This window comes from Allobosea sp. (assembly GCF_017308015.1).
Lineage (GTDB): Bacteria > Pseudomonadota > Alphaproteobacteria > Rhizobiales > Beijerinckiaceae > Allobosea.
Map to the genome: position 1 here is coordinate 1 of NZ_JAFKFW010000034.1, position 44,193 is coordinate 44,193.

At 66.3% G+C, this 44,193-nt stretch carries 41 protein-coding genes; 25 read left to right on the forward strand and 16 right to left on the reverse strand.

Annotation, left to right across the window (positions count from 1 at the left end; genetic code table 11):
• The 3 genes from J0I42_RS21765 to J0I42_RS21775 form a co-directional block, all read right to left on the reverse strand.
• A partial coding sequence (locus J0I42_RS21765) for a carbohydrate ABC transporter permease (RefSeq protein WP_465247712.1) occupies positions 1 to 755 on the reverse strand: 755 nt, incomplete at its 3' end.
• Entirely contained in the window at positions 752 to 1,681 is a 930-nt protein-coding gene (locus tag J0I42_RS21770) for a carbohydrate ABC transporter permease (protein ID WP_465247711.1), read from the reverse strand. The genes J0I42_RS21765 and J0I42_RS21770, both read right to left, overlap by 4 nt.
• A gap of 104 nt (positions 1,682 to 1,785) precedes the next feature.
• A complete protein-coding gene (locus J0I42_RS21775; protein ID WP_291657986.1) occupies positions 1,786 to 3,123 on the reverse strand; it encodes an ABC transporter substrate-binding protein in 1,338 nt (445 codons plus the stop codon).
• A 202-nt stretch (positions 3,124 to 3,325) separates the two neighbouring features.
• Here J0I42_RS21775 and J0I42_RS21780 point away from each other — a divergent pair, with 202 nt between their 5' ends.
• Together J0I42_RS21780 and J0I42_RS21785 are read left to right on the forward strand one after the other, a co-directional pair.
• Positions 3,326 to 4,186 (forward strand): amidohydrolase family protein, encoded by an 861-nt coding sequence (locus J0I42_RS21780; protein ID WP_366509862.1) that lies wholly within the window; start codon positions 3,326 to 3,328, stop codon positions 4,184 to 4,186.
• Positions 4,180 to 4,635 carry an RbsD/FucU family protein gene (locus J0I42_RS21785; RefSeq protein WP_291657988.1) on the forward strand — a complete coding sequence of 152 codons (456 nt, stop codon included), beginning with the start codon at positions 4,180 to 4,182 and terminating at the stop codon, positions 4,633 to 4,635. The genes J0I42_RS21780 and J0I42_RS21785 overlap by 7 nt, the downstream gene beginning before the upstream one ends.
• A 9-nt stretch (positions 4,636 to 4,644) precedes the next feature.
• Here J0I42_RS21785 and J0I42_RS21790 read toward each other — a convergent pair whose 3' ends face one another.
• Entirely contained in the window at positions 4,645 to 4,905 is a 261-nt protein-coding gene (locus J0I42_RS21790) for a hypothetical protein (protein WP_291657991.1), read from the reverse strand.
• Positions 4,906 to 5,176: 271 nt separating this feature from the next.
• On the opposite strand from J0I42_RS21790, the gene J0I42_RS21795 reads away from it, so the two are divergent.
• Complete coding sequence (locus tag J0I42_RS21795; RefSeq protein ID WP_291657993.1) at positions 5,177 to 5,401, forward strand: hypothetical protein; 225 nt, start codon at positions 5,177 to 5,179, stop codon at positions 5,399 to 5,401.
• Positions 5,402 to 6,327: 926 nt separating this feature from the next.
• Here J0I42_RS21795 and J0I42_RS21800 read toward each other — a convergent pair.
• Positions 6,328 to 8,196: an ATP-binding protein gene (locus J0I42_RS21800; protein ID WP_291657995.1), complete on the reverse strand. Its 1,869-nt coding sequence runs from the start codon at positions 8,194 to 8,196 to the stop codon at positions 6,328 to 6,330.
• Positions 8,197 to 8,340: 144 nt separating this feature from the next.
• On the opposite strand from J0I42_RS21800, the gene J0I42_RS21805 reads away from it, so the two are divergent.
• From J0I42_RS21805 to bla, 3 genes are all read left to right on the forward strand, one after another.
• Positions 8,341 to 9,519, forward strand: coding sequence for a phosphoserine transaminase (locus tag J0I42_RS21805; RefSeq protein WP_291657998.1), 1,179 nt, complete (start codon positions 8,341 to 8,343; stop codon positions 9,517 to 9,519).
• A gap of 195 nt (positions 9,520 to 9,714) precedes the next feature.
• Complete coding sequence (gene serA, locus J0I42_RS21810; RefSeq protein WP_291658000.1) at positions 9,715 to 11,304, forward strand: phosphoglycerate dehydrogenase; 1,590 nt, start codon at positions 9,715 to 9,717, stop codon at positions 11,302 to 11,304.
• A gap of 69 nt (positions 11,305 to 11,373) precedes the next feature.
• Entirely contained in the window at positions 11,374 to 12,375 is a 1,002-nt protein-coding gene (gene bla, locus J0I42_RS21815; protein ID WP_291658002.1) for a class A beta-lactamase, read from the forward strand.
• A 4-nt stretch (positions 12,376 to 12,379) separates the two neighbouring features.
• On the opposite strand, the gene J0I42_RS21820 is transcribed toward bla, so the two are convergent.
• A complete protein-coding gene (locus J0I42_RS21820) occupies positions 12,380 to 13,288 on the reverse strand; it encodes a DMT family transporter (protein ID WP_291658003.1) in 909 nt (302 codons plus the stop codon).
• Between the two features lie 114 nt (positions 13,289 to 13,402).
• Between J0I42_RS21820 and J0I42_RS21825 the strand changes: the two genes are divergently transcribed.
• The 4 genes from J0I42_RS21825 (at position 13,403) to J0I42_RS21840 (ending at position 17,640) form a co-directional block, all read left to right on the forward strand.
• A complete protein-coding gene (locus J0I42_RS21825) occupies positions 13,403 to 14,284 on the forward strand; it encodes a type 1 glutamine amidotransferase (RefSeq protein WP_291658005.1) in 882 nt (293 codons plus the stop codon).
• A gap of 292 nt (positions 14,285 to 14,576) precedes the next feature.
• Positions 14,577 to 14,894, forward strand: coding sequence for a DMT family transporter (locus J0I42_RS21830; protein ID WP_291658007.1), 318 nt, complete (start codon positions 14,577 to 14,579; stop codon positions 14,892 to 14,894).
• Positions 14,895 to 15,039: 145 nt separating this feature from the next.
• Complete coding sequence (locus tag J0I42_RS21835) at positions 15,040 to 15,786, forward strand: F0F1 ATP synthase subunit A (protein ID WP_291658009.1); 747 nt, start codon at positions 15,040 to 15,042, stop codon at positions 15,784 to 15,786.
• 162 nt (positions 15,787 to 15,948) lie between these two features.
• On the forward strand, positions 15,949 to 17,640 hold the full coding sequence (locus tag J0I42_RS21840) for a mucoidy inhibitor MuiA family protein (protein ID WP_291658011.1): 1,692 nt from the start codon (positions 15,949 to 15,951) through the stop codon (positions 17,638 to 17,640).
• 49 nt (positions 17,641 to 17,689) lie between these two features.
• Here J0I42_RS21840 and J0I42_RS21845 read toward each other — a convergent pair whose 3' ends face one another.
• Together J0I42_RS21845 and J0I42_RS21850 are read right to left on the reverse strand one after the other, a co-directional pair.
• On the reverse strand, positions 17,690 to 18,274 hold the full coding sequence (locus J0I42_RS21845; RefSeq protein ID WP_291658013.1) for a tyrosine phosphatase family protein: 585 nt from the start codon (positions 18,272 to 18,274) through the stop codon (positions 17,690 to 17,692).
• A 120-nt stretch (positions 18,275 to 18,394) separates the two neighbouring features.
• A complete protein-coding gene (locus tag J0I42_RS21850; RefSeq protein WP_291658015.1) occupies positions 18,395 to 19,591 on the reverse strand; it encodes a M20 aminoacylase family protein in 1,197 nt (398 codons plus the stop codon).
• 303 nt (positions 19,592 to 19,894) lie between these two features.
• Between J0I42_RS21850 and J0I42_RS21855 the strand changes: the two genes are divergently transcribed.
• The 3 genes from J0I42_RS21855 to catB all read left to right on the forward strand — a co-directional run bounded on the left by J0I42_RS21855 (position 19,895) and on the right by catB (position 23,254).
• Positions 19,895 to 21,187, forward strand: a complete 1,293-nt coding sequence (locus tag J0I42_RS21855) for an adenylosuccinate synthase (RefSeq protein WP_291658017.1) — start codon at positions 19,895 to 19,897, stop codon at positions 21,185 to 21,187.
• A gap of 31 nt (positions 21,188 to 21,218) precedes the next feature.
• Positions 21,219 to 22,460, forward strand: coding sequence for a histidine kinase (locus J0I42_RS21860; protein WP_291658019.1), 1,242 nt, complete (start codon positions 21,219 to 21,221; stop codon positions 22,458 to 22,460).
• Positions 22,461 to 22,600: 140 nt separating this feature from the next.
• Entirely contained in the window at positions 22,601 to 23,254 is a 654-nt protein-coding gene (gene catB, locus J0I42_RS21865) for a type B chloramphenicol O-acetyltransferase (protein WP_291658020.1), read from the forward strand.
• Here catB and J0I42_RS21870 read toward each other — a convergent pair.
• The gene (locus J0I42_RS21870) at positions 23,251 to 24,198 is read right to left on the reverse strand and encodes a polyprenyl synthetase family protein (protein ID WP_291658022.1); all 948 of its coding nucleotides are present in this window, start codon (positions 24,196 to 24,198) and stop codon (positions 23,251 to 23,253) included. The two genes, catB and J0I42_RS21870, sit on opposite strands and share 4 nt — an antisense overlap.
• Before the next feature lie 126 nt (positions 24,199 to 24,324).
• Here J0I42_RS21870 and mtgA point away from each other — a divergent pair, with 126 nt between their 5' ends.
• A complete protein-coding gene (gene mtgA / locus J0I42_RS21875) occupies positions 24,325 to 24,993 on the forward strand; it encodes a monofunctional biosynthetic peptidoglycan transglycosylase (protein WP_291658024.1) in 669 nt (222 codons plus the stop codon).
• A 151-nt stretch (positions 24,994 to 25,144) separates the two neighbouring features.
• Complete coding sequence (gene rpmF / locus J0I42_RS21880) at positions 25,145 to 25,330, forward strand: 50S ribosomal protein L32 (protein ID WP_047582212.1); 186 nt, start codon at positions 25,145 to 25,147, stop codon at positions 25,328 to 25,330.
• Positions 25,331 to 25,407: 77 nt separating this feature from the next.
• Here rpmF and J0I42_RS21885 read toward each other — a convergent pair whose 3' ends face one another.
• Positions 25,408 to 25,620 carry a hypothetical protein gene (locus J0I42_RS21885; protein WP_291658028.1) on the reverse strand — a complete coding sequence of 71 codons (213 nt, stop codon included), beginning with the start codon at positions 25,618 to 25,620 and terminating at the stop codon, positions 25,408 to 25,410.
• Between the two features lie 172 nt (positions 25,621 to 25,792).
• Between J0I42_RS21885 and J0I42_RS21890 the strand changes: the two genes are divergently transcribed.
• Both J0I42_RS21890 and J0I42_RS21895 read left to right on the forward strand, forming a co-directional pair.
• The gene (locus J0I42_RS21890) at positions 25,793 to 27,484 is read left to right on the forward strand and encodes an EAL domain-containing protein (protein WP_291658030.1); all 1,692 of its coding nucleotides are present in this window, start codon (positions 25,793 to 25,795) and stop codon (positions 27,482 to 27,484) included.
• Between the two features lie 134 nt (positions 27,485 to 27,618).
• On the forward strand, positions 27,619 to 28,431 hold the full coding sequence (locus J0I42_RS21895; protein WP_291658032.1) for an inositol monophosphatase family protein: 813 nt from the start codon (positions 27,619 to 27,621) through the stop codon (positions 28,429 to 28,431).
• Between the two features lie 107 nt (positions 28,432 to 28,538).
• Here the strand turns inward: J0I42_RS21895 and phaR are convergent, their stop codons facing one another.
• Positions 28,539 to 29,141, reverse strand: a complete 603-nt coding sequence (gene phaR, locus J0I42_RS21900; protein ID WP_291658034.1) for a polyhydroxyalkanoate synthesis repressor PhaR — start codon at positions 29,139 to 29,141, stop codon at positions 28,539 to 28,541.
• A gap of 306 nt (positions 29,142 to 29,447) precedes the next feature.
• Between phaR and J0I42_RS21905 the strand changes: the two genes are divergently transcribed.
• Genes J0I42_RS21905 through phbB form a run of 3 tightly spaced genes read left to right on the forward strand, consistent with a single transcriptional unit; the run spans position 29,448 to position 31,631 of the window.
• Positions 29,448 to 30,626: an acetyl-CoA C-acetyltransferase gene (locus J0I42_RS21905; RefSeq protein WP_291658036.1), complete on the forward strand. Its 1,179-nt coding sequence runs from the start codon at positions 29,448 to 29,450 to the stop codon at positions 30,624 to 30,626.
• A 19-nt stretch (positions 30,627 to 30,645) separates the two neighbouring features.
• On the forward strand, positions 30,646 to 30,861 hold the full coding sequence (locus J0I42_RS21910; protein ID WP_291658038.1) for a DUF1737 domain-containing protein: 216 nt from the start codon (positions 30,646 to 30,648) through the stop codon (positions 30,859 to 30,861).
• 44 nt (positions 30,862 to 30,905) lie between these two features.
• Positions 30,906 to 31,631 carry an acetoacetyl-CoA reductase gene (gene phbB / locus J0I42_RS21915; RefSeq protein WP_291658040.1) on the forward strand — a complete coding sequence of 242 codons (726 nt, stop codon included), beginning with the start codon at positions 30,906 to 30,908 and terminating at the stop codon, positions 31,629 to 31,631.
• 108 nt (positions 31,632 to 31,739) lie between these two features.
• On the opposite strand, the gene J0I42_RS21920 is transcribed toward phbB, so the two are convergent.
• Positions 31,740 to 32,942 carry an MFS transporter gene (locus J0I42_RS21920; RefSeq protein WP_291658042.1) on the reverse strand — a complete coding sequence of 401 codons (1,203 nt, stop codon included), beginning with the start codon at positions 32,940 to 32,942 and terminating at the stop codon, positions 31,740 to 31,742.
• A gap of 201 nt (positions 32,943 to 33,143) precedes the next feature.
• On the opposite strand from J0I42_RS21920, the gene yddG reads away from it, so the two are divergent.
• The gene (gene yddG / locus J0I42_RS21925; RefSeq protein WP_291658044.1) at positions 33,144 to 33,998 is read left to right on the forward strand and encodes an aromatic amino acid exporter YddG; all 855 of its coding nucleotides are present in this window, start codon (positions 33,144 to 33,146) and stop codon (positions 33,996 to 33,998) included.
• A gap of 193 nt (positions 33,999 to 34,191) precedes the next feature.
• Here the strand turns inward: yddG and J0I42_RS21930 are convergent, their stop codons facing one another.
• The 4 genes from J0I42_RS21930 to argH form a co-directional block, all read right to left on the reverse strand.
• The gene (locus J0I42_RS21930; protein WP_291658046.1) at positions 34,192 to 36,930 is read right to left on the reverse strand and encodes a TIGR02302 family protein; all 2,739 of its coding nucleotides are present in this window, start codon (positions 36,928 to 36,930) and stop codon (positions 34,192 to 34,194) included.
• Between the two features lie 182 nt (positions 36,931 to 37,112).
• Entirely contained in the window at positions 37,113 to 38,402 is a 1,290-nt protein-coding gene (gene lysA / locus J0I42_RS21935; RefSeq protein ID WP_291658048.1) for a diaminopimelate decarboxylase, read from the reverse strand.
• A 150-nt stretch (positions 38,403 to 38,552) separates the two neighbouring features.
• Complete coding sequence (lptM, locus tag J0I42_RS21940; RefSeq protein WP_291658051.1) at positions 38,553 to 38,816, reverse strand: LPS translocon maturation chaperone LptM; 264 nt, start codon at positions 38,814 to 38,816, stop codon at positions 38,553 to 38,555.
• 150 nt (positions 38,817 to 38,966) lie between these two features.
• Positions 38,967 to 40,349 (reverse strand): argininosuccinate lyase, encoded by a 1,383-nt coding sequence (gene argH / locus J0I42_RS21945; protein ID WP_291658053.1) that lies wholly within the window; start codon positions 40,347 to 40,349, stop codon positions 38,967 to 38,969.
• A gap of 30 nt (positions 40,350 to 40,379) precedes the next feature.
• Between argH and tlpA the strand changes: the two genes are divergently transcribed.
• The 4 genes from tlpA to J0I42_RS21965 all read left to right on the forward strand — a co-directional run.
• A complete protein-coding gene (gene tlpA / locus J0I42_RS21950) occupies positions 40,380 to 41,006 on the forward strand; it encodes a thiol:disulfide interchange protein TlpA (protein ID WP_291658055.1) in 627 nt (208 codons plus the stop codon).
• A gap of 75 nt (positions 41,007 to 41,081) precedes the next feature.
• Positions 41,082 to 42,056, forward strand: coding sequence for a hypothetical protein (locus J0I42_RS21955; RefSeq protein ID WP_291658057.1), 975 nt, complete (start codon positions 41,082 to 41,084; stop codon positions 42,054 to 42,056).
• 67 nt (positions 42,057 to 42,123) lie between these two features.
• On the forward strand, positions 42,124 to 43,854 hold the full coding sequence (locus tag J0I42_RS21960; RefSeq protein WP_291658059.1) for a carbamoyltransferase family protein: 1,731 nt from the start codon (positions 42,124 to 42,126) through the stop codon (positions 43,852 to 43,854).
• A 106-nt stretch (positions 43,855 to 43,960) separates the two neighbouring features.
• Positions 43,961 to 44,193, forward strand: a 233-nt coding sequence (locus J0I42_RS21965) for a DUF1272 domain-containing protein (protein ID WP_291658061.1), incomplete at its 3' end; no start/stop codon positions are given.

Sequence of the window (44,193 nt, forward strand, 5' to 3'; positions counted from 1 at the left end):
AGAAGCACGGGCAGCGTCACCAGGAGCGCAGCCGCAGCGAGCGGCCCCCAGGAGATCTGCTCGAAGGTCAGCGAGTTGTAGACGGCCGAGGGCAGCGTCCGGCTCGCCTTGCCGCCGAGCACCACCGAGAAGATGAAGTTGTTCCACGAGAAGATGAAGGCGAGAATGCCGCCGACGACGATGCCGGGCTTCGCCAGCGGCAGCGCGACATGACGGAAAGCCTGCCAGGTCGTGGCGCCGTCGATGCGCGAGGCATCCTCCAGCTCCATCGGCACATTCTCGAAATACCCGATCATGATCCAGACGATGATCGGGATGGTGATGACGAGATGGGTGATGACCAGCGCCGTAATGGAGCCGACCAATCCTGTGATCTGGAACAGCAGGAACAGCGGGATCAGGTAGGACAGGGCCGGCGTCATCCGCGCGACCAGGATCAGCACCGCGAACTTATGCGCCTTGCCGCGCGCGATGCCGTAGCCAGCGGGCACGCCGACCAGCAGGCCGAGCAGCACCGCCCCGCCCGTGACCAGGATCGAGTTCCAGAGATAGAGCCCGAAATTATTCTGCGCGAAGACGTCGGCATAGTTCTTCAGCGTCGGCGGGTTCGGGATGAAGACCGGCGGGAAGGCGGTGTTGTCGAGCTCGTTCTTGAGCGACAGCGAGATCATCCAGAGGAAGACCAGCACCGCCGGCGAGACCAGCACGAAGACCGAGGCCCAGAAGCCGATTTTCTTGAGCGTGCGGTTCATCACGCGTTCCACTTCGACTTCTGCCGCGCATAGAGCAGAAGCAGCGAGAGCATGATGATGATGACGAAGAAGATCACCACGACGGCGGAAGCGTAGCCGATCTTGTAGAACTGGAAGGCCTGCAGATAGAGGAAGATGTTCAGCGTCTCCGACGCGGTACCCGGTCCGCCCTGCGTGATCACGAAGATCGTGTCGAAGGCCTTCAGCGCATCGATGGTGCGGATCACGATCGCGACCATGATGAAGGGCCAGACCAGCGGCAGCGTGATGTGGCGGAACATGTGCCAGTCGTTGGCGCCGTCGATCAGCGCGGACTCGTAAGGCTCTCGCGGCAGCCCGGCCAAGCCGCCGAGCACGATCAGCATGACCAGCGGCGTCCAGTGCCAAACCTCGACCATGACCAGTGTCGGGATCACCGTCGAGGGCTCGTAGACCCAGCCGGACGGCCCGATGCCGACGAGCGAGAGCAGATAATTGAGCACGCCGAGCTGCGGATGGAACATCATCGTCCAGACCAGCGCGACCGCGACCGGCGTCGCCATCATCGGCATGACGAAGATCGTCCGCAGCACCCCCCGCATCGGAAACTCGCGATGGAAGACCAGCGCCGCCGCCGTGCCGAACACGATCGGCAGTACCACCGCAAGCACGGTGAAATAAAGCGTATGCCCCATCGACTCGATGAAGCGCTGATCCTTCATCAGCTCGGCGAAATTGCCGAGGCCGACGAACTCCACCCCGCCGCCGATCTTCCAGTCCTGCCCGGACATGTAGAGAGTGAACAGCCAGGGGAACACGATCACCGCTGCGATCACCAGCACCGCCGGCAGCGAGAACAGCCAGTAGCGCGGCGTGAAATCCGCCGAGGCCACGGCCGCGCTCGCTCGTGTCGTACTCGGCATGCTGGCTGGCAGGGACGTGCTGGTCATGCGTCTGGAACCGTCATGCTCGGGCTTGCCCCGAGCATCTCTTGAAAGAGAGCCTACTGGTCACGAGATGGCCGGGTCAGGCCCGGCCATGACGCTTGTTGCCTTCAGCCCTGCTCGCTCTTGGCGAGCACCGGCGCGAAGGTCTCGGTCGCCTTCTTCAACTCGGCCGCGACATCCGCGCCGCCGATCGCATTGGTCAGCGCCACGCCGAACACGTCGCGGAACTCGGTCACCGGCACGATCTGCGGCAGGCCGGCGCGAGCGATCTTGGCCGAGGCCAGCAGGCAGTCGAAATACTGCTTGCCGAACTTCGACTGCGCGATCGTCTCGGTGTCGAGATAGGCCGAGGAGCGGCCGGGCGCGCCGGCGCCGGCCTTGAGCATGGCGATCTGGTTCTTCTTGTTGGTCATGAACTGGAGATAGAGCCAGGCCGCCTCCTTCTTGGAGGAGCCGCGCGAGATGCCCATGCCGTCGGCGAACATGCCGGCATGGTGCGCCTTCGGCCCCGGCGGCGTCACGCCATAGCCGACCTTGCCGACGATGCGCGACTTGGTCGGGTCCTCCAGCGGCGTGGCGAAGCCGATGCCGTCGAGCCACATCGCGGCCCGCCCCTGCATGAACGTCGTCTGGCACTCGTTCCAGTTGAAGCCGACCTGCCCCACCGGGCCGGTCTCCTTGTTGAGCTTCCTGTAGAGCTCACCCGCCCAGACGGCTTCCGGCGTATCGGTCAGCAGCTTGCCCTCGGGCGAGACCGTCTCCATGCCCTGGCCGAGCATCAGCGAGGTCCAGACCGGAATGTTCGCGTTCTTCAGCCCGCGCGAGACGAAGCCGGCGACGCCCTTCGCGGGATCATGCAGCTTCTGCGCGACGGTGAAGATCTCCTCCATCGTCTTCGGATAGGCCACGCCCTTCGCGTCGAAGAGTTCCTTGTTGTAGTAGATCATCCAGTAGTCGACGAAGAACGGGATCGTGTCGAGCGATCCGTCGGCCTGTCGCGCATAGGCGACCGGGCCGGCGCCGAAATCGGCGAAATCGAAATCGGGCGCGGTCAGCGACGGGTTCTTGATGAAGGGCTCGAGGTTTTCGAACCACTTGCCCTTGGCCGCCATGCGCTTCTGCACATGCAGGGAGATGCCGCTGACGTCGAAGCTCGGCTTGCCCGAGGCGAACTCGATCACCGCCTTCTGGCGCTGCTGCTGCTCCGGCACCTGCTCGGCCGAGACCTTGATACCGGTGAGCTCGGTGAACTCCTTCTCAGCCGCCTGCATCAGGTCGGAGCGCGGGTTCTTCACCAGCAGCACGTCGATCGTCTGGCCGGAGAATTTCTTCCAGTCGAACGCCCCTTGCGCCTGCGCCTTGCGCAGCACGAAGGGCGAGGCGATCGCGGCGGCGCCGCCCGCCAACAGGACACGGCGGGTCGGCTTGAGAATGCTATCGGTCATCGGCGTCCTCCCCAGGACTTGAACACGGCCCGTTTCGGGCCTTTGATGGCGCGCGGAACATGAGGCAACCATCACCTCCCGCATCCGTGATCGGGCTGGACGCTAATCTCCTTTCGGGCCGGTTGCAAGCTAACATGTTGGCGTGCACATAGTGTCGCCGCACCAGCCTACCCCGCCGCCGGATCCTCTGCGAGAGCCGCCCGTGACGAGCCTGCCCCGCATCGATTCCCACCAGCATTTCTGGCGGCTCTCCCGCGGCGACTATGGCTGGCTGAAGCCGGGACTGAAGCCGATTTACCGCGATTTCGAGCCGGCCGATCTCGCGCCCCTGCTCGCCCAGCACGACATCGCCTCGACCATCCTCGTCCAGGCCGCCCCGACCGAAGCCGAGACGCATCACCTGCTCGCGCTCGCCGCCGCCACGCCCTTCATCGCCGGTGTCGTCGGCTGGACCGATTTCGAGGCACCCGACGCCCCCGCCCGCATCGCCGCGCTCGCCGCCGACCCGCTGCTCGTCGGCTTGCGCCCCATGGCGCAGGACATCCCCGGTCCCGGCTGGCTCGCAAAGCCCGCGCTTGCCCCCGCCTTCGCGGCACTTAAACAGCACGGCCTCGTCTTCGACGCGCTGGTGAAGCCGCCGCAGATCCCCGCCCTCCTCACCCTGCTGGAGCGCGAGACCGAGCTGCCCGTCGTCATCGACCACGGCGCCAAGCCGGACCTGACCGGCACCGACCTCTCCGCCTGGCGCGGCGGCATCGCGGCGCTGGCCGCGCGGCCGAACACCACCTGCAAACTCTCCGGCCTCGTCACCGAAGCCGGCCCCGGCTGGCGCGAGGCGACGCTGGCACCGGCCGTCGCCCAGCTTATCGCCTGCTTCGGGCCGGAGCGCCTGCTCTGGGGCAGCGACTGGCCCGTCGCGACGCTCGCCGCTACCTACGACCAGTGGATCGCTGCCGCCGAGCGCCTGACCGCGACGCTCACACGCGCCGAGCGCGCCGCGATCTTCGGCGGCAACGCCGCCCGCATCTACCTGACGAAGAGGGGCCGCCGCCCGTCATGCTGAAAAACCTCGACCCCGTCCTCTCCGCCGACCTGCTCTGGGTGCTCGCCGCGATGGGCCATGGCGACGACCTCGCGCTGGTCGATGCCAACCACCCCGCCGAAACCATCGCCAGCGCCACCACCAGCGGCCGCCTGATCCGCCTGCCGGGTCTGACGATGCAGCGCGCCGCGCGCGCCATCCTCTCGGTGCTGCCGATCGACGATTTCGAGCCCGAGCCTGTCAGGCGCATGGAAGTGGTCGGCGATGCCGCCGCGATCCCCGAGGTGCAGCGCGCGGTCCAGGCCGAGATCGACACCGCGCTCGGCCGCGCCACGCCGCTCGCGGGCATCGAGCGCTTCGCCTTCTACGATCAGGCGCGGCGGGCCTTCGCGGTGGTGCAGGTCGGCGATCCCCGCCCCTATGGCTGCTTCCTGCTGCGCAAGGGCGTCATCGCCGGCGAGCCGGGCTGAAGCGCGCCTTCACGAACCCTTGGCGACGGCCTGTTTCAGGCGCGCGACAGCCTCAGCCGCGCCGGACCGGACCGTGATCTCCAGCGTCGGCGCTTCGCGCTCGATCATCTCGATCAGCGACTCGGGCGTGATCTCGGCCCGCTGCTGGGTGAGCTTCAGCACGGAATTGGCGATGATGTTCGGCCAGTACGCCGCCCCGCCCTTGGCCAGCCCCTTGGCCTTGCGGCCCTCGAATTCCTGGGCGAGCTGTTCGGGCGTCTTCTTGGCCATGGTCTCTTCACCTCAAAGCAATTCCAGCAAAAATGCGAAGCGGTTTTGCGTCCGGAATTGCGTAAAACAAAAGACTGGAGCTTTGGAGGCGAACCATGTTCGCCGGAAAGGCTCCAGCGGATCGAGCCGCTGCCTATCACGAAATGCCGATCCCTGCCTGCCCCATCGGATTCTCCCGAAAAAGCGGATTCCCCTTTCCGGTCCGATGCCTTAGCAGGAGCGGCGCCCGAGGCTTAAGCCCGTAATACGGCCGCCCGTTCAGGACCAGACCATGCCCCGCCTCGCCTTGCTCGCCGCTGTCGCCGGCCTCCTCATTGCCGCCCCGGCCACCGCCCAGATCACCGACCGGGAGCAGAGCTGCGCCGACTGGCTGAAATCCGGCGCCCACCGCAAGAGCGAATATTCTGCCCGCGTCGCGGAGAGGATCAGGGCCTTCTGCGCCGCCAATCCGAAGATGAAGGCGATCGACGCCGAAATGAACATGACGGGGGATTGAAGGGCGCGGCCTCTTTCCTTCTCCCGGATGGGAGAAGGTGGCGCGGAGCGCCGGATGAGGGTGTGCCCTTGCCGCAGAAGGCTCAGCGGCACACGCTTCACTCAGGCGATCAGCGGCGGTCCCTCACCCCTGCCCCTCTCACTGATCTCGGGCCTGCCCGAGATCAGCACTCAAAGTGTCGAAGTCGGCAACAGCCGACTTCGATGCGGGAGAGGGGTTCCCCGCGGTTCCAGCGCACGCCAAAATCCCGCCCGCGCGGATCGCGCCGCGGTTTCGAAATGAGGGGCAGCGGAGCGCCGCGAGGCGCGGGGTTATCCAAGCCGCTTCCATTGAGCCAGGATGCGGCGCGGATGGATTGAGCCACCATCCGCACGCCCCGTGGCGCTCCGCTTGCCGGCGTTCTTAAGTCTCCGGGCCGCGCTTATCGGGCCTGGGGCTATCCTTTGCCGCGAACCCTTTCAACGCCAGTTCGGCTCATCGCCTTGTCGCGTCTCGTCGGGCATGGGACGAAGGCGTGATGCCACCGACCGTTCCAGCGAAGCTCCTCGCGCAGGGGCCGTAGTACCCCCAGGGCGGTGCCCCGAAGCCTCCCGGGAGTGGGTCGTAACCCCACCCGCAGGCGCCGCCCCCGCCCCGCCAACGGCATACCTCCGGATGGCTGCCCCTCGGGGACGAGGTGGGGTGAGGATAGAGGCGGCACGGGAGGGCGGGGATAAAATTTCGCAGTCGCCAAGATCGAGCGGGGAGAACCTTTCTCCCGTATGGGAGAAGGGTATGTATTGGGGGCAGCCTTCTCAAAGTACGTCGGCGGCGGCAGTGACACTTATATCTTCAACAATCATCGCCACCGCTGCCTTTCATCCGGAAGAAGGCGTCATGCGGCAATCGTCGCCGAAAACTCGCCTTCGCGTGAAGCAGCTCTCGGCTTATTCAACTGCCTTTTGTTTCGGCATCTGGACCTTCCGCCATCGGACGCTTAACCGCCGGCCGCCCAAAGTGATAACCTCACCCAGTGCCTTTTCAGCTAAGCGCCTATCTTCATATTCAACAAATGCAAAACCTTTTGTAACGGAACCATTTAGAGGGATTTTTACCGCATCAGGCTGGCCGATATCTCTAAAAGCAAATATTATGTCCCTATCGGTCGTATTTAAAGGTATGTTTGCAACATACAGCTCGCCACTTTGTGGCAACAAATCCGACAATGCAATTTTATCCTGCGTCTTCCTCGGATTTCTTTTTGTTTCAATTTCGGAAACTGGCTTAACTCGGAAACGTTTTACGTCCCTAACACCAACTTTTGATTTTGACGCAATTTTTTGAGCTTTATGTTTTGTAATGGCGGATTCCAAAATCCCCTTCTGCTGAAGAGAATGGATGATTTGACGATAATTCTCGATGTCTACTATACCAAGATGGCTAATAATACCATTTGGAGATATCAAATCGCCAGATCGCCCCATAAGAATAAGAGCCTTCTCCTTCAAAGAAAGATTCAATGAGGAATATTGATCAATCCAAAGTATTTCATCCCTATTATACATAGTCCGATGATGAAGGGCCAATACAAATGAATTTCTATCGCTAATTATCTCGGGAGGAGAAAGCTCATTACTTTTCATTATCTCGAATATGCGCATCATGCCTTCGCCAAGCTCGCGCATGAAACCAATTTCGCGCAAGCAACGAGCAACATAGGAATTCCTTGATTGATGTACGCCCCGAAGTTCCTCGAGGTCCTTAACCGAGATTGAGGATAATAATCCACCCGGATTCTTTGTCTCTATCCGGTCATTATATATGTATATCTCAATTCCTCGACCTTCGTCTGAATAATCCCTATGAGCTATTGCATTAACAAGCGACTCACGACACGCAATCTCGGGATACATATAGGTAGTTTTAAATTTTGCTTCTTCATTAAATCTCGTTTCGACCAAGTGAGGCCTAATACGATCCCACGCTTCGTCAAGAAGTTTTATAAGATTGTTATTGATCGTCTCGTCAGCGGTAACATTATAACTTGATCCAGCACCGATGCTAATACCATTTACCTTTAGAATTCGTACTTGCGACCTGGGGTGCCAGCGATCTGGATTACGTGCGAACAAAAGAAGGGCAGCGCGACGCAATCGCAGCCCAGTACCAGCGTCATACTCGGCCAAACCAAGATACTGTAAACAGCGGTCGATGCTAATTCCCTTAGAAACCTGATCGGCAACAAGCCTCAGGAGGTCGCTGTCCAAATCAGCAACAGAAGCACCATCAATAAACTCCCGATCATACTCGCGCGAAAAGACCTCTTGACGATCAAACTGCAATCTCTCTGCTGAGACGGGTATAGTTTCGAGGTCGTTCCTTCGTAAACACCTACCGTCTGATGTCAAATGAACATATTTTGTACTTTTTGATATACGAAAATAGATAACCTTCAAGCCGTCAATAATTATATCGCGCGCCAAAACAGACTGCAGTGGCGTGTCAGGATGAACATGACTTACCGGAGATTTTTTTAGCCTCGATATCTCCTCTTCTGAAAAATCATTCACGCCAGTGATGGAGCCATCATCTTCAACTCCAATAATTATTTCACCGCCATCAGCGTTTGCGAAGCCAACAAGAGCCTCAGAGATATCGACACAGATGTCTCTAACCTTGCGCTTAATCTTACTTTGGGGAGGCCCCTCCAAGGCGCTCTTGAATTCCCGAAATTGGCCCTCGGCGAGCGAGACTGCGATTCGAACTTGTTCAACGAGATTAAGTGGTTCTGACATGGTCCCCTCGGCCAGCGTCACTCGAATCGCTCCCTAGATCACAACCTTTAGTAAACATGTGTTTCCACGTATACACCTTGACTCCCCCCGCCCTCCCATCCTACCCCCATCGACGGGACACGCCCCCCCAACGGGGCGCGCCCATCTGTAAGGATGGAGACATCGATGGCGAATACCGTACCGACCACGCGTCCGCGCGTGCCTAATTTCTCGTCCGGCCCCTGCGCCAAGCGCCCCGGCTGGGCCCTCAAGAACCTCTCCGACGCCCCGCTCGGCCGCTCGCACCGCGCCAAGATCGGCAAGGACAAGCTCAAGCGCGCGATCGACCTGACGCGCGAGGTGCTTGCCGTTCCCGCCGATTACCGCATCGGCATCGTGCCGGCCTCCGATACCGGCGCCGTCGAGATGGCGCTCTGGTCCTTGTTGGGCGCCCGCGGCGTCGACATGGTCAGCTGGGAGAGCTTCGGCGCCGGTTGGGTCACCGATGTCGTCAAGCAGCTCAAGCTCGCCGATGTCCGCACCTTCGACGCCCCCTATGGCGAGTTGCCGAACCTCAGGAAGGTCGACACCAGGAACCGCGACGTCGTCTTCACCTGGAACGGCACCACCTCGGGCGTGCGCGTCGTCGACGCGAGCTGGATCGCTGACGATCGCGAAGGGCTGACCATCTGCGACGCCACCTCCGCCGCCTTCGCCCAGCGCCTCGACTGGCCAAAGCTCGATGTCGTCACCTTCTCCTGGCAGAAGGTGCTCGGCGGCGAGGCCGCGCATGGCATGATCGTGCTCTCGCCCCGCGCCGTCGCCCGGCTCGAAAGCTACAAGCCGGCCTGGCCGCTGCCGAAGATCTTCCGCATGACCTCGGGCGGCAAGCTGATCGAGGGCATCTTCACCGGCGAGACCATCAACACCCCCTCCATGCTCGCGGTCGAGGACTATATCGACGCACTGGAATGGGCCCAAAAGGTCGGCGGGCTCGACGGCCTGGTGAAGCGCGCCGACGGCAATGCCCGCGTCATCGCCAAGTTCGTGCGCGAGAACGACTGGATCGACTTCCTGGCCGTGAAGCCGAAGACGCGCTCCAACACGAGCGTGTGCCTGAAGTTCACCGACCCGGCCGTGACGGCACTGGCGCCGGACGCGCAGGCGGCCTTCGCCAAGCAGGTCGTTTCGATCATCGAGAAGGCCGGCGCCGGCTACGACCTCGGCCATTACCGCGACGCCCCTCCCGGCCTGCGCATCTGGTGCGGCGCGACCGTCCAGTCGCGCGACCTCAAGGCGCTGATGCCGTGGATCGCCTATGCCTTCGCCGAGGCGAAGGCCGGGCTCGGCAAGAAGGCGGCGTAAGGCGCTTTCCACCAACGCGCCGTCATCCCGGACAAGCCGCGTGAGCGGCGCCGATCCGGGATCCAAGCCTGAACCGTTCCGGCATGGATCCCGGGTCTCCCTTCGGTCGCCCGGGATGACCAGCGCATTTTCCTGTTCATCGAGTTCATGCGCCAGACCGCTCCCTGTGCAGCGCGGCGCCAGCCGGAGCCTCCCATGCCCGCACCAAAGGTCCTGATTTCCGACGCCCTCTCCCCCGCCGCCGTCCAGATCTTCAGGGATCGCGGCATCGACGTGACCTTCGATCCGAACCTCGGCAAGGACAAGGACAAGCTGGCCAGCATCATCGGCGAGTATGACGGCCTCGCCATCCGCTCGGCCACCAAGGCGACCGCCAAGCTGCTGGAGCAGGCGACGAACCTCAAGGTCATCGGCCGCGCCGGCATCGGCGTCGACAATGTCGAGATCCCCGCGGCGACCGCGCGCGGCGTGATCGTGATGAACACGCCCTTCGGCAACTCGATCACCACCGCCGAGCACGCCATCGCCATGATGTTCGCTCTCGCCCGCCAGATCCCCTCGGCCGATATCTCGACCCAGGCCGGCAAGTGGGAGAAGAACCGCTTCATGGGCGTCGAGATCACGGCCAAGACGCTGGGTCTCATCGGCGCCGGCAATATCGGCTCGATCGTCGCCGAGCGCGCCATCGGCCTGAAGATGCGCGTCATCGCCTATGATCCCTATCTCTCGCCGGAGCGCGCGGTCGCGCTCGGCGTCGAGAAGGTCGAGCTGGACGACCTGCTGAAGCGCTCGGACTTCATCACGCTGCACGTGCCGATGACCGAGAAGACGAAGAACATCCTCTCGGCCGAGAACCTCGCCAAGACCAAGAAGGGCGTGCGCATCATCAACTGCGCCCGCGGCGGCCTCGTCGACGAGCAGGCGCTGGCGGAGCTGATCAAGTCCGGCCATGTCGCCGGCGCCGCCTTCGACGTGTTCTCGCAGGAGCCGGCCGAGACGAACCCGCTCTTCGGGCTGGAGAACGTGGTCTGCACGCCGCATCTCGGCGCCTCCACCAACGAGGCGCAGGAGAATGTCGCCCTGCAGGTCGCCGAGCAGATGAGCGACTACCTGCTCAAGGGCGCGATCACCAACGCGGTGAACTTCCCCTCGATCACGGCGGAAGAAGCGCCGCGGGTGAAGCCCTTCGTCGATCTCGCGGAGAAGCTCGGCTCCTTCCTCGGCCAGCTCACCGAGGCGCCGGTCAAGGGCATCCGCATCGAGTACGAGGGCGCGGTCGCGAGCCTGAACCTCAAGGCGATCTCGGCTGCCGCGATCACCGGCGTGCTCAGGCCCTTCCTGCCCGAGATCAACATGGTCAACGCGGCCATGGTGGCGAAGGAGAAAGGCATCGTCGTCGAGGAATTGACCCGCGAGGTCGCCGGCAATCTCGAAAGCGTCATCCGCATCGTCGTCGAGGCCGAGGACATGCCGCGCCATGCCTCCGGCACCGTCTTCCATGACGGCAAGCCGCGCATCGTCGAGATCCGCGACATCCAGGTCGACGCCGAGTTCGCGCCGCATATGCTCTATGTCCGCAATGCCGACAAGCCGGGCTTCATCGGCCAGTTCGGCTCGCTGCTCGGCGCTGCCGGCGTCAACGTCGCGACCTTCGCGCTCGGCCGCGACAAGCCCGGCGGCGACGCGATCTGCTATGTCGCGGTCGACGAGCCGATCTCGGACGAACTGCTCGACAGGATCCACGCGATCCCGATGGTCAAGCGCGCCCGCCGCCTGAAGTTCTGAGCCGCCGGTTCGGCGCCCCAGCGCCGCCGCAATTCTCGTCCCCTGTGGTGCCTGCCACAGGGGATGTCCATGTCTGCCCGCCTTCGCCTCGCCGCCGCGGCCCTCGCCTTCCTTGCGGCAACTCCGGCCTTCGCCGACTGGGATCGCGACAAGCTCGACCGAGCAATCGAGGACATCGAACGGGCGTCCAAGGGCCGCCTCGGCGTCGCGCTCATGGACCTGCGCGACCGCAAGCTCTGGTCGCATCGCGGCGCCGAGACTTTCCCGATGCAGAGCGTCTTCAAGCTGCCGCTGGCGGTCGCGGTGCTCCAGCAGGTCGAGGCCGGGAAGTTCAGGCTCGACCAGCCGATCACGGTGACCCGCAAGGATTTCTCGCTCTTCCACAGCCCGCTCGCCAAGACCTTCAAGGGCGAGCGCAACGACTATCCGCTGCGCGAACTGATCCGGCTCGCTGCCGGCGAGAGCGACAACACCGCCGCCGACCTGCTGATGCGCGAGATCGGCGGGCCGCAGGTGGTGACCAGGATGCTGCGCGATGGCGGCATCACCGGCATGTCGATCGACCGTTACGAGCGCCAGCTCCAACCGGAAATCTACGGACTCAAGGGCTTCGGCTGGGACGAGGTCGTGGACGAGCAGGCCTTCCGCGCCGAACTCAGGGCGATGCGGCCGCGCCTGCGCATCGGCGCCCTGTCGAACGCGCTCAAGGACAGGCGCGATGCCGCGACCCCGGAAGCGAGCGCGCAGTTCCTCGAGGCCTTCGCCAAGGGCAACTGGCTGCGCGACCCCGCCCACACCGCCTTCATCGAGAAGATCGTCTCGGAATCGAAGATCGGCACCGACCGGCTCAAGGCCGGCCTGCCGGCGGGCACCCGCTTCGCCCATCGCACCGGCCTCGGCCTCACCACCGACGGCATCAACCACGCCACCAACGACATCGGCATCGCCACCCTGCCGGACGGCCGCCGTTTCGTCATCGTTACCTATCTCGCAGGCTCGCGCGCCGACGCCAGGGAGCGGGAGGCGGCGCTGGCGGATGTGGCGCGGCTCGCGGTCTCGGCACTGCGCTGAGGTCCTACCGCCCCAGCCGCTCGGCGATGAAGATGCCGCCAAGCACGAGGGCGAGCGCCAGCGCGTGATAGAGCCCGAAGGGTTCGCCGATGATCAGCACGGCCAGGATCGGCGCGAAGACCGGCACGAGATTGACGAAGACCCCGGCCCGCCCCGGCCCGATCAGTTCGATCGCCCGCATGAAGGACAATTGCGAGACGATCGACGGAAAGATCACCGTGAAGGCGAGGATCAGCCAGCCCTGCAGCGTCGGGATATAGGAGTAGCCGAGCGCGGCCTCGATCGCGAGCAGAGGCAGCGACGCGACGCAGGCGAAGCTGGCCATCGCGGTGAAGAAGACGAGGCCCGGCACCGGCGGCCGCTTGCGCACACCGACGGTGAAGCCGGCATAGAGTACGCAAGCCATGATCATCAGCAGGTCGCCCGGCACGAAGCGGAAAGCCATGAGGGTGTGGATGTCGCCCCGGCTCGCCGTGACCGCGACGCCGAGAAGGGTCACCGCGACGCCGATCCCCTGCATCAGCGTGATCCTGGTACGGAAAACCAGAAAGGCCCCCATCAGCACGAAGACCGGGATCGAGCCCTGTAGAATGCCGATATTGATCGCGCTGGTCGAATAAGCCGCGAGATACATCAGCGTGTTGAAGGTGGTGAAACCGAGCGTGCCGAGCACGGCGACGAGCCGCCAATGCGCGCACAGCACCGGCCAATGCGTGCGCAACTGGTCGCGCAGCAGCCAGGGCATGACGGCGCAGACTGCCACCCAGCGCAGCGAGGTCAGCATCATCGGCGGGATGTTGTCGACGGCGAGCCGGCTCGCCACGGCGTTGCCGCCCCACATCAGGGTGGTCAACACCATCAGCAGGTAGGCATTGCCCCAGGCGCGTTGCAGCCAGGTCTGGGTAGGGTGCACGTTTCCGCCCTGTTGCGAGAAAGGACCCTTGCAATACCCTTGCGTGTACCCGGCTCATATGAGATCGGGCGCACACCTGCCCGTCGCCCTGCGCATTCCTGCGGAACGTCCCAGATGATCGAAACCAGCGCCCGCCCGCTCCGCCTGCTCTTTGTCGACGGCAATATGCGCGACACCCGCGAGGGGCTGCGCCAGTCCTATGGCATGGCCTATGGCGAGGCCTATGCGGCCGAGATCGCGGCGATCGAGCCGGGCATCGTCTCCGATATCTGCCTGCCGGCCGACGAGGGCGCCAACCTCCCCGACGGCGAAGGGCTCGAATCCTACGACGGCATCTTCCTGACCGGCTCGGCCCTGCACATCTACGACACCGCCCCGCCGGTGACCCGTCAGATCGACCTGATGCGCGCGATCTATGCCAGCGGCACACCCTGCTTCGGTTCCTGCTGGGGCATCCAGATCGGCTCCGTCGCGGCCGGCGGCACCGTCGCCGCCAATCCCAAGGGCCGCGAGACCGGCTTCGCCCGCAAGATCACGCCGACCGAGGCCGGCCGCAGCCACGCCCTGCTCGCCAGCCGCCCGGCCGCCTTCGATGCGCCTGCGATCCATCTCGACACCATAGCCCTGCCCGCTCACGGCACGACGATCCTCGCCTCCAACGCCTACAGCCAGGTGCAGGCCGCCGAGATCAGACATAATGGCGGCACCTTCTGGGGCGTGCAGTACCATCCCGAATTCTCGCTGAAGCAGATCGTCGCGATCCTCGACCGCCGGGTGCCGCTCATGATCAAGGAAGGCTTCCGCAAGGACGAGGCTTCCGCGAAAGCCTGGCTCGACGACATGCTGACGCTCGATGCCGAGCCCGGCCGGCAGGATCTCGCCTGGGCGCATGGCCTCGACCGCGAGGTGCTCGATGCCGAGCGTCGCGTCACCGAACTGCGCAACTTCATGGAGCATCGCGTCAAGCCGCATGCCAGCGCCCGCGGACGGGCCTGAGCCTGCTCCGTCCCGCGACGTCACGAGTCGCGTCGACAAAGAAGCTTAGGATCCACGCGGGTCATCCCGGGCTTGACCCGGGATCCATTCCGGAACGCCTCCGATCAAGGTTCAGGCATGGATCCCGGATCTCCGCTTCGCTCCGTCCGGGATGACCCGCTTCCTTGAAACGCGGCAAATCCGCAGCCTTGCCATCGGGGTCTCGGGTGGCTACCTAAGCACCCGCGAGGCCACGACCTCCCCCAACCTGGGCAATGTGCCGGGACGACCCGGCGAACCATGGGGGACCGCGATGGCGTGGCTCTATCTGTTTTCCGCCGGCATTCTCGAGATCGTCTGGGCTTTCACCATGAAGCAGTCGGACGGCTTCACGCGCCCGGTGCCGACGGCGATCACCATCGTCACGATGATCGGCAGCTTCGCCCTGCTCTCGCTGGCGATGCGCTCTCTGCCGCTCGGTACGGCCTATACGATCTGGACCGGTATCGGCGCCGTCGGCGCCTTCCTCGTCGGCGTCATCGTGCTCGGCGAGGCGCTGACGCCGATGCGCATCGCAGCCGCGGCGCTGATCGTTTCCGGCCTCGTCATGATGAAGCTTTCCGCGAGCTGACGGCCGCACTTGCCAAAGCGGCTGGCGCCTTCTAGGCAGGCCGGGCCCCGGGACGACCCGCGGCCTTCGCAACCTCACAGGGGACGGCCCCACGACGCGGAATCTTCCGCGCCGTCGCGCAACCCCGTGAGCGGAGGCCTTCGCCTTGGCCAATCCCAGCGATCAGTTCATCGTCAAGACTCTCATTCCGTTCCGTGTCGGCGGGCTCGATCTCGGCTTCACCAACGCAGCCCTGATGATGAGCCTCGCCACCGCCGCGATCGCCGGCGGACTGATCCTCGCGACGCGCTCGCGCGCCATCGTTCCCGGCCGCACCCAGGCGCTTGCCGAGATGCTCTACGAATTCGTCGCGAAGACCCTGACCGATGCGACCGGCCGCGAGGGTCAGCGCTTCCTGCCTCTGATCTTCTCGCTCTTCATGTTCGTGCTGGTGCTCAACCTGTTCGGCATGGTTCCCGGCGCCTTCACCGTCACCAGCCATATCGTCGTGACCTTCGCGCTCGCCATGCTGGTGATGGCGACGGTCATCGGCTTCGGCGTGCTGCGCCACGGCTTCGGTTTCCTCAGGCTCTTCGTGCCGTCGGACGTGCCGAAATGGCTTTTACCCTTCATCACGCTGATCGAGATCGTCTCCTTCCTGTCGCGGCCGATCTCGCTGAGCCTGCGCCTCTTCGCCAACCTGCTCGGCGGCCATATCGCGCTCAAGGTCTTCGGCAGCTTCGTCGCGGCACTGCTCGCCGCCGGCGCGGGCTATTCCTTGCTCGCGCCGCTCCCGCTGCTGATGACGGTCGCACTCACCGCCTTCGAGTTCATGGTCGCGGTGCTGCAGGCCTATGTCTTCACCGTGCTCGCCTGCATCTATCTGAACGACGCCCTGCATCCCGGCCATTGAGCGTTTCGCCCGGCTTCGATCGCTGAAGCGCTCCTGCAAACGCAGGACGCTTCCGGCACCCGCCTCGGCTATCCGCATTCCGGCCCAATTCCGCCTTGGACACGCCGGATTCGGTGGTGTCTATCACGACGACGTGATTGCGATCCGGAGGGAATGATTTCGATGCGAAGCCATATTGCCGCCGCCCTGATTCTGGCACCCGGCCTCGCCAGCGCCGCCGAGACCGAATTGTCGAGCCGGATCGACCGTGTCACGGTCTTTCCGGACGGGGCCGTGGTGACGCGGCTCGGCAAGGCCGAACTGCTGCAGGGCGCCTCGCAGATCGTCCTGCGCGGCCTGCCGGCGACGATCGACCCCGCCTCGATCCGCGTCGAAGGCAAGGGTGACGGCACGTTCTCGGTCGGCGCCGTCGATGTCCGCGTCACGCCCGGCGACGCCAGGCCCGTGCTCGACACGGTGCTGGAAGAGAAGCTCAGGACCCTGCGCGACGAGAAGGAGAAGCTCTCCGGCCAGATCGGCGCGATCGAGGCGAAGCGCGCCACGATCGAACGCTTCGCGCAGGTCGGTCCCGACAAGCTCGGCCCGGATGGCAAGGCCCTGCCCGTCGCCGATTGGCCGGCGGTGTTCGAGGCGATCGGCACCGCGCTGGTCAAGGTCCAGGACGAATTGCGCGGCACCCGCAACCGCCTCTCCGATGTCGAAGCCGAGATCGCTTCGCTGGAGCGCGCCCGCCCGCAGGCCGGTCGCCCCGGCGCGCCGAAGCGCGACGTCGCCATCGCCATCGAGGCGCCGCAGCCGGTCGCGGCCGAGTTCACCGTGACCTATCGCGTCACCGGCGCGAACTGGACCCCGACCTACGAGGCTCGCCTGACCACGACCGGCGAGAAGCCGGAAATCGCCTTGACGCGCCGTGCCGAAATTCGCCAGCGCACGGGCGAGGCCTGGGACGATGTCGCGCTTTCGCTCTCGACCACGCGGTCGGCCGGCGGCACCCGCGCGCCCGAGCTCACCCCGATGCAGGTAGCCTTCTTCGAGCCGCCGGTCGTGTATGAAAGCCGCCCGCGCCTCGGTGCGGCCCCCGCTCCGATGGCGGCGGCCCGGGCGAAGGCAGAGGCCGAGGCGACGGCGGACGCCCTCGCCAAGCAGTCGCAGCGCTCGGCGGCGCCCAAGCCGGCCGAAATCCAGGTCGCGACGATCGAGGCCGGGGCCTATCAGGCGAATTTCCAGGTGCCCGGCCGCGCATCGATCCCGCAGGACGGCAGTTCGAAAACGGTGACTCTGACCCAGCGCAAGGCGGAAGCGACGTTGTCCGCCCGCACCGTGCCGGAGCTGGAGCAGAAGGCTTATCTGGAGGCCGGCTTCGTCCATGAGGAGGAAGCGCCGCTGCTCTCCGGCCGCGTCGCGCTGCATCGCGACGGCACCTATATCGGCATGGGCCAGTTCGGGCTGGTCGCACCCGGCGACAAGGTCGAGCTCGGCTTCGGCGCCGATGACCGGATCAAGGTCAGTTTCGCGCCGGTGAAGCGCCGTGAGAACGAGCCGAGCTGGCTCGGCCAGACCCGCACCGACCTGCGCGAGTTCCGCACGGTGGTGAAGAGCCTGCACGCGAAGCCGGTCAAGATCACCGTGCTGGAGCGCATCCCGTTCTCGGAGAGCAGCGGAATCACGGTCGAGACGATAGCGGCCCAGACCACGCCGCCGACCGAGAAGCAGGTCGGCGACCGGCGCGGCGTCGCCTCATGGACCTTCGATCTCGCAGGAGGCGCCGAGAAGGAGATCAAGCTCGCCTACCGCATCAAATGGCCGGGCGACCGCGAACTCTCCTACGAGGAGCAGCCGCTGCCGGGGCGGTGAGCCAGTCGCCCCTATCGCGCCCGGGTCAAGTCCGGGCGTGATGGCTGCCTCAGGGCGTGAGACCCATCTCGATCTCGCGCTTGCGGCCGAGATCGTTCATCCAGGTGCGGAACTTGGGCTGCACCTCGATCTGGTGCGCGTAGTGCCGCCGCAGCGCCTGCGTCAGCCGGCCCTTGCGCCCGAGCTGCTCGTCCGCGAAGCCGATCATCACCGAATTCGGCCAGGCCTGCGGGCGGATCTCGCGCAGGCGCGCGAACAGCGCATCCTCGTCCTCGGCCGCATCGGCCTGCGCCATCAAGGTCATCATCGCCGCCGTCGAGCGCGAGATGCCCATATGGCAATGTACCAGCAGATGGCCCTTCACGCGGCCTGCCGCGGTCCCGCGCAGGCCATCGCCGAAGCTGATGATCTCGCCGACATGTTCCGGCGTCGGCATGGTCTGGCCAGGCTGCGGGTCGATGATATCGTGGAAGCGCAATGTGACGCGCTGGTGCTCGCCATAGGTCCCGAAGGCGTCGATCTCGGCCCGATCGGGATCGAGCACGGACAGCACATGCGTCACCTCGCGGGCGCTGTTGCCGGGCAATTCATCAATGCCGCAGATCGTCAGGGTCGAGATGGACAGGGTCTTCATGGCGTGCCTCCGCTGCGGAGCCCGCCTAGCGCTGCTGCGCCGGCTATACAACTGCCGGGAATGACGGGCTGCCCTGCATGATTGCAACCGGCCCCGGAGGGCCGGCTGCGATGATCGTTCTCAGGCGGCCTTGGCCTGCCCGAGCTCCTGATCGACGACGCCGACCCAGTAGCGCACGCCGTCCGGGATGATCTCGTCGTTGAAGTCGTAGAGCGGCGTATGCAGGCCGACGAAGGAGCCGTCCGGATTGACGCCGTTGCCGATGCGCATGAAGGCGCCCGGACGCACCAGCATCATCTCGGCGAAATCCTCGCCGCCCGTGCCGGGGCGAAGCTGGCCGTTGACCTTCTCGGCGCCGACGGCCGCCGTCGCCGCGGCCACCCCGACGCGGACCTGCTCGGCCTCGTTCACCAGCGGGCTGGTGCCGCGATGGTAATAGGCTTCCGCCTTGCAGCCCCAGGCCTGCGCCGTCGCCGCCGCAAGCTCGCCGATGCGTCGCTCCACGATGTCGCGGACTTCCATGGAATAGGTCCGCGCCGTACCGCCGATGACGAGCTCGGAGGGGATCACGTTCGAGGCGTTGACGTCGCCGCCATGGATGTAGCCGACGCTGATCACCGCGGTGTCGAGCGGGGCGACGTTGCGGCCGATGATGCCCTGCAGGCCGAGCACGAAATGCGCCTGGGCATAGGTGATGTCCGTCGAGCGATGCGGCTGCGAACCGCCATGGCCGCCGACGCCGTGGAAGGTGACCTTCCACGAGTCGGCTGCCGCCAGGAACGGGCCGACCGTGGTGCCGAAGGTACCGGGCGCCATGCCGGGCGTGTTGTGCAGGCCATAGATCGCATCGCAGGGGAAGCGCTCGAACAGCTTGTCGGCGAGCATCGCGTTGGCGCCGCCGCGGCCTTCCTCCGCCGGCTGGAAGATCAGGTTGACGGTACCCTCGAAATCGCGGTTCTCGGCGAGGTAGCGCCCGGCCGCGAGCAGCATCGTGGTGTGTCCGTCATGGCCGCAGGCATGCATCCGGCCCGGGTTCTTCGAGGAATAGGGCAGGTTCGTCGTCTCATCGAGCGCGAGGCAGTCCATGTCGGCGCGCAGGCCCACGGCGCGGCCGGGCTTGTTGCCGCGGATCACGCCGACGACGCCGGTCTTGCCGACATTCTCGGTGACCTCGACACCCCACTCGCGCAGCTTGTCGGCGACGAGCTTGGCCGTGCGGACCTCTTCGAGACCGAGTTCGGGATGGGCGTGGATGTCGCGGCGGATCGCGGTGAAGGCGGCGTGATGCTGGTCGAGCCAGGCGTCGAGTTTCGTCATGGTCGGTGAAATCCCCTCTCCTTGGGCCTGCGGCGGCATGGCCCCTCCATCGCCGCCCGCTGGCCCATAGCCCTTACGCCCGATTGTGGCGGCATCACTGCGCAGATGCTGCAGGGCGGCCATGCTCCGGCAGTTTATCCCGCCAAATTGCCGCCCGATCCGCCGGAAAACTTGACCTGCGCGCCCTATTGGCCGATGAGGGCTTGCAAGGACCTGCCCCGAAACCCCGGCCTTGCGCCGGGGTTTTGCATTTGCGCGGGCCGCTTGCACAGACAACGCGGTAACAGCAGGGACACCTCGCTCATGGCGAATGTTGTGGTGGTCGGCGCCCAGTGGGGCGACGAGGGCAAGGGCAAGATCGTCGACTGGCTCTCCAGCCAGGCCGATGTCGTCGTGCGTTTCCAGGGTGGTCATAACGCCGGCCATACCTTGGTCATCGACGGCGTCGTCTACAAGCTCTCGCTGCTGCCCTCCGGCATCGTGCGGCCCGGCAAGCTTTCGGTGATCGGCAACGGCGTCGTCGTCGACCCCTGGCATCTCGTCGAGGAGATCGCCAAGCTGCGCGCGCAAGGGGTGGCGATCACCCCGGACAACCTGCGCATCGCCGACAACGCGACGCTGATCCTGCCGCTGCACCGCGAGCTCGACCATTTCCGCGAGACCTCGAATGCCGGCATGAAGATCGGCACGACCAAGCGCGGCATCGGCCCGGCCTATGAAGACAAGGTCGGCCGCCGCGCCATCCGCGTCATCGACCTCAAGGACGAGGCGCTGCTCGAGGCCAAGATCGAGCGCCTGCTCGCCCATCACAACGCGCTGCGCCGCGGCCTCGGCATCGGCGAGGTCGATGCGAAGGAACTGCTCGGCCAGCTCAAGACGATCGCCGGCGAGGTGCTGCCCTATGCCACCTCGGTCTGGGCCCTGCTCGACGCCGAGCGCCGCGCCGGCAAGCGCATCCTGTTCGAGGGTGCGCAGGGCGCCCTGCTCGACGTCGACCACGGCACCTATCCCTTCGTAACCTCCTCGAACATCGTCGCAGGCCAGGCCGCAACCGGCTCCGGCATGGGCCCGTCGGCGGTCGGCTATGTGCTGGGCATCGCCAAGGCCTACACCACCCGCGTCGGCGAAGGCCCCTTCCCGACGGAGCTTTTCGACGAGATCGGCGAGCTGATCGGCACCAAGGGCAAGGAATTCGGCGTCGTCACCGGCCGCAAGCGCCGCTGCGGCTGGTTCGATGCCTGTCTCGTGCGCCAGACGGTCAAGACGTCCGGCATCGACGGCATCGCGCTGACCAAGCTCGACATCCTCGACGGCTTCAAGGAGATCAAGGTCTGCGTCGGCTACAGGCTCGACGGCCAGATCCTCGAGCATCTGCCGGCCGGCCAGAACGACCAGGCCCGCGTCGAACCGATCTACGAGACGATCGAGGGCTGGGAAGGCTCCACGGCCAATGCCCGCTCCTGGGCCGATCTCCCGGCACAGGCGATCAAGTATGTCCGCCGCATCGAGGAACTGATCGGCGCCACCGTCGCCGTGCTCTCCACCAGCCCGGAGCGCGACGATACGATCCTCGTCCACAATCCTTTCGAGGGTTGACGGAAGACTTCATCAGCGACAAGTGAGGCCAATGGCCGACTTCTATCCGATCCTGGCGCGTGCGGTCGCCGGGCTGCCCGAAACTTCCCCGGAGGCGCGGCGCGCCATCTACGACCGGGCGCGGACGGCGCTCGTCGCGCAGTTGAGGGGGCTCGACCCGCCGCTGAGCGAGGCCGAGATCATGCGCGAGCGCCTCGCGCTCGACGAGGCCGTCGCCCGGATCGAAGCTGATTACGACGACGCGCCGCCCCCTCCGCCGGCCTCGGACGGCCCGGTGATCCGAACCGTCGAGAATCCGACGCTGCCGATCCGCCCGCCGACGCCGAAGAAGCCGCCGGAATTCGCGCCGCTGCCTCCCGCCGCCGGGCAGGATGACGGCGAGCCGCTGCCCGAGCCGGCCGAGCCGCAGGTCGCCCGGCCGCGCGTGCAGCCGCCGCGCGAGCGGCGGGTCAAACCCGGCCATATCCGCTCCGCCGTGGTCGGCGGCGTCGTGGCGGTCGCGGTCGCCGCCATCGCGGCCACCGCTATCTATGTCCACAAGCTCAGGCCCCAGGACGCGCCACGCCCGAACGGCGAAACCGCGCAGCGGACGCAAGCCCCCCAGCCCGACAATGCCGGCAAGATCGCCGAGCGCGTCGGCGAGCCCGGCGCGCCCCCGCAGAACCGCCCGGCGGGCAACCAGCAGGGCAGCACGCCCGGCATCCCCGTGCCGCAGCCCGGCGGCGAGATCGCCGTCGCCCAGCGCGCGGTCCTCTTCGTCGAGGTTCCCGAAACCCCGCAGCAGCCGCAGACCACCGCCGGCCGCGTGTTCTGGCGCCTCGACAGCGAAAGCGCCGGCCAGGGCCGGCCGATCGAGACCATCGTGCGTGCGACGGTCGAGATCCCCGATGTCGGCCTCAGCCTCGACTTCACCATCCGCCGCAATACCGATACGGCCTTCCCCGCTTCGCATATCATCGGTCTGCGCTTCACCAGCACCGGCGACCCGGCCACCCAGACCGTCAAGGAAGTCGGCGTTCCCCAGTTCAAGAGCGAGGAAGGCGAGCGCGGCGCGCCGCTCTCGGCGATCAATTCGGCACTGGGCGACAATCTCTTCGTCGCGGCGTTGTCGAACGTGCCGGTCGAGGTCGAGCGCAATATCGAACTGATCCTCAACCGCGCCTGGATCGACGTGCCCGTACGCTTCGCCTCGGGCCGGCGCGGCATCATCACCTTCGAGAAGGGCGTCTCCGGCAGCCAGACGCTGGCAGACGCCTTCGGCCGCTGGCGCTGACATGAGCGCCTCAGGCAACGCCATCCTCGCCCGAAGACCCCGACGCAAGCTCTGAAACGCCACGCGCGCTCCGGCGCATGCGCGGCATTCCTTCAGCTTTCAATGGAAACCGGCAGCATCCGTGCCGGTGGGGCGAGATCATGACGAATGCCTTCGAAAGCCCGTTCAAGGGCCGCCTGCTCTCCGAGCAGGTCACCAACCCCAATATCAGCGTCGGCTGCTACAGCTATTATTCCGGCTATTATCACGGCCACGCCTTCGACGATTGCGCCCGCTATCTCTGGCCGGAGCTCGCCGATGTCGACAAGCTCGTCATAGGCAGCTTCTGCTCGATCGGCACCGGCGCCTCGTTCATGATGGCCGGCAATCAGGGACACCGGAACGACTGGGTCTCCAGCTTCCCCTTCTTCTATATGACGCAGGAGCCCGCCTTCGCCCGCGCGCAGGATGCGTTCCGCAAGGCCGGCGATACGATCATCGGCAGCGATGTCTGGATCGGTGCCGAGGCGATGATCATGCCGGGCATCCGGGTCGGCCATGGTGCCGTCATCGGCAGCCGCGCCCTGGTGACGAAGGATGTCGAGCCCTACACGATCGTCGGCGGCAACCCGGCAAGGCCGCTGCGCAAGCGCTTCGGCGACGAGGAGATCGCGCTGCTGCTCGAAATGGCGTGGTGGAACTGGCCCCTCGACGAGATCGAAGCCGCCATGGATCTGCTCTGCTCGGGCGACATCCACGGGCTGCATGCCCGCTGGCGCACCGGGCGAGGGGCCGTCGAGGGAAGAGCGTCCTAGCTCTTCCGCTCAGCCGCAAACCGCGCCGCGGCCCGGAGCATATCCGCCTCCGGGCCGAAGCCCGACAACGCCGCCACGGCCTCGGCGCTCAGCCGGTCGCGCTCGCGCTTGGCGCGGTCAAGTCCGAGCGCGCCGACCAGCGTGCCCTTCCCCTGGTCGGCATCCTTGGCCGTCGCCTTGCCCATCTGCGCGGCGTCCGATTCCACGTCGAGAATATCGTCGGCGATCTGGAAGGTCGCGCCCAGGGCCCGGCCATAGCGGCCGAGAGCCGCCAGCGCCACCGCGTCGGCGCCGCCGAGCCGGGCGCCGATCTCAACGCTCGCCGCCAGCAAAGCACCGGTCTTCATCGCCTGGAGACGGCGGATTTCGGCGTCCGACAGGGCGCTGCGCGCCGTCTCGAAGCGCCCTTCGGCGGCCAGGTCCAGCATCTGGCCGCCGACCATGCCGCCGAGGCCCGTGGCCCGCGCGAGGCTAGTCACCAGCGCCGCGCGCACCCCGCCATCGGGATGCGTCGCCTCATCGGCCAGCACGTCGAAGGCGAGTGTCAGCAGGGCGTCGCCCGCCAGGATCGCCGTCGCCTCGTCGAAGGCCTTGTGCACGGTCGGCCGGCCGCGACGAAGGTCGTCGTCGTCCATCGCCGGCAGGTCGTCATGCACCAGCGAATAGCAGTGCAGCAATTCGACCGCCGCGCCCGCACGCCGGGCCTGCTGCGCCGGAACCCCGAGAAATCCGGCCGTCTCGACCGTCAGGAAGGGGCGCAGCCGCTTGCCGCCGCCGAGCGCGCCATGCCGCATCGCGGCGACGAGCCGCGGCGGGCGCACGATCTCGCCCGCAGCCGGAGCATCGGACAACAGCGTCTCCAGCAGCGTTTCGATGGCGGCCGCATTCTGCGCCAGCCGGAGATCGAGATCGCCGGAATGGGCCGAAGGAGGGACGGAACTCATGCGCAGATCTCGCGTTCGCTGCCGGAAGGGGGGCCTTGCCGGACGTTCGCCGCATCGTCAAGCTGCACCGCCTCGGGTTCGGGCCATGACGGCCGGGCCGATCGAACGGCAGCGGGGTGAAGCAAGGTGCTGGGTAGGGTTCTCGGCCTGTGCTTCCGGATCGCCGTCTGGCTGCTCCTCGCCCTCGCGGCCTTGATCCTGCTCTACCGATTCGTTCCCGTGCCCTCGACCCTGATGCTCGGCCGCTGGCTGGCGCTCAAGCCCGTCGAACGCGACTGGGTGGCGCTCGACCAGATTTCGCCGCATCTCATCCGGGCCGTGATCGCCTCGGAGGACCAGCGCTTCTGCAGCCATGGCGGCGTCGACTGGGTCGAGCTCAACAAGGTGCTGGAGAACGAGGACGGGCCGAGTCGCGGCGCCTCGACGCTGACCATGCAGACGGCCAAGAACGTCTTCCTCTGGCCGGGCCGCTCCTATATCCGCAAAGGCATGGAGATTCCGCTCGCCATGGCCATCGATTTCGCCTGGTCGAAGCCGCGCGTCATCGAGGTCTATCTCAACGTCGCCGAATGGGGCGAGGGCCTGTTCGGCGCCGAAGCCGCGGCCCAGCGCTATTTCCGCAAATCCGCGGCACGATTGACGCCGGCCGAGGCCGCGCGCCTCGCCGGCGCCCTGCCCAATCCGCTGCTGCGCAACCCGGCCAGGCCGAATCGGGCGCTGCAATCCGCCGCCGGCCGCAGCCTGCGCCAGCTCGGCCAGCTCGGATCGCTGGGCGATTGCGCCCTGCCCGGCTGATACTGGCCGAGCCGGCGAAGAAATCCGGATTCGGCACTAGCCATCGCGGCTCCGACGGTGTAAGGCCAACGCCTCACGAGATTGATCCGTCGCCGTGGCGGATGCGTGGCCTTGGGGCCAGCGTCCGGGCGGTGGCACGATGGAGAGTACAATGGCCGTTCCGAAGAGAAAGACGTCGCCGTCGAAGCGTGGCATGCGCCGCTCGGCCGACGCCCTGAAGCAGCCCACCTATATCGAGGACAAGAACTCGGGTGAGCTGCGCCGTCCGCACCATGTCGACCTGAAAAGCGGCATGTATCGCGGCCGTCAGGTCCTGAAGGTCAAGACCGACGCCTGAGGCGTCCGGTTTTCCGGCGCCGGCAGCGATGCCGGCCAAAGCTTGAAACCGGCCGCAAGGCCGGTTTTTCTTTGCCTTCAGGTCCGGGCCGATTGCAGGCGTATCTTCCCGACCGGCGCAACGAGCCGCGCCGTGGCGCGATAGACGCTCGCCGCCGCTTGCGGGCTCGCCCGTCCGCGCCGGGCGAAGGGACCGATCTCCGCCCGCGCCGCAGCCGCCTGCAGGAGCACCAGCCCGGATGCGTCGGCACCCGCAGCATTCCGTTGCGTCCAGCTTCCGGCTTCAACCATGTATCACTCCGGCACAGACAAGTTGTGACGGAGTCGTTACTGCAAGGAATCAACCAGCCTTAACGCCGCGTTAATCTGAAATACCGCATCGTTTCGAAGCACTTCCCATCTCATGGACAGGGCGCCGAAGCACCAGAACGGGGCTCCGCGGCCGTCCTCTAGAGGCCGACCGATGCCCTCCCCGTCGATCTTCAGCTTCCAGAACGGCAGCCCGGTTGATCCCCGCAGCATCCTCTCCTCGATCGGCGAAGTGGTCTATGGCTGGGACATCCAGAGCGACGCGCTGAGCTGGGGGCCGAACGCCCCTGAAGTCCTCGGCGCGCTTCCCGAGCAGGCCATGCAGCGGGGTCTTGCTTTCGCCGGCCTGGTCGAGCCCGGCAGCGGGCCCAGCCGCTATGACGCGATCTTCTGCTCAAGCGAGCACGACAAGGGCGAGGGCGTCATCTACCGCACGCGCTACGCCGTCGATCTCGGGGGGCGCAAGATGTGGGCCGAGGATACCGGCCGCTGGTTCGCCGGCAACGACGGCTACCCGGCGAGCGCGCGCGGCGTGCTCAGGCTCGAACGCGCCGCCCGGCCCGACGAGCTCGAGCAGTTCGGCAGCGAGCTCTGCGATCGCCCGGCCCTGGTCGAGCGAATCGGCGCAATGTTGCAGGAGCACCTGCCGGCGGGGCTCCCGGTCGTCGTCCTCGTCGCGGCGATCGACGAACTCGCCCGCCTCAACGACGACTTCGGCCATGAAGCCACCGACGAGATCATCGGCACCGTCCATGAGCGCCTGCGTTCGGTGACGCGCCGGCGCGACCATCTCGTCCGCTATGCCGGCAACAGCTTCGCGATTCTCCTCGCCGGCTGTCCGCCCGATCAGGTCGAGCCCGCCGCCCGCCGCTTCATCAAGGTCGTCGCGCAATCGGCGATCGAAACCAGCCGCGGCATCGCGCTGGTGCGGCTGCGCGTCGGCGCGGCGAGTGCCCCCGAGCTCGGCAGCCATGGCGGCTCGCTGCTCGCCGCGGCCGAAGGAGCTCTGGCGAGCGCCCGGGCCGGTGCCGTCGACAGCGCCGTGATGGCCAAGCCGCAGCCGCGGCGCAATCCCGGCAGCGAGCAGACCGGCTTCGACTTTCAGGCGATCGCGGCCCTGAACGAGCGCCGCGTGCGCCTGGCCCTGCAGCCGATCGTCCGGACGGCTTCGCGCGAGATCGCCTTCCACGAGGCGCTGCTGCGCGTCGGCCAGGGCGATACCGGCCTCTATTTCGCCTCAGCCGAACTGATCCCGATGCTGGAGCGCCGCGGCCTCGTGCGGCTCTTCGACCAGCGCGTGCTGGAGCTGGCCATCGAGATGCTGGGCGCCGATCCGAAGCTCAACCTCTCGGTCAACGTCTCGCCGCGCTCGCTGAACGATCCCGAATGGTTCGACGCCTTCATCGCCTGCACCGCCGCCGCCAGCGGCAAGGCCTCGCGCCTGATCGTCGAGATCACGGAAACCGCGACGATCGAGAATCCCGGCCGCATCGCCAAACTGCTGGGCCGAATCAAGGAACAGGGCGCACGCGTCGCCATCGACGATTTCGGCGCCGGCCATACCTCGCTCAAGCACCTGCGCGCCTTCCCGATCGACATCCTCAAGATCGACGGCACCTTCACCCAGAACCTGCGCCGCTCGACCGACGACCGCTTCTATGTCCGCACGCTGGTCGAGCTCGCCAGCCATCTCGGCGTCGAGACGGTCGCCGAATGGGTCGACGACGAGATGCAGGCGAGCATGCTGCGCGACTGGGGCGTCACCTATCTTCAGGGCCATCTCGTGGGGCGAGCCCAGATCGCCGAACCGTTGCAGATCGCGCCGCGGCGGCGGACAGCCGGCTGACGCAGCCCCGTTTCGACCGGGTTTCGGGAGCCTGGTCCGATAACCGCTGACGACAGTCGCAGATCATGCTTTATGTCGCCGGTCCGCCACCCGAGCGAAGTATTGCCGTCTGGCGAACCAAATCGGTGGCAAGCTTGATCGATCTCGACGACGTCACGACGATTGCCAGGAAGGCCGCGATCGCTGCGGGCCGCACCGTTGTAGAACACTGGAATTCATACCAGCGGGATGTGCGCGCCAAGGGTACAACCGACATCGTGAGCGCGGCCGACCTTGCGTCGGATCGCATCATTTCGGCTGCCATACGCGCCGCATACCCCGATCACCGGATCCTCTCCGAGGAAGACCTCCACACCGACGGCTTTGACTATTCCGGCCCGCTTTGGGTCGTCGACCCCATCGACGGCACGGCCAACTACGTCAGAGGCCACCCGTATTTCGCCGTCTCCATCGCGTTTGCGCTCGACGGTGTGGTGATGGCGGGATGCGTCCACGCTCCGGCATTGGCTGAAACTTTCATGGCGACAAAAGACGGCGGCGCGACCCTCAATGGCGCGCCCATCGGAACGTCATCGCCGGCCGGCCTCATTCGATCCGTGGTCAGCACGGGTTTCCCGCATGACAAATCCGACATCGGGAAGCCGCTGCGGCGGGTCGCAATTCTCTTGCGGCACTGTCAGGATGTTCGGCGATCCGCTTCGCCCGTCCTCGACATCGCCTATGTCGCCATGGGGCGTCTGGACGCCCATGCCGAAACCCTGTTTCCGTGGGACGTCGCGGCAGCGGGCCTCATCGCGCAGGAAGCCGGAGCGAGACGGGGCAATCTCGAGGCTGCTCCGATCGACACGCCTCCCGATCTCTTCGGCGGCGAGGTCGTATTCAGCGCTCCCTCGATCTTTCAGGAGTTGATGGCTCGACTGGTGGAATCGCCCTCCGGCGCCGAATGAATAACGGCCGCCGCCGGGCCCGTGACGCGCGGCATGCCGTCTATCCACCCGACGAAACGCCGCGCCCCATTGTCACGGGAGCGCGGCTCGATATTGTCCGGCCAGCCTCAGCGCGAGCGCGACAGCTTGTCCAGCCGCTCGCGCATCTCGTTGAGCTCGCGCTTGAGTTCCCCGAGATCGCCGTTCCCGGCATCGGCCGCAGGTTTTGCGCTTGCGGCAGCCTCCTGCTTGGCCTGCGCCGCGGCAGTAAACGGGTTGAAGAGCCGGAATGCTTCCTGGAACATCTGCATGTTGGCCCGCGTCTGCGCCTGAATGGCGTCGAGCGCATTGCCGCCGAAGGCCGATCCTCCGAAAGCCTTGCTCATCTGCTCCCGGAACTTGCTCTGCTCTTGCGTGAGGTTCTCCATCGAGAACTCCAGATAGCGCGGCACCAGCGCCTGCATGCTGTCACCGTAAAAGCGGATGAGCTGGCGCAGGAAGGCGATCGGCAGCAGATTCTGCCCGTCCTTGGCCTCCTCGTCGAAGATGATCTGCGCCAGTACCGAGCGGGTGATGTCCTCGCCGGACTTGGCATCATAGACCACGAAATCCTCGCCCGAGCGGACGAGCCCGGCAAGGTCCTCCAAGGTCACGTAGGAGCTGGTGCCCGTATGATAAAGACGCCGGTTGGCGTATTTCTTGATGACGGTCGGTTCTTTGTCGCTGGCCATCATGTCCCGCTTGACGTTGATCCGCGGCCGCCGGTGGCTCCGGCGTGCTCTGCGAAACGGTCTCCCATGGTCAGACGATAGCCTGTCGGTGCTGCGCCGCAAGCTCTTTGAGCGGGCACTGCAAAAATCGATTGAAAGCCCTGCAACCACGGGGATACGCCCTCCCTTACGTCACCCGTAGACGGCCTATCGGTCGATTTCACCTCCCGCCCGTCTTGACGCGGTCGCAGCAGGCTTCGAAGGTGGCGGTGAACGGTTGCGCCGGCGGGAGCGGCGCAGCCGCAACAACAAGCGAGGAACCCTCTCATGGCAGATTCGGATATCGTGATCGTCGGTGCCGCCCGCACCGCGGTCGGCGCCTTCAACGGCGCTTTTGCCAACACTCCCGCTCATGATCTCGGCGCTGTCGCGATCAAGGAAGCGCTGCGCCGCGCCAAGGTCGAGGCCGCCGAGGTCGACGAGGTCGTGCTGGGCCAGGTGCTCGCCGCCGGCCAGGGCCAGAACCCGGCTCGCCAGGCCGCGATGGCCGCCGGCATTCCGCAGGAGAAGACCGCCTGGGGCCTCAACCAGCTCTGCGGCTCCGGCCTGCGCACCGTCGCCATCGGCCTTCAGCAGATCGCCAACGGCGATGCGAACGTCATCGTCGCCGGCGGCATGGAATCGATGTCGCTCGCCCCGCACGCCTCCTACATGCGTGCCGGCACCAAGATGGGCGACGTCAAGTTCGTCGACACCATGATCAAGGACGGCCTGTGGGATGCCTTCCACGGCTACCACATGGGCACGACGGCGGAGAACGTCGCGACCAAGTACCAGATCAGCCGCGAGGAGCAGGACCGCTTCGCCGTCGCCTCGCAGAACAAGGCCGAGGCCGCGCAGAAGGCCGGCCGGTTCAAGGACGAGATCGCGCCTGTCACGATCTCGACCCGCAAGGGCGACATCGTCGTCGACAGCGACGAATACCCGCGCCATGGCGCCACGGTCGAGGCCATGGCCAAGCTCAGGCCCGCCTTCTCGAAGGATGGCACGGTGACCGCCGGCAATGCGTCGGGCATCAATGACGGCGCCGCCGCGCTTGTCATCATGACCGCCGGGGAAGCGGCTCGCCGCGGCCTCACCCCGCTCGCCCGCATCGCCTCCTGGGCGACCGCCGGCGTCGACCCGCAGATCATGGGCACCGGCCCGATCCCCGCGACCCGCAAGGCGCTCGAGAAGGCCGGCTGGAAGGTCGGCGATCTCGATCTCGTCGAGGCCAACGAGGCCTTCGCAGCACAGGCGCTGGCGGTGAACAAGGACCTCGGCTGGAACCCCGATATCGTCAACGTCAATGGCGGCGCGATCGCGATCGGCCACCCGATCGGCGCATCCGGCGCGCGCGTGCTGGTGACGCTGCTGCACGAGATGGCCAAGCGCGACGCCAAGAAAGGCCTTGCCACGCTCTGCATCGGCGGCGGCATGGGCGTCGCCATGGCCGTGGAGCGCTGAGCAGAAGCCCCCACAGCCCATGGCGAAGCGCACGACGCTCTACCGCTACCTCACCGGCCCCGATGACGCTTCCTTCTGTCATCGGGTTTCCGAGGCGCTGAGCCTCGGCTGGTCGCTCTACGGCCAGCCCACCCTGACCTTCGACACGGTCCAGGGGCGCGTGATCTGTGGCCAGGCCATTATCAAGGACGTGGACGCGGATTACGCGCCCACCCTGAAGCTGTCTGAACAATAACGGCGGCAAGCCGGACGGGTGATCACTGAAAGGGAGACTGGCCTATGGCGAAGGTGGCATTGGTTACGGGCGGCTCGCGCGGCATCGGCGCGGCGATCTCGAAGGGTCTGAAGGCGGCCGGCTACAGCGTCGCGGCAAGCTATGCCGGCAATGACGAGGCCGCGGCCAGGTTCACCGCCGAGACCGGGATCAAGACCTATAAATGGGACGTCTCGGACTATGATTCCTGCGTCGCCGGCATCGCCAAGGTCGAGGCCGATCTCGGGCCGGTCGATATCCTGGTCAACAATGCCGGCATCACCCGCGACGGCATGTTCCACAAGATGACCAAGGAGCAGTGGGACGCGGTGATCAACACCAACCTGAACTCGCTGTTCAACATGACCCGCCCGGTCTGGGAAGGCATGCGCGCCCGCAAGTTCGGCCGCGTCATCTGCATCTCCTCGATCAACGGCCAGAAGGGCCAGATGGGACAGGTGAATTACTCCGCCGCCAAGGCCGGCGATATCGGCTTCGTCAAGGCGCTGGCCCAGGAAGGCGCGCGCGCCGGCATCACCGTCAACGCGATCTGCCCCGGCTATATCGCGACCGAGATGGTCAAGGCGATCGACCCGGCGGTGATCGAGAAGTCGATCCTGCCGCATATCCCGGTCGGCCGCCTCGGCGAGCCCGAGGAGATCGCGCGCGCGGTGGTGTTCCTCGCCAGCGACGATGCCGGCTTCATCACCGGCTCGACCCTTTCCGCCAATGGCGGCCAGTACATGGCCTGAGCGGCCGCGCCGCCCGAGGACACGGGCGGTTGAAACGAGAAGACCCCGGAACTGCCTGACGGCGATTCCGGGGTCTTCCTCGTTCTGGGCGGTGGACCTGCCGGCACCTCAGCGCTGCCGGCCGCCCTTCGGCAGCAGGAAGGTCAGCAGGCCGAAGGCGGGCAGCCAGGCGCAGATCTTGAACACCTCGATGATGCCGATCTTGTCGGCGAGCAGGCCGATGCCGGCTGCCGCGACGCCGCCGAGCCCGAAGGACAGGCCGTAGAACAGCCCGCCGACGAGGCCGACTCGATGCGGCGCGAGGTCGATCGCGTAGATCAGGATCGCCGAGAAGGCGCTCGACATGATGAAGCTGATGACGACGCTGAGAACCACGGTCCAGAACAGGTCGGCATGGGGCAGCATCAGCGCGAAGGGCAGAGCGCCGAGGATCGACAGCCAGATCACCCTGTCGCGGCCGATCCTGTCGCCGATCATGCCGCCGACGATCACACCGATGGCACCGACGACGAGATAGAGGAACAGCATGACCTGCGAGAGCTGGATCTCGATGCCGAAGCGCTCGATCAGATAGAAGGTATAGTAGGAGGAGAAGGCCGCCGTGTAGCCGTTCTTCGAGATCAGCAGCATGACCAGCACCGTCATCGCCAGCAGCACGCCCCCGCGCGGCAAGCCATGGCTCGCCATCTCGTCCACATGCGCGGGCGACGCCTTCTGCTCACGCCGCATCGCGGAATAGCGGGCTCCGAGCCAGCCCATCACCAGCATCGCCACCAGCACCACGCCGGAGAACCAGGACAGGCTCGCCTGCCCGCGCGGCATCACCACCGCCGCCGCCAGCAGCGGGCCGACGGAGTAGCCGATATGGCCGCCGACCTGGAACACGCCCTGCGCCAGCCCCTGCCGGCCGGCGGCGGCATGGCGCGCCATCCGCGTCGCCTCCGGATGGAACACCGCGGAGCCCAGCCCGATCAGTCCCGCGGCAAGCAGGACGATGGCATAGCTATCGGCGAAGGAGAGCATCAGCAGACCGACCAGCGTCGAGCACATGCCGGCGACCATCGCATAGGGCCAGGGCTTGCGGTCGGTGACGAAGCCGAGGATCGGCTGCAGCAGGGAAGAGGTCACCTGGAAGGCGAGCGTGATCAGGCCGATCTGCACGAAATCAAGCTGATAATTCTCTTTGAGCAGCGGATAGAGCGCCGGGATCATCGACTGGACGAGATCGTTCAGCAGATGCGCGAGACTGAGCGCCGCCAGAACCGGCATCAGCGGACGGCGAGCGACGGATTGCAGCGGGATCGTGGTCATAAATCAGGCAATGAGCCGCCTTTTGCGCCGGGTCAACAGGTACCGGAGCATGGCGCCCATGGCGACCAGGCCGGGTTGCGATGCAACATTCGCCGTCGACCGCCGCAAAGCGCGAGCCATCTGAAGGCGCATGGGGCTTGCCCCATCGGCAAGCCCCGCAAAACCTGCTATCGCCGCGCGACCTTCATGCCCGGTTGCCTCATGACCTCCCGCACCGCGACCCTCATCGGCTTCTGCGCGATCCTGCTCTGGTCCACTCTCGCGCTGTTTACGGCGATGTCGGGCCGCGTCCCGCCCTTCCAGCTCGTGGCCATGACCTTCGTGATCGGCGGCCTGCTGATCCTCGCGATCACGGCTTTGCGCGGACAGCTTTCCCGCATCCGCCCGACGCCGGCCTCCTTCGCGCTCGGCCTCTATGGCCCGTTCGGCGACACCGCGCTCTATTATGCCGCGGTGAAGACGGCCCCGCCGGCCGAGGCGAACCTGATCCACTATCTCTGGCCGCTGCTGATCGTGCTCTTTGCGGCGCTGCTGCCGGGCGGCGGTCTCAAGCCCCGCCACCTGATCGGCGCCCTCATCGGATTGGTGGCCACCGGCCTGCTCGTCTCGGGCGGGCTCGGCACCGGCGGCGGACTGGCGCCTGGCCATGTGCTCGCAGCGCTCGGCGCCCTCGTCTGGGCGAGCTATTCGGTCGCCTCGCGCCGCTTCGCTGACGTGCCGTCCGAGAGCCTGTGCGTGACGATGCTGGGTTGCGCGGTGCCGGCACTGGCCTGCCATTTCGCCTTCGAGACCACGCTCTGGTCGCTGACGACGATCGAATGGGGCGGCGTGCTCGGCCTCGGCCTCGGCTCGATCGGACTCGCCTTCGTCGTTTGGGACATCGGCATGAAACAGGGCGACGTCGCCCTGCTCGGCGTCGCCTCCTATGCCGCACCGGTGCTCTCGACACTGATCCTCGTGCTGTTCGGTTACGCCCCGGCGAGCTGGCTGCTCGCGGCGTCCTGCGCGCTCATCGTCGTGGGGGCGCTGGTGGCGAGCGGGGCCGGGCGACGATGAAAGCGCGGGGAACCCCCTCTCCTGTAAGGAGAGGGGCAGGGGCGAGGTGTAGGCCCCTGGACCAGTGAACGGCAGCTCCTTCGCTGCGCAGCGACCACCTCACGGCAAATTCGGTGAGCGGCCTACCCCTCACCCTGCCCTCTCCCTCCGGGAGAGGGTTCCCCGCGCTATACTTGGTTAGCGCACAGCCCACTCAGTTCCGCCGCAGCAGCCGCTCCAGATAATCCAGCTCTTCCGCCGGCCTCAGGGGATCGCCGAGCCGCTTGCGCAGCTCTTCCAGAATGCGCCGCGCCCGCTGCGTCGCGCTCTCGTCGGCGCCAGGCACCTTGACCCGGCCATCGGCCCAGTCGCGCTGGCGCTGCGGCCGGCCGAGCGGGTCCTCGCTGCCGCGCTGCTGCGCTGAGGGCCGGCCCTGCTGGCGCCCGTCCGGCTCGCCATAGGCCTGGCCCTCGCCTTCGCCCTCCCCGGGCTGGCCCTGCATCTGCTGGGCGAGGTTCTGCCCGCCCTTGCGCAAGGCTTCGAGGGCGCGGCCTTGCGCATCGAGGGCGCCTTCGCCCTGGCCCTGCCCGAGCTGGCTTTCCGCCTCGCGCATCGCATCCTCGGCCTCGTCGAGCTCGCCGCTCTGCGGCGCGCCCATGCCGCGCATCCGCCGCTGCAGGTCCTGCAGGCGCTCGCGCAGCGCCTGCTGGCGCTGCGACAGGCCCTGCCCCTCGCCGTTCTGGCCCTGCATGCCCTCGCCGCCTTCGCCGTCCTCGCCCTGCTCGCCGGGCTGCTGCCCCGGCTGCTGGCCGCGCTGACCCTGTTGGCCGCGCTGCCCTTGTTGGCCGCGCTGCCCTTGTTGGCCTTGCTGGCCGCGCTGGCCCGGCCGCGCCTGCTGCTGGCCGGGGCGCTGGCCGCGCTGTGTCTGGCCCTGCCCCTGCTGGCGACGCTGCTCGTTCTGATAGGTCTCGTCGCGCAGATTCTGCTGGTCGCGCGTCATCCGGTCGAGATCGCCGAGCGCCTGGTTCATCTCGCGCTGGCGCGGGTCCTGCTGGCCGGGACGCGCCATCTGGAGATTGTTGAGCATCCGGTTGAGCTCTTCCATCAGGCGCTGCGCCTCGGCCATGTCGCCGCGCTTCGACAGTTCCTCGATGCGGTCGAGCATGTTCTGCAGGTCGCGCGGCGTCACCGTGCGGAAATTCTCCGGCAGGCGGGCCTGGTCGCGGTCGCCGTTCTGCTGTTGCTGGCGCATCATCTGCTCGGCGAGTTGGCGCATGAAATTATCCATGGCCCGGCGCATCTCGTCGGTGAGCTTCTTGATCTCCTCCTCGGAGGCGCCACGCTCCAATGCCTGCTGCAGGTTCTCCTGCGCCTGCCGCAGCGCCCGCTCGGCATCGGACATGTCGCCGTCCTCGAGCTGGAGCGCCATCGCCCACATCAGCTCGGAGACCTCGCGCAGGGCGTCGTCGCCACTGGCCCGGCGCAAGCGCTCGCTCAGCATGCGCATGCCCAGATAGACGCCGGGCTCCTTCATGAAGAGGCCAGGTTCTATCATCAGCGCATCCATGGCAAGCTGCACCTTGGAGCGGTCCTCGACATCCATGACGAGCTTGCGGCGCTGCTCGACCAGCGCCTTGGCCAAGGGCTTGGTGAAGGTGCGCTGCGGCAGCACGACCTCGAGCGGCTCGCTGCGGCCCTCCTGCCCCGCCTCGTCCTTGGCGATGAGCACCATCCTGACCTTGGCGCCGGCCCAGGGATGAGCCGAGAAATCGACCGTGCTCTTGTTCTCCTCCTCGCCCGAGGCGGAGGACGGCACGGCGAGGTTCTGCTTCGGCGGCTCGACAAGCGAGCGTCCGCCCTTGGCCACGTCTGGACGCGCGACATTCACCTCGATCGAGGCGATGCCGTAATCGTCCCTGGCCTTGTAGGTGATGGCGAGCCCGCCCGATTGCGCGCCGGTGACGGGTTTCGGCGGATCGGTGAAGGCGATGGTCGGCGGCTGGTCGGCGACCGAGGTGATGTTGAGCGTGGTGCCGGGCGCGCCGCTGCCGGTGAGCTTCAGCGTGCCGTTGCCGGCGAGCGTGAAGCGCTTCTCCAGGACAGCCTGCTGCGGGCCCAGCGATTGAGCGGGCTTCGCCTGACCATCCTTGGTTTCGCCCTCCTTTGCCTCCGGCCTGATCGGGTCCAGCCGGCCGGTCGTGGCGACGTCCATGTTGGTCTTGCCGGCGATGCGCACGACGATGACGGACTTCTCGGGCGCGCTGATATGCGGGCTCGCCAGCTTGGCGAAATCGATCAGGATCGGCGGCAGGCGCGTATAGGCGGGCGGGTCGATCCAGGCGTCGATCCGGGTCGAGGCTGCAATGGCGGAGGGACCCTTCCAGTCGAAGGCTGCGGAAAGGCGCTGTGTCACCTCCGGGCCCGCGACGAAGAAGCCGGTGATGGCGGCGAGCAGCGGCACCGCGCGCAACGCCCGCCGGTCGTGGCCCGCCATGCGCGGCTGCGGCGGCTGGACGCGCAGGGATGCGACCTGCCGGCTCTGGCGCTCGACATGCAGTTTCCACAGCGCCTGCGAGACCGGATCGGCCGAACCGATCGCGAGGCTGTCCTCCAGCGATGAGGCCGGACGGTGACCGTCGGCGACCGAACGGTCGAGCCGAGTCAGCGCGTCGCGATGCGTCGGCAGGACGAGGCGGGCGACATGCCAGAGGCCGGCGGCGAAGGCTGCCGCAAAGGCGAGCACGCCGACGATCCGCCCATACCAGGGCAGATGCGTCCACAGGCCGAACCAGGAGACGGCAAGGAAGGCGAGGACGACGCCGAGCGGCAGCCACAGCCGCGGCCACAGCCGCTCCCAGCCGAGCGAGACACGTGAGGCCAGCGCGAGACGGCTGAGCCGCTGCCGGATGCCGTCGATCGTGTCGGGCGCCTTGCGGCGCTCTGCCTCGCTCATGCCATCGCTCCGGGCAGCCCCCATTCCTGTCTGAACTCGCCTGACCGGATCAGGCTAGCACGGGAATGTGGCATTGCCAGCGCGAAGAGGCACCAACGCACGGCGCTCCACCTTTCGTGAACAGACGCACACCCCGTCATGCCCGGGCAGAAAAACCAGATAGCGCGGGGACGCGTCGGAAATCAGGCGAACCAGCCCGGCAGCTTGTCCGTGCCGATGAGCTCTTCGTAGCTCTGGCGCGGCCGCGTCACGGCATATTGGTCGCCCTTGACCATGACCTCGGCCACCAGCAGGCGCTGGTTATAGGTCGAGGACATCGAGGCGCCATAGGCGCCAGCCGTCATGAAGGCGACGAGGTCGTTTTGGCGAAGCTGCGGCAGCTTGCGTCCGGTCGTGAAGGTATCGCCCGATTCGCAGATCGGCCCGACCACGTCGTAGGCCAGCTCCGGCTCGCCGATCGCCGGCTCCGTCACCGGCCAGATCTCGTGATAGGCCTCGTACATCGCCGGGCGGACGAGATCGTTCATCGCCGCGTCGACCACGAGGAACTGCTTGGTCGGACGCGGATTGAGATGCAGCACCCGCGTCAGCAGGATGCCGGCATTGCCGACGATCAGGCGGCCCGGCTCGAAGCCGAGCTCGACATCGAGCCCCTTGGTCACCTTGGCGACCATCTCCGCATAGGCCTCGATCAGCCCCGGCCCGTAGTCGAAGGTCTTCGGGATGTCGTAGGGGATGCCGAGCCCACCGCCGAGATCGAGCCGGTCGACGCGATGCCCCTCGCCCTTCAGATCGCCGACCAGCGCGACCATCTTGGAATAGGCCGCCTCGAAGGCGTCGATCTCGCGGATCTGGCTGCCGATATGAACGGCGAGCCCCATGATCCGCACGCCCGGCATGTTGGCCGCGCGGGAATAGAGCCGGCCGACCTCCTCGAAGGAGACGCCGAACTTGTTCTCGGAGGAGCCGGTCGTGATCTTGGCATGGCCGCCGGCGCCGATATCGGGATTGACCCGGAACACCGCCTCCTGACGCTTGCCCAGCGACGCCGCAACCTTGGAGAGCAGGTCGAGCTCGCTTTCGCTCTCGATATTGACCTGATAAATGCCGGCCTCGGCCGCGAAGCGCAGTTCCTGCTCGCTCTTACCGACGCCCGAGAACACGATCTTCTCGGGCGGAATGCCGGCGGCCAGGGCCTTGCGCACCTCACCTTCCGAGACCGTGTCGATGCCGGCGCCGAGCGCGCCCAGCGTCTTCAGCACGCCGAGATTGCCGTTCGCCTTCATGGCATAGAAGACATGGGTCTTGCCGGCCGGCGCGGTCGTTTTCATCGCCGCCTCGAACAGCTTGTAGTGCCGCTCGATCGTGGCGCTGGAATAGATATAGGCCGGCGTGCCGACCTCGGCCGCGATCCGCTGAAGATCGACGCCCTCCGCATGAAGCGAGCCGTCGCGATAGGCGAAATGATGCATGGGATGAGCTCGCAGTCAGGCTAAGGCGGCTATGCAGGCGTCATTCTCGGGCGGAGCGAAGCGCAGACCCGAGAATCCCTTTCAGGAGATGCCCGGGTCAGGCCCGAGCATGATGGCGGCTCCGGAGGACCGATTCCGGTCCGTTGGAGATCACATCAGCGGATCGAGCAGGAACGGCTTGTCCGGCACGCTGATCGCCTTGTTGGCCTTGGCCGGCTTGGCCAGCACGGAGGCCGAGCCCAGCGAGGCCGGATCGTTCTCCTTTGCGCCGATCTGGTTGTCCGGCAGGTCGATGGCGCCGGTCGCGTTGGGCGGCGGCTCCAGCGGACCCTTGCGCCCGCAGGCGGCGAGCGCAACGGCCAGAAGGCCGACGACCAGCAAGGCGCGGCCGAGTTTCAGGCGGGAATCAAGCACGAAAACGAACCCTCGGGCGAAACGTGGCGGGACCTTAGCGGAGGATGCGGCGGAGCGCGAGGCTTCCCGTGGCGTCGTTCTCGGGCAGGCGTAGCGCCGACCCGAGAATCTCTTGCAGGAGATGCTCGGGTCAAGCCCGAGCATGGCGCACTACTTCGCGAGCTGCTTCAGCCAGCGCCTAGCCTGTTTGCGGACATTGGCCGGGGCCGTGCCGCCATAGCTGACGCGGCTCTTCACCGACTGGTCGACGCCGAGGACGGCGAAGATGGCCTCGGTGATCTGCGGCTCGACCGCCTGCATCTCGGCGAGCGAGAGCTTCTCCAGCCCCACCTTCTTCTCCGAGGCGACGGCGACGAGCCGGCCGGTGACGTGATGCGCGTCGCGGAACGGCATCTTCAGCACCCGCACCAGCCAGTCGGCGAGATCGGTCGCGGTGGCATAGCCGAGGCCCGCCGCCTTCTTCATCACCTTGAGGTCGGGCTGCATGTCGCGGACCATGCCGGCGGTCGCGGCAAGGCAGAGCGACAGGGTCTGCAGCGCGTCGAACGTGCCTTCCTTGTCCTCCTGCATGTCCTTCGAATAGGTCAGCGGCAGGCCCTTCATCATGGTCAGCAGCGCCTGCAGCGCGCCGAAGACGCGCCCGGCCTTGCCGCGCACCAGTTCGGCCGCATCGGGATTGCGCTTCTGCGGCATGATCGACGAGCCCGTCGAGAACGCGTCCGAGAGCCGCACGAAGCCGAATTGCGGCGTCGACCACAGCACGATCTCCTCGGCGAAGCGCGAGAGATGCATGGCGCAGATCGAGGCTGCCGAAAGCGTCTCCAGCACGAAATCGCGGTCCGAGACCGAATCGAGCGAGTTGGCCGTCGGCCGGTCGAAGCCGAGCGCCTTCGCCGTCATGTGCCGGTCGATCGGGAAGGAGGTGCCGGCGAGCGCGGCCGCGCCAAGCGGACATTCGTTGAGACGCGCGCGCGCATCGCGGATGCGGCTGCGGTCGCGGCCGAGCATCTCGACATAGGCGAGCAGGTGGTGGCCGAAGGTGACCGGCTGCGCCGACTGCAGATGGGTGAAGCCCGGCATCACCGCACCGGCATAGGTCTCGGCCTTCTCGGCCAGCGCGAGCTGGAGATCGGCCATCTGGCCGTCGAGCTCTTCCAGCGTGTCGCGCACCCACAGACGCATGTCGGTCGCGACCTGGTCGTTGCGCGAGCGCGCGGTGTGCAGGCGGCCGGCGGCGAGGCCGATCTTGTCCTTGAGATTGGACTCGACGTTCATATGGACGTCTTCGAGCGCCCGCGAGAATGTGAAGGCGCCGCTCTCGATCTCGCCCTCGACCTTTTTCAGGCCGGCGGTGATCGTCGCGACGTCGTCCTTGGTCAGGATACCGGTCTCGGCCAGCATGGACGCATGCGCCAGCGAGCCTCGGATATCCTGGCGCCAGAGCTTCTTGTCGAAATCGATGGAGGCATTGATCTCCTCCATGATGGCGTCGGGACCTGTGGCGAAACGCCCACCCCACATGCGATTGCTCACGACGGTCTTTCCTGCTTTTGAGGACGCATAATGACGTCTGGAAAAAAGATCGGACTGGCCCTCGGGGTCGTGGCGACGCTCGGCCTCGCTGGCGCAGCCGCCTTCTACTCCGTCCGGGGCGATGCCGGCAACGGATCATGCAGCGCTGCGAACGCGGCGGTCGCGCGCATGAAGCCGCTCGTCAAGGGCGAGGTCGCGGCGGTCGAACTGCGAGCCAGCCCGCAGCCCGCTCCCGCGCTTGCCTTCACCGGACCGGACGGCCAGCCGACGACGCTCGCCGCGCTGAAAGGCAAGACGCTGCTGGTCAATCTCTGGGCGACATGGTGCGCGCCCTGCCTGAAGGAGATGCCGTCGCTCGACGCGCTCCAGAAGGAGATGGGCGGGCCGGATTTCGCGGTCGTGGCGATCAATATCGACACGCGCAATCTCGACAAGCCGAGGGCCTGGCTCGCCGACAACAGGATCACCGCCCTGCCCTTCCATGCCGATCCGCAGGCTGCGACCTTCCAGGCGCTGCGCGCCGCCCACAAGGTCGAAGGCATGCCGGTCAGCCTGATCGTCGACAAGGCCGGCTGCGAACTCGGCATCATCCAGGGGCCGGCCGACTGGGCCAGCGCCGATTCGAAGGCATTGATGAAGGCCGCCATCGGCCGCTGATTGACGGCTTTGAACCTCGCGGGCTTATTGCGCGACGGTGGGAGATAGCATCCGTCGTAAGCGAGGTCCTCGATCGTGAACCCATCCGCCCTTCGCGCGGCGCTCCTGCGCTGCCTCCTCGCCTTGTCCCTGCTCGGCACCGGTTTCGGCCTCGCCCAGGCCCAGGATCGCAAGACCATCACCGGCACGACTGTCTCGATCGTGCCGCTCGACGGCTTCACGCCATCGAAGACCTTCGCCGGGCTGGAAAGCGCCGGCACCAAGGCCTCGCTCCTCGTCGTCGAACTGCCTCCGCAGGCGCATGATCAGCTCGCTGCCCTCTTCGGCGATCGCGAAAAAGCCAAGGCGAACTTCGCCCGTCAGAACATTACCGTCGACGACATCGAAACCATCGAGACCGGCGCCGGCCCGGCCCCCCTGATCACCGGCAGCCAGGAGGCGAACGGCACGAGCTACGACAAGTGGATCGTGCTGCTGAAGGGCGAGAAGACCGTGATGATCACCGTCCAGTCGCCCGATGGTGCCGATCTCGACCCCGACGACATCGTCGCGATGCTGAAGACGGTCTCGCTCGGCGCTCCGCCCAGCCTCGCCGACAAGCTGAAGGCCCTGCCCTTCACGGTCGCCGCAGCCGAGCCGTTCCGGGTCATCGATACGCTCGGCGGCTCCGGCCTGCTGATGACCGCCGGCCCGCTCGACGCCGACCCCTCCGGCACCCAGCCGATCATCGTCGTCGCCTACCAGCTTTCCGCACCGATCCCGGCGGACAAGCTGGAAGCCAGTGCCGAGGCCCTGCTCAAGCAGACCAAGAACCTCGAAGCCGCGACGATCGCGAAGCGCGAACGCGTGCCCTTCGCCGGGTCGTCCGGCGTGCTGCTGACCGGCACGGCCACGGATCGCGGCACCGAGAAGCGCTTCGCACAGTACATGGCGGTCGGAGCAGACGGACGTTTCGTCCGCCTCGTCGCGATCGCCCCGGCCAGCGCCTATGACGCCGTGAAAGCCGGAATCGAGACAGTCGCAGCCAGCATCTCCTTCGCCGCGAAGTAAGCTGGCCTCGTCGCGCCCGCCGCCCAATTGGATTGGCTGATCGCGCCGACAAGGGTAAGGCAGGCGCATGACCTATACGATCGGCCTCGCCACCACCTTCCACGACCCCGCCATCGCGATCATCGGTCCCGATGGCGAGGTTCTCTTCGCGGAAGCGACCGAACGCTACCTGCAGTACAAGCGCGCCCCGAACTGCGAACCGGATTCGGCGCCGCGCATGGAAGGGCTGCTGAAGCGCTACATCCCGGAGGGCGCCGAAGTCCGCATCGCCACGAGCTGGGGCGAAGATTTCACCGGCTTCCTCGACCAGATGGCACGCGCCGGTTCCTTCACGCTGGACGCTCTGCTCAAGCTCTCGCCCGAGCTCAACCGCTCGCTGGTGCCGGAACGGACAGAGCGCGCGCTGATCGCCTCGCTCCATCTCGGCCAGCAGCGCGCCGGCATGGGCGTCCTGCTCGGGCTCGACCGGGCCTATGGCAAGGCCAATGTCACCGGCCTGAAGCGCTATGGCCACCATCTCAGCCACGCGGCCTACGCCTGCTGGTCCTCGCCCTTCGACAACGCCGCCTGCCTCGTCGTCGATGGCATGGGTGAGACAGGCGCCTCCGCCATCTTCGCGCTGGAGAACGGCAAGCTCCGCGAGGTGAAGCGCCATCGCGGCCGCGAATCGATCGGCTTCTATTTCGGGCTCGTCACCGATCTCGCCGGCTTCGACCAGGCCAAGGGCGAGGAATGGAAGATCATGGGGCTCGCGCCCTATGGCAACACCGACCCGGAATTGATGGCGCTGCTGCGCAAGCTCTACACGATCGAAGGTCACAAGCTCTCCTTCGCGAAGGCAGATGTGGTGCAGGCGGTCGCAGCCGAGATACTGGCGAAGCGCCCGTCCGACGCCATCGACCAGGGCTGGGCCGATCTCGCCCGCTGCGGCCAGGACGTCTTTGCCGAGATGATGGAGGCCCTGCTGGCTGAGGCCGCCGCGCTCGTGCCGAGCGAAAACCTCGTCATGGCCGGCGGCTGCGCGCTGAACTCCTCCTTCAACGGCAAGATCGCCGGCCGCCACGGCTTCAAGACCGTGTTCGTGCCCTCGGCTCCGGCCGATGACGGCAACGCGATCGGCGCGGCCTGGCTCAGCCATGCGGAAGCCAATCCGGACTGGCGCGCACTGAGAGGCCCGCTCACGCCCTATCTCGGCTCGACCGTCTCGACCGAGCCCTTCGAGCGCATGCAGCTCTGGGAAAAGCGCCTGCGTAAACTCTCATCCGACGAGATCGCGCCCGTTACGGCGAAGCTCCTGACCGAGGGCAAGCTGATCGGCTGGGTGCAGGGCCGCGCCGAATTCGGCCCGCGCGCGCTCGGCAACCGCTCGATCATCGCCGATCCGCGGCCCGCCGACGCCAAGGACATCCTCAACGCCAAGGTGAAGTACCGCGAAGCATTCCGGCCCTTCGCGCCCTCGATTCTGGCCGAGCACGCTGCCGACTGGTTCGAGAACTACCAGGATGCGCCCTATATGGAGCGCACGCTGGTCTGGAGGAAAGCGGTGCGCAACCGTGTCCCGGCCGTGGTTCACGAGGATGCCACCGGGCGCCTCCAGAGCGTCACGGCGGAGCGCAATCCGCGCTATCACGCGCTGATCTCGGCCTTCCATGATCTGACGGGCGTGCCGGTGATCCTCAACACCTCCTTCAACATCATGGGCAAGCCGATCCTGCACACGGCGGAGGACGCGATCCTGATGTTCTATACGAGCGGGCTCGACGCGCTGGTGATCGAGGACTGGCTGCTGGTGAAGTAACGGGCGGCCCACCAATCCGCCCCGTTGATCGGTCGGATCACGCGAAATCGCTGGTTTCGGTCCGGTTTGCGGTCATTCTTCCGGCCCATTGGAAGGGAGACGAGCCATGCTGCAACTGCGCCCGAACTGCGAATGCTGCGACCGCGACCTGCCGCCGCAATCGCGCGACGCTCTGATCTGCACTTTCGAATGCACGTTTTGCGTCGATTGCGCGGAGACGCGCTTCGCCGGCACCTGCCCGAATTGCGGCGGCGACCTGGCGCGCCGGCCGATCAGGCCGGAGCGGATGCTGGAGAAATACCCGGCCTCGACCGAGCGCGTCCGCAAGCCGCACCCGCA

What these genes read in the sequence shown, in the direction of transcription:
- J0I42_RS21770 (WP_465247711.1), bottom strand. Translation starts at nt 1,681, where the DNA reads ATGACCAGCACGTCCCTGCCAGCCAGCATGCCGAGTACGACACGAGCG.
- J0I42_RS21775 (WP_291657986.1), bottom strand. Translation starts at nt 3,123, where the DNA reads ATGACCGATAGCATTCTCAAGCCGACCCGCCGTGTCCTGTTGGCGGGC.
- J0I42_RS21785 (WP_291657988.1), top strand. Translation starts at nt 4,180, where the DNA reads ATGCTGAAAAACCTCGACCCCGTCCTCTCCGCCGACCTGCTCTGGGTG.
- J0I42_RS21790 (WP_291657991.1), bottom strand. Translation starts at nt 4,905, where the DNA reads ATGGCCAAGAAGACGCCCGAACAGCTCGCCCAGGAATTCGAGGGCCGC.
- J0I42_RS21795 (WP_291657993.1), top strand. Translation starts at nt 5,177, where the DNA reads ATGCCCCGCCTCGCCTTGCTCGCCGCTGTCGCCGGCCTCCTCATTGCC.
- J0I42_RS21805 (WP_291657998.1), top strand. Translation starts at nt 8,341, where the DNA reads ATGGCGAATACCGTACCGACCACGCGTCCGCGCGTGCCTAATTTCTCG.
- serA (WP_291658000.1), top strand. Translation starts at nt 9,715, where the DNA reads ATGCCCGCACCAAAGGTCCTGATTTCCGACGCCCTCTCCCCCGCCGCC.
- bla (WP_291658002.1), top strand. Translation starts at nt 11,374, where the DNA reads ATGTCTGCCCGCCTTCGCCTCGCCGCCGCGGCCCTCGCCTTCCTTGCG.
- J0I42_RS21825 (WP_291658005.1), top strand. Translation starts at nt 13,403, where the DNA reads ATGATCGAAACCAGCGCCCGCCCGCTCCGCCTGCTCTTTGTCGACGGC.
- J0I42_RS21830 (WP_291658007.1), top strand. Translation starts at nt 14,577, where the DNA reads ATGGCGTGGCTCTATCTGTTTTCCGCCGGCATTCTCGAGATCGTCTGG.
- J0I42_RS21840 (WP_291658011.1), top strand. Translation starts at nt 15,949, where the DNA reads ATGCGAAGCCATATTGCCGCCGCCCTGATTCTGGCACCCGGCCTCGCC.
- J0I42_RS21845 (WP_291658013.1), bottom strand. Translation starts at nt 18,274, where the DNA reads ATGAAGACCCTGTCCATCTCGACCCTGACGATCTGCGGCATTGATGAA.
- J0I42_RS21850 (WP_291658015.1), bottom strand. Translation starts at nt 19,591, where the DNA reads ATGACGAAACTCGACGCCTGGCTCGACCAGCATCACGCCGCCTTCACC.
- J0I42_RS21855 (WP_291658017.1), top strand. Translation starts at nt 19,895, where the DNA reads ATGGCGAATGTTGTGGTGGTCGGCGCCCAGTGGGGCGACGAGGGCAAG.
- J0I42_RS21860 (WP_291658019.1), top strand. Translation starts at nt 21,219, where the DNA reads ATGGCCGACTTCTATCCGATCCTGGCGCGTGCGGTCGCCGGGCTGCCC.
- catB (WP_291658020.1), top strand. Translation starts at nt 22,601, where the DNA reads ATGACGAATGCCTTCGAAAGCCCGTTCAAGGGCCGCCTGCTCTCCGAG.
- J0I42_RS21870 (WP_291658022.1), bottom strand. Translation starts at nt 24,198, where the DNA reads ATGAGTTCCGTCCCTCCTTCGGCCCATTCCGGCGATCTCGATCTCCGG.
- rpmF (WP_047582212.1), top strand. Translation starts at nt 25,145, where the DNA reads ATGGCCGTTCCGAAGAGAAAGACGTCGCCGTCGAAGCGTGGCATGCGC.
- J0I42_RS21885 (WP_291658028.1), bottom strand. Translation starts at nt 25,620, where the DNA reads ATGGTTGAAGCCGGAAGCTGGACGCAACGGAATGCTGCGGGTGCCGAC.
- J0I42_RS21890 (WP_291658030.1), top strand. Translation starts at nt 25,793, where the DNA reads ATGCCCTCCCCGTCGATCTTCAGCTTCCAGAACGGCAGCCCGGTTGAT.
- phaR (WP_291658034.1), bottom strand. Translation starts at nt 29,141, where the DNA reads ATGGCCAGCGACAAAGAACCGACCGTCATCAAGAAATACGCCAACCGG.
- J0I42_RS21905 (WP_291658036.1), top strand. Translation starts at nt 29,448, where the DNA reads ATGGCAGATTCGGATATCGTGATCGTCGGTGCCGCCCGCACCGCGGTC.
- J0I42_RS21910 (WP_291658038.1), top strand. Translation starts at nt 30,646, where the DNA reads ATGGCGAAGCGCACGACGCTCTACCGCTACCTCACCGGCCCCGATGAC.
- phbB (WP_291658040.1), top strand. Translation starts at nt 30,906, where the DNA reads ATGGCGAAGGTGGCATTGGTTACGGGCGGCTCGCGCGGCATCGGCGCG.
- J0I42_RS21920 (WP_291658042.1), bottom strand. Translation starts at nt 32,942, where the DNA reads ATGACCACGATCCCGCTGCAATCCGTCGCTCGCCGTCCGCTGATGCCG.
- yddG (WP_291658044.1), top strand. Translation starts at nt 33,144, where the DNA reads ATGACCTCCCGCACCGCGACCCTCATCGGCTTCTGCGCGATCCTGCTC.
- J0I42_RS21930 (WP_291658046.1), bottom strand. Translation starts at nt 36,930, where the DNA reads ATGAGCGAGGCAGAGCGCCGCAAGGCGCCCGACACGATCGACGGCATC.
- lysA (WP_291658048.1), bottom strand. Translation starts at nt 38,402, where the DNA reads ATGCATCATTTCGCCTATCGCGACGGCTCGCTTCATGCGGAGGGCGTC.
- tlpA (WP_291658055.1), top strand. Translation starts at nt 40,380, where the DNA reads ATGACGTCTGGAAAAAAGATCGGACTGGCCCTCGGGGTCGTGGCGACG.
- J0I42_RS21960 (WP_291658059.1), top strand. Translation starts at nt 42,124, where the DNA reads ATGACCTATACGATCGGCCTCGCCACCACCTTCCACGACCCCGCCATC.